Source organism: Mesorhizobium sp. M6A.T.Ce.TU.016.01.1.1, assembly GCF_003997065.1.
In the GTDB taxonomy this organism is placed as follows: domain Bacteria; phylum Pseudomonadota; class Alphaproteobacteria; order Rhizobiales; family Rhizobiaceae; genus Mesorhizobium; species Mesorhizobium mediterraneum.
This window is the reverse complement of the sequence record NZ_RZTJ01000002.1, coordinates 230687-288357: the sequence shown is the minus strand read 5'-3', so window position 1 is coordinate 288357 and position 57671 is coordinate 230687. Positions and strand designations below refer to the sequence as shown.

The following is a 57671-nucleotide window of genomic DNA, read 5'->3' as shown; positions in this document are numbered from 1 at the left end:
CGCCAATACACTGATGATCAGCCGACGATCACGATCGGCCGGGTCGCTACGACGGCGGCAGATAATTCTATTGAGGTGGAACCATGCAAAACAGGCGCAGCGCGCTTATCCGCGTATCGTCAATTCTGGCTGGGTCTCTGTTCGCCATTGCACTGGGTGCCGCCCAGGCTCAGGCCGACCAGATCAAACTCGGTTTCATTGGACCGTTGTCCGGCGGAAACGCCCAGCAGGGCCTTGGCGCCCGCAACGGTTTCCTGCTCGCGATCGAGCAAGCCAATGCCAGCGGCTATCCGCACCAGGTGGAAGGCATCGTCCTCGATGACGCCTCCGATCCGGCCGTCGGCGTCTCGGCGGCCCAAAAGCTGGTCAACGATCCGTCGGTGATTGCCGCGACCGGACATTGGAACAGCTCGGTCGCGCTGGCGACGATCCCGGTCTTCAATCGCGCGCAGATGCCGTTCATCGTCTGGGGCGCGGTCAGCCCGAAGATCACCGAGCAGAATTTCGCGAACGTGACCCGCGTCACGCCAACATTGGTCAACGAAAACAAGCCGTTGGCCGAAGTCATTGCCAAGCAAGGCAAGGTCAAGAAGATCGCCATCATCTCCGATACGACCGACTACGGCGCGGCCAACACCAAGTGGTTCGGCGATTTCTTCAAGGCCGCCGGCGGAGAGATCGTCTCGTCGGACGCAGCCGCGGTCGGCACCACCGATTTCCGCGCCATGTTGACCACGGCGAAGGCGGCGGCGCCTGATGCGGTCTACTTCGGTGGTGTTGTCACCGAAGCAGCGCTTGTGCGCAGCCAGATGGCCGATCTTGGAATGGGCAGTCTGCCCATGTACGGAATTTCGGGCATCTACGATCCGAAGTTCATCGAGATCGCAGCCGCAGCCTCCGAGGGCACCATTGCGGGAACCCCGGCCGTACAGTCGAACCCGAAGCTCGACGAATTCAGCAAGGCCTATGAAACCAAGGGCTACACCGATCCTGCCGGTTCCTACGCCAAGTATGCCTATGAGGCCACGCAGATCCTGCTCGATGTCATCAAGGAAAAGGGCGTCGACGACAAGGAGGCGCTGAGCAAAGCCATTCGTGACATCCATCACGACGGCATTCTGGGAGACGTCTCGTTCGACGCGAACGGACAGACCAACATGGCAATCGACGTCGACATGTTCGTGGTCCGCAGCGGCAAATGGGAGAAGATGTAATCACCTGATCAACGCCGCGCCCACCCTTGGTGGCGCGGCGTTGAAAATCCTTCATCGCCCTAGCTCGCAAAGACTTACCGGAGCGCCCAGACCATGAATGATGAGGCCGGCCTGCGCGCACCTCGAAAGGCTGTCGAGATCAAGGGCGTGTCCAAGGTATTCGGCACCTATCAGGCGTTGAAGCCCGTTTCCTTCGACATCTACGACAACGAGTTCTTTACGCTGCTTGGCCCGAGCGGCTGCGGCAAGACCACCCTGTTGCGCATGATCGCCGGCTTCGAGCAGCCAACGACGGGTCAAATTTTCCTGCACGGCTCGAACATACAGGGACTGCCGCCGCATAAGCGGCGGGTCAACACTGTGTTCCAGAGTTACGCCCTGTTTCCGCACATGAGCGTTGAACAGAACATCGGCTTCGGGCTTGAAAACCTGGGCTGGTCAAAAGACCGCCGTGAAGCGCGCGTCGCCGATATGCTGCGTCTGGTCCATATGGAGGCATTTGCCGGGCGCAAGCCGCAGCAATTGTCGGGCGGCCAGCGCCAGCGCGTCGCGCTCGCCCGCGCATTGGCGCCGGAACCGGAAGTCCTTTTGCTCGACGAACCCCTCTCGGCACTCGACCTGAAGCTACGCCAGGCCATGCGCGACGAGCTGCGCATCCTGCAGCGCAAGACCGGTATCACCTTCGTCTTCGTCACCCATGACCAGGAAGAAGCTCTCGACCTGTCGGATCGCATCTGCGTTCTCGGCGATGGCGAAATCCAACAGCTTGGCACGCCCGCTGCGATCTACGAGGAGCCGTCAAACCGCTTCGTCGCCGACTTCATCGGCGAGACCAATTTCCTCGACGCCGAGGTGATTGCCGTCGACGGCGAGCAGGCGACCGTGACAACGCAGCTCGGCATGACCTTGACGGCTTCTCACAAGAAAGCAGTCGCCGGCCAGAAGGCCTTCATGTCGATACGCCCGGAGAAAATCAGCCTGCCTGCCCAGGACAACCCGATAGCTGTCGATGGCACGATCATGGGCACCAATTATCTCGGCGGCTACACATACTATCTCGTTGAAACGGGCGGCACCAGGCTGCGCATTTCCAAGCGCAACAGTGTCAGCCGCGGCCAGATGTTCGAGATCGGGCAGTCGGTGAAAGTCGGCTTTGCCGCCGAATCCGTGCGGATCCTCGGTGCATGACGCGGCATATCAAGAGCCCGGGCTGGAACGTGCTGGGGCTTTTGCCGACGCATCTGATCATGTTCCTCACATTGATCATACCGGTCGGCATCATCGTTCTCGTCTCGTTCTCTACCCGTGGACCGTATGGTGGTTTCGAATATGTTTTCACCACCGCACCCTACAAGCAGATACTGTTCAATGAAGGCTGGGCGGGCGAGCTCGAATTTAATCCACAATATCTGATCGTCGTTGCGAGAACTCTCCTGCTTTCGGCCGGGACGACGCTGATCTGCTTGGTCCTCAGCTTCCCGGTCGCCCATTTCATCTCGTTGCAAAAGCCGTCGCTCAAGGTCGCTCTGATCTATCTCGTAACCTTGCCGTTCTGGGTCTCGATGATCGTGCGCGTCTACTCCTGGATCATCATTCTCGGCAATGAAGGCGTGATCGAAAAGACGTTGCGCGCGCTCGGGTTGATCGATGATATGGACAGTTTGCTGTTCGGTGACACCGCCATGCTGATCGGCCTCGTTTACAGCTACATCCCGCTGATGATTTTGCCGATTTTCGCCTCCATCGAGAAACTCGACCCGGCGCTTATCGAGGCATCGCACGATCTTTACGGAAGCCGCCTCATCACGCTACACCGTGTCATCCTGCCTCTCTGTCAGCCGGGAATGCTGGCTGGCGCTATTCTGGTCTTCGTTCCGTGCCTCGGCGCAGTGCTGGAGCCGACGCTGCTCGGCGGCGGCAAGTCGATGATGATGGGAAATCTGATCCAACTGCAATTCGGCGCGGCGCGCAATTGGCCGTTGGGCGCTGCCATATCCATCGTTCTGATGACGGCAGTTCTGATATTCCTTGTTGCCAGAGGATTGCGGGCCGTACGGAGGGAAACGACGGAGCTCGCACTATGACAAACGGTTCCGATGTCAGGCGCTACCCCGGTTTCGGGCTCTTCAGCCTGCTTTTCTTCGTCTATCTCTATCTGCCCATATCGGTGGTGGTATTCTACTCGTTCAACGCCAATCGCATCGTTTCCAATTGGGGCGGTTTTTCGCTTCATTGGTATACGGCGGCGCTATCCAACTCAGCGCTGGTTTCCGCTGTGAAGGTGTCACTCATCGTCGCCGTCATCGCTACCACGATCTCGACAATCGTGGCTCTAATGGCCGCATTGGTAATCGTGCGCGGAAGGGACGTTCGTTTCCGCGGCCTTTCCGAGACAGTCGTCAATCTGCCTCTGCTGCTGCCGGAAATTGTCGTTGCCGTTGCCACGCTGATCCTGTTTTCCCAGATCGGCCTCGCGAATGGCATCGTAAAGCTGATCATCGCGCATACGACTTTCTGCATCCCGTTCGCATTCCTGCCCATACGTGCCCGCCTGCAGGGCATGGATGCTGATCTGGAAGAAGCCGCGCGCGATCTTTACGCGTCGGCATGGATCGCTTTCCGACGCGTAACTCTGCCGCTCATTCTACCGGGAGTGCTCAGCGGCGCGATGCTTGCGTTCGTCATCTCGATGGACGATTTCATCACCAGCAATCTCTTGAATTCCGGCGGCGCGACCACTCTGCCCGTTTACGTCTTCTCGCTGATCAAGCAAGGCGTGTCGCCGCAGCTCAACGCAATATCGACATTGATAATGCTGGCCTCTATCGCGCTGGCGACGGTCGCTTTTCTGCTGCAGCGGCAGAGATAGCGAAGCAAGTTTTTACCTAACCACCACATCGGCGAATTCAAATTTATTGCTGGCGCATGTGGGCTATCGTTGCCTTGGAGAACAAGAAATTAAGGGGAACGACATGTTCAAAAATCCGCGCGTCACATCACTCGTCGTCGCCAGCGCGCTAGGACTGGCCTTCAGCGTCTCGGCTCATGCTGAAGGCAAGCTTTCGATCTACGCTTGGGCCGACTCCATCGCTCCGGACGTCGTCGCAAAATTCGAAAAGGAAACGGGTATCGACGTCACCGTCGACGCCTTCTCCTCCAACGAGGACCTGCTGACCAAGCTGCAAGCCGGCTCCTCCGGCTACGACATCGTGACGCCCTCGCAGCATTTTGTGAAGATCATGATAGACAGCGGGCTGCTCGAGGACATCGGAGCCAGCAGCATGTCTGCCTATCAGCAAATCCTGCCGGAATGGCAGAAGCCATGGTGGGATCCGACCGGCAATCATTCGATCCCGCTTGCCTTCGGCAACGCCGGCTACACGGTCAACCGCGACGTCTACAAGGGTCCGGTCGATAGTTGGAAGACCTATTTTGAGCCGCCGGCCGAACTGCAAGGTAAAATCGCCAGCCTTGCGCAGCCAGACGAAGTCGTTTCGGCTGCGCAGAATTATCTCGGCATCAAATACTGCAGCGAAGATCCTCAGGAAATGAAGCGCGTTCTCGATCTCCTACAAGCGCAAAAGCCCTACGTCGCGGCCTACTCCAGCGACAATATCGAGAACCGGATCGGTGGCGGCGAGGTTGGCGCCCACTTCTGGTGGGACGGCAATACCATGCGCGTTCGCCGCAACGACAAGGCCAACGTTGAGTACGCGATGCCTAAGGAAGGCCTGGTCGGCTGGCTGGACTCCTATGTCGTGCCGAAGGGTGCGGCCAATATCGACAATGCCAAGAAGTTCATCGACTTTATGGCTGAGATCGACAACGCGACGGCCGAGTACAACTACTACGGTCATTCCTCCCCGGTGAAGATCGACGAGACGAAAGCGCTCTACTCCAAGGAAAACGCTCCCGAACTTTTCCCAACCGTTCCGGTGAAAATGGGCGAAGCGTGTTCGCCTGCAGCGCAGGAACTTGTCACGAAAGTCTGGACGCAACTCCTCCAGTAAGGTCGGCGGGCCGGTTACCAAGATTTCCGGCCCGTTCCATTTTCTTTGAAGGCGCGGTGAATGTCGGCCGATACTTATGATTATGTCGTGGTTGGCGCAGGTTCGGCAGGCTGCGTCCTCGCCAATCGCCTGAGCGCGAACCCATCCGTGCGGGTCTGCCTCGTCGAGGGCGGCGGAAGCGACAACAGCGTGCGGGTGAGAGTGCCGGCGGGAATCCTCTCGCTCTACGGCAATCCGAATTATGACTATTGCTTTGTCGGCGTGCCTCAGCCGCACCTCGATAACCGCAGGATTCCGGTCAATCGTGGCAAGGCGCTGGGCGGTTCGAGCTCGATCAACTCGATGGTCTATATCAGGGGCGCCGCCCAAGATTATGACGAGTGGTCGCGGCTCGGCTGCACAGGTTGGGCGTATAGCGACGTGCTTCCCGTCTTCAAGAAGCTCGAGCGCAATCTGCTTGGCCAAAACCCCCAGTACCACGGCACAAGCGGAGAGCTGCTGGTCGACAGCCCACGCGATCCGAACGTGCTTTCAAAGATGTTCGTCAAAGCCGGGAACGATTCGGGCCTCCCTGTCAACGACGATTTCAATGCCGAAAGCCAGTTCGGCCTCGGGATATACAATGTCACGCAAGATCGCGGTCAGCGCTTCAGCAGTTTCACCGCTTTCGTGCGCCCGGTGCTCGATCGCAAAAATCTCACCGTTCTGAGCGAATGCGAAGTTATCGACCTCAAAATAACGGAGGCGCGTGCAGCGGGCGTAAGGGTGCGGCACCAGGGCGAGCAGAAGACGCTATCTGCTAACCGCGAGATCGTGCTCTCGGCCGGCGCGATCAGCTCACCGAAGATTTTGCTAGCTTCCGGGATCGGCCCGGCGGCCGAGCTCCGAGAGATCGGCATAGATCCGATCCTTAATCTGGCGGGAGTGGGCAAGAACCTGCAGGACCATGTGGACGGCATGATCACAGTCCGCTCCTCAAGCACCAAGACGCTGGGCCTGTCGCTGCTGAATCTCCCCCGCATGTTAGCAGCGCCTTTTCAGTATTTCGTCGGCCGAAAGGGCATGCTCAGCACGAACTATGTCGAGGCCGGCGGCTTTGCCAAAACGAAGTACGCAGATGGCATTCCCGACATTCAGTTCCACTTTGTGCCCGGCTATCGCAGCCATCGCGGCAGACTGCTGGAGTATGGGCATGGGTACGCAATTCACACCTGCGTCCTTAGGCCCAAAAGCGTTGGCGAACTCAAATTGTCCGGCCATGCATCGAGCCGGGATGTCTTGATCGACCACCGGTTCTTCTCCGACGAGAAGGACGCCAAGGTGCTGGTCGAAGGCATCAAGATTGCGCGTCAGATCTTTGCTGCACCCGAGTTCGACGAGATCAGAGGCAGGGAGATGCTGCCGGGCAAGGATGTGCGTAGCGACGACGAAATCCTGGCCTATCTGCGCGCCGAAGCGCTGACCGTCTATCACCCAGTTGGAACCTGCAAGATGGGGACGGATGCGATGGCTGTCGTCGATCCGGCAACGCTCAAGGTGCGCGGCATCGCAGGCTTGCGGGTCGCGGATGCGTCTGTCATGCCGAAATTGATCGGCGGCAACACCAATGCGCCCAGTATGATGATCGGACAGAGAGCTTCAGACATGATCTTGGGCCAGTAAACGCCGCTTTTGGTCTCAGCGTTAGAAAATACAACGCATCGGACTTGGCGCCTGCCGCGCCGCGCAGGTGCTAGCGTGCGCACAATGTGTGGTCCCATGCTGAACGGCAAAGCTGCCGACAGTAGTTGCGTATCTTGTTCTTGGGGGTGGTAAGAGTCAGAATTAGCGCGTATTAATAAGTTAGGGTTAACAAAGGCTTTCTCGGTGATGCTGTTTCAAATCACCTCTATCGCAGTCGAACTCGCGGTCTCCTACGTCACGATTGCACTCACCTATCTGGCCGCTGTGTACGCGATTTGCTCCCGCTACGGGTGAGCGCGGCCCACCAGACGCGGCAGAGGGTCCCGTTGCAACGCTGCCGGGAATCGTAGCGTCGAGCGGAATCGGCACAAATATCAGCCGGACACTAAAGTGCGTCGCGTTTGAACGGATTCATGCGACGCGCTTTAAGTTCTTGTTTTTATGCATGTCGTTATCGCAAAACCGCTGCGCACTTTTGCGCGACATGCATTAGGCAGCCAGGATTCATGATGCCCAGCGGATCGAAGGCGGCCTTGATCGCCGCAACAGCCTTCCGCTCTTCCGGCGTCAGCCATTCCCAGTAGACCGCACGTCCGCCCGACTCCGACGATCCACCTTTTCAGCGGCGCACTGACCAATAGAGATCAAAGACGATTGGGTCGTTGCGGCAGGGGAGCACCCGTGCAGAGCTTACGCGGCTTGATAGTCCCGCTCATCTGTCTCGCCATTGATCTCGCAGAGCAGTCTTTCGATGTCGGCTTTCGGAAAACTGCGGCGAAACCGGCGGTCGAAGGTCGTGAATATGCCGAAAAAGGAATTGGCGCAGTGCTCCAGCATCGTATCCGCCTCCTGCGCTGAGATGCCGAGCTGGCCTTGCAGAAAGGCGACGAATTTTCGACGTGCGATCGGATTTCGAAGCACGAAGACCGGCTGTGTGTCCCATTCGATGGGCCGATGTTCCGAGACGGAAGAAATGGTTCGCAGAGGCGCCACCAGCCGGATATCCCTCGATGACGAACCGACCTCGATCCCGATCGTATCGCTATCGAGCGTCCAGTCTCCGCGCGCCGGGTCGAAGGCGCAGAGATCCTGCGCTGTCAACTCGATGCTGACCCTGCGGCTTTCGCCGGGGCGCAGCGCAACCTTGCAGAAGCCCTTCAGTTCGCGGATTGGCCGTTTGAGGCGGGGCTTGCCGTAACGGGCGTAGAGCTGGCAGATTTCCTTGCCTTCCACCGCTCCGGTGTTGGTAACGGTAAAGCTCGCGGAAACGCGTTCACCACGCCGGATTTCCGACCGGTCCAGCGAGAGATCGGAGTAGGCGAACTCGGTAAAACTCAATCCGAAGCCGAACGGAAAAAGCGGCTCGATGTCGCGGGCATCGTACCACCGATAGCCGACATGGATGCCTTCGCTGTAAAGGTGGCGCCCATTCTCGCCCGGATAGGTGAGATAGGCCGGCATGTCCTCCATTCGTTTCGGGAAGGTCGTGGTAAGCTTGCCGCACGGGTTAACCCGGCCGAACAGGATATCGGCGAGGCCGCCGCCCATGGCCTGACCGGAAAAGAAGGTTTCGACCACGGCCTGCACCTTGTCGATCCACGGCATGACAACGGCGTCGGGGCTGGCAATGACGACAACCAGATTTGGATTGGCGGCGGCCAGCCGTTCGATCAATTCGTCATGGCCGTGCGCGAGATCAAGCGTGCGGCGGTCGGAGCCCTCGCCGTCATAGCCGCTCTCGACATTGACGAACACGATGACCATGTCGGCCCCGGCGGCGCCCGTCTCGGCTTCAGCAATCAGCGTCTCGCGGTCCTCGGCGATCCCGCTCGTGCCCCGGAAGATTTCGATCTGGATATCGGCGCCGGCGAGTTTGCGGATTTCGTCCAACGGCACGTCCACCGAGGTCGGTGGCGTCGTGGCGCAGCCGGAGCCCTGGATAACGGGGGTGCGGGCTCCCTCACCCACGATCGCAATACGCTTCACCTTCGCTGGCGAGATCGGCAGGAGTGCGCCCTCGTTTTTCAGCAAAACGATGGATTCGGCCGCCATCCGGCGGGCCAGCGAATGATGCTCGGCACGATCGAAAACCCGCCCCCGGGCTTCCCCGCGCTTGGCGCGCCGGATCAGACCGAGCATGCGTGCGCAGGCCTTGTCGAGCACGGCGCAGTCTATCCTGCCCGCCTTGATCGACCCCAGCAGGTCGGCCTTGCGCGTTTCGCTTTCCGGCATATCCAGGTCGTTGCCGGCCGCCAGCGAGGCCGGTCGATCCTTGATGCCGTGCCAGTCGGAGACAACCACGCCGTCATAGCCCCACTCGCCTCGCAACACCTCGTCGAGGAGCCAACGGTTCTCGGCAGCCTGGACACCGTTCAGACGATTGTAAGAACTCATCACGGTCCAGGGATTGCTCCTGGCGATCGCACGCTCGAAGCCGCTCAAATATATCTCCCGCAGCGCGCGCTCCTCGACCACGGAATCCATGGTCGTTCGCTCGACTTCGGAATTGTTGCAGGCGAAATGCTTCAGCGATGCGCCAACGCCGTTCTCCTGCAGCCCGCCGATGACGCCGGCCGCGAAATCCCCCGTAAGGATCGGATCTTCGGAATAATATTCGTAGGAGCGGCCGCCGAGCGGGGTGCGACGGATGTTGATCCCCGGTCCGAGCAGCAGATGAACGCCGGCTTCTTGACATTCGCGGGCGAGAGCCTCGCCCAACCCACGCGCAAGGTCTGTGTCCCACGAACAGGCGATGCTGCATCCGTTTGGAAAGCAGGTCGCGGGTCTGACCTGTCCCCAGGCAATCTGCACGTCATCGGCCTTCTGGTCGACGACGGAGAGAAACGCCGCGAAATCCTGGCCCCCGGCTTCATCCTGATCGATCTGCGGGATGGAGTAACGCACCCCGTAGGTGCCGTCGGTCATGACGATCTGCGGGATGCCCAGACGCTCGATCGCTGCCGTCTTCCACATGCGGTGGCCCGAAACAAGCGACACCTTCTCCGCATCCGTCATCTCTTCGATCAGCGCATCGAACGCGCCATCCATCAGCTTTTCATACGACAACCGAAGTCTCCATGGATGCCTCGGCGGCGTTTGTGCCGCCGGTTGATTGAGCTCTCGTGTCCCTCACAGCCGCCGTTCGGTCGACGCTGAAAAGAAGGAAGCCTTCGCCATGTCGAACCGAAGGCCGACCTCCTTCCGCATCGAGCGGGCGGCATCAACACCGAGCCTGACGCTCATGCGTTTGCCCAGGCAGTCGAACCAGCCGAGGGCATCGGCGCCCAGAAGTTCGGTGAAGGCGAGCTTGGCGGGAATGCTGTCAGGCGAACCCGGCTCGACGACGTCGATGTCCTCGCACCGAATGCCGAGCACCGCCTCGCCCGCGGTTGACGGATCTTCGAAAGGATAGGCGGAGGAACTGATGCTGCGCTGACCGACCAGAAAGCGCGCCGCGCCGTCCAGGCTGCCCTCGAGAAGATTCATAGCAGGCGATCCCACGAAGCCGGCGACGAAGAGGCTTGCCGGCTTCTCGTAGATGGACTGCGGAGGAGCGAACTGCTCGACCCTACCCCTGTGCATCACGGCCACGCGATCGGCCATTGTCATGGCTTCGATCTGGTCGTGCGTCACATAGATCATGGTGGACTTCAGCGTCTCGTGCAGTTGCTTGAGCTCGACGCGCGTCTCGGCGCGCAGCTTGGCGTCGAGGTTCGACAGCGGCTCGTCGAAAAGGCAGATGCTGGACGAGCGCACGAGCGCTCGGCCGATCGCGACCCGCTGGCGCTGACCGCCTGACAACTGGCCCGGCTTGCGGTCGAGCAGCGCCTCGATTTGCAGGAGCTTCGCCACCCAGTCTACCTTTTGCACGATCGTCGGCTTGGGCGTGCCAGCGACTTCCATGCCGAAGGAGAGATTGCGCCGCACGGTCATGGCAGGGAAAAGCGCATAGGATTGAAACACCATCGCCAGTCCCCGCTGGCTTGGCTCCAGGCCGCTGACATCGACTGCGTCGATCACGATCTGGCCGGAGTCGCAATCGTCAAGTCCGGCGATCACGTTGAGCAGGGTCGACTTTCCGCACCCCGAGGGACCTAAAATGACAATGAATTCGCCGGGAGCGATCTCCATGTCGACCGAATCCAGGACGGTCAGACCGGCGAAGGATTTCCTGATTTTCCGGATGGATACACTGGACATGGCTAACCCTTCACAGCACCGGCGGCGATGCCGCGCACGAAATAGCGGCCGGAGAGGAAATAGACGATGAGCGTCGGAATGGCGGTGATGACCGCGGCGGCCATGTTGACATTGGGCGAGGCCGAACCCCGAGCATTGTTGACGATGTTGGTGAGCTGAACCGTCATCGGCAAATTGTCGTTGCCGGCGAAGATCAGCCCGAGCAGATAATCGTTCCATATGCCGGTGAATTGCAGGATCGCCACGACGACCAGGATGTTGGTCGACAGCGGGAGAATGACGGACCGGAACGTCCTGAGAAAACTGGCGCCTTCCATGCGCGCGGCCCGGCTGATCTCCTCCGGCACGCCAACGTAGAAGTTTCGGAACAGCAGCGTCGTATAAGGCAAGCCGTAGACGACATGGACAAGAATGATACCGCTATAGGTGCGGAACAGACTGAGGCTGCTCAGGATCTTCACCGTCGGATAGAGCATCGCCTGATAGGGGATGAATAGGCCGACCATGACGAGAAGCATGATCAGGTTGGCGTGGCGTGACTTCCACTGCGCCAGCGCATAGCCGTTGAGCGCGCCTGCCAGCGTCGAGATCACGACGGCTGGAACGGTGATCTTGATCGAGTTCCACAGGCCTGGGCGCACCCCGCCGCATTCGAGCCCGGTGCAAGCACTTTTCCATGCCGTCAGCCACGCATCGAAAGTCGGCTTGACGGGGAGAGCGAGAAGATTGCCCTGGCGGATTTCCTCCATCGGCTTCAGCGAGTTGCTGATCACCAGCAGCAGCGGCAGGAGAAAGAAGGCGGCCGAAGCGAAGAGAAACGCATAGAGACCGAGACGCGCCGCGCGTGGGCCGAACACGGAGCGTTCGCCAGGAAGGCTTCGCGTCACGTGCGCCTCCTGAACTCACTGTAGAAATAAGGTGCCAACAGCAAGAGCGAGAGGACCAGCATCGCGATCGAGGCGGCGGAAGCCAGGCCGAGATTGACCCGTGCGAAATAATAGTCGACAGCGAACTTCGCCGGCATTTCCGTGGCAATGCCGGGCCCTCCCTTGGTCATGGCGATGACAAGGTCGTAGCCTCGAATAACGTCCGACATCAAAAGCACGACGCAGGAAGCCACGACCGGCCGCATACCGGGAAAAATGACTTGCAGATAGGCACGCCAGAGGGGAATGCCCTCCATGCGGATCGCCTTCCAGAGGTCTTCGTCCACGCCGCGCAAGCCGGCGAGAATGATGACCATGATCAACCCGGCCGAATGCCAGATGCCGGCAATCACCAGCGTGTAGATCGCCCGGTCGGGATCGGTGAGCCAGTCGAAGCTGAAATTCTCCCAACCCATGCCGCGCACAAGCCCCTGCAAGCCGTTCACAGGGTCGAGCACCCAACGCCAGGAAAGACCGGTGACGATCAGCGATACGGCGAGCGGATAGAGGAATATGGTTCGAAACAGCGACTCGGCCCTGATGCGGCGGTCGGCGAAAACGGCAAGCAGCGTGCCGAAGGCGAGCGTGCCAACGATGTAGAGCACGCCGAAAATCACCATGTTCAGGCAAGACACCAGCCAGCGGTGGTTCGTGAAGAGCTTGATATATTGGTCGAAGCCCACGAAATTGTAATTGGGCATCAGCGTCGACCGCGTCAGGGACATGTAGCCGGTCCAGAAGATCGATCCGTAGAAAAACACCGCCACGATGCCGAAGAAGAAGACGACCGTCATGTCCGGCCTGAACGTCTGCCGATGCAACCAGGTTCTCATGAAACCGCTTTCAGGATCATAGGTGCGTCATGCCGAGCGACCCGCGAGTGCAAGGGTTGGCAACCAGCCAGCGATGCCGCCAGCCGGTTGCGTGATTCTTACTCGCTCTGCAGAATGTTGCTAAAGCTCTCGACGGCCGCTTGCGTGGTCATGGACTTGTCGGTCCAAAACTGCCCGGCCAGATCCGTCACCTGGCCGTTAAGGTCGCCTGCGAGCGCATCATAGGCTGCCTGGACCGCGGCGCCCGGCGTGGCAAGCGCCTTGGATCCGATTTGCGCGCAGGTGTCGAGCTTGGACGTATCCACATCCGTCCGCGACGGGACAGAGCCTTTGACCTCGGCGATCGTTTCCTGGACAGCGGGCTCCATGATCGAGTCCGCGAGCAGCGTCTGGCCCTTGATTCGGTCGTCGTCGGTGTTCACCGGGAATGCAAAGACATCGATCAGGATCGCGTATCCTGGCTTTTCAGCCGGCGTCAGGAAGCACCCGAAGTCCTTACCCGCGACCTTGCCGGCAGCGAGGAACTCGCCCCGTGCCCAGTCGCCCATGAACTGGAAACCGGCCTTGTCCGTCACGACGAGGTTCGTCGTGTCGTTCCAGGAGCGGCCGGGGCTCGCCGGATCCGCATAGGTCGATACCTTGCGAAAGATATCGAAAGCCTGGGTCAGGACAGGCGATTTGAGCGCCTCGGGGGATCGCTTGACGATCAATTCATTCCAGTACTCGGGACCGCCGAGAGCGAGAAACACGCTGTAGAGGATGCCGACTTGCTGCCAGGGTTCGCCGCCGGTAGCGATGCCAATGCCGCCCGACGCCTTGATCTTATCGGCGGCCGCGAAAAGCTCGTCGAAGGTCTTCGGTTCGCTGATTTTGAGTTTCTCCAGAACGGGCTTGGAATACCAGACCCAGTTCTGCGCATGCACCCCGACGGGTAAGGCAACAAGGTGGCCGTCGACATTGAGCTTGTCCCACACAATCGGCGCCATCACCTTTTGCCAACCGCCCTTGGCGGCGAGATCGTCGAAATCTCGAAGCTGACCGGAGCTGGCAAGGTCGCGCAGCGCCGAGCTTGGCGTCATCAGGATCGCCGATGGCGGCTGCCCGCCGGCAATCCGGCTGGTTGCCGCCGCAAGCGCCGCGTCGAAATCGGCCGACGGGCTGTCGATCCATTTTCCGCCGCGCTGCTTGAAGCTGTCGGCGATCGTGTTCATCGCCTTGGATTCACTCGAACTCGTCCAGTAGTGCTGCACGTCGACGGTCTGGGCGAGCACGGGACTAGAGGCAGCGAACGCGCCCAGGATGCTCATCGTGGACAATAGGTGGCGAAATTTCATGGCAGTTCCCCTTGGTTGGCATTGATTGCACGGTCTCTGTTCCCGAGACGCTCGGTCCGGCACCGCGCAAGGCGGCGCCCAGGTGTCTATGCAGCCTTGGTGAGCGTCATTCCCATCTCCTTGTTGAGGCTGTCGAGGAATGCGGCCATTTCGGCCTTGGAGATTGTCTCGCCCGCGACCCAGGCGACGGTCTTGTGGATTCCGAGGAAGGAGCCGGCGCAGTATTCGAGCATCTTGTCGGCCTCCTGATCGCTGAGATCGAGCCGCTGCTTGAGGAAGGCACGGAAGCGCTGGCGGGCGAATTCGTGCTCGAAGACCAGGAAGGGCTGGCTTTCGACATTGAGGACGGTGGAGGCGAGTGCCGCGGCTTCGACCTCGACCGTCCGCTCCAGACGGATGTCGCGAGAGGACGCGCCGACCTCGAAGGTCAGGCTGCCGGCATCGAGCAGCCACCGGCGATACTGCGGGTCATAATACCGCAAATCGCGGCTCTCGATCTTGATCTCGACGCGCTTGGTTTCGCCCGGCTCGAGAGAGACTTTCGCGAAGCCCTTGAGTTCGCGGATCGGGCGGATCAGCCGCGGTTGGTGCGGGCGCGCATAAACCTGCGCGATCTCGTTGCCGGCCACACTGCCGGTGTTGGTGATATCGAACGCGAGCGTGATCGAGCTCGACGCATCAATCCGATCGGCATCGACCGACAGGTTGGAATATTCGAAGCTGGTGTAGCTCAGCCCGAAACCGAAAGGAAACAGCGGCGTGAGCTTGCGCTTGTCGTAGAAGCGATAGCCGACGTGGATGCCCTCCGAATAGATGTGGCGGTTGCCCTCGCCGGGATAAGTGAGGTAGCCCGGTATGTCCTCGACCTGGACGGGGAATGTCACGGTCAGCTTGCCGCACGGATTCTGGCTGCCGAACAGAACATCGGCGATCGCGCTGCCAGCACCTTGCCCGCCGAAGAAAGCCGCAAGCACGGCTGCAACATGATCGGCCCAGGGCATGACCACGGCGTCCGGCGTCGCGAGAATGACCACGACTTTACTTTTACGTGCGGATAGTCGCTCGATCAGGGCGTCCTGGCCGTCATGCAGATTGAGATGCTTGCGGTCAGAGCCCTCGCCGTCATAACCGACCTCGGTGTTGGCGAAAAACAGGACAGCGTCGGCGGCGTCGACCGCCGCAAGCGCCACCGCCTCGGAGCTGCCACCGGCCTCGAAATCCGCGACCGTGTGATAGTCGATGTCCACGCCGGGTGCGCGTTTGCGGATTTCCTCCAGCGGGATGTCGACCTCGGTCGGCCTCGTCGTGGCGCAACCAGAACCCTGGATGACCGGTTCCACGGCGGCGGCTCCAAGGACCGTGATCCTTTTGAGCTTCTCGGGGAGCAAGGGAAGGCTGGCGTTCTCGTTTTTCAGGAGCACGATCGACTCGGCCGCCATGCGCCGGGACAAGGCATGATGCTTTTGGAAGTCGGCCTCGGCATTCGGCTTCACACCGTTTCGGGCCAGACGCACAAGCTTCAAGATGCGCAGGCACGAGCGATCAAGCGTCTCCATTGACACCTGGCCGTCTTCGACCGCTGTCAGAAGTTCCTGCTTGCGGGAGCCGCTTTCGGGCATGTCGAGGTCGTTGCCCGCATTCATCGAAGCAGGCCGGTCCTTGATGCCGTGCCAGTCGGACACCACGACGCCATCATATCCCCACTCGTCGCGCAGCACTTCGGTCAGCAGCCAGTGATCTTCGGCGGTTTGAACATCGTTGAGCCGGTTATAGGAGCTCATGACGGTCCAGGGATCGCTCTTGCGGATCGCCCGTTCGAAGCCGGCGAGATAGATCTCGCGCAGGGCACGTTCCTCGACGACCGAGCTCATCGTCGTGCGCTGGACCTCGGAATTGTTGCACGCGAAATGCTTGAGCGAAGCCCCTACCCCGTTGTGCTGAAGGCCGTTGATGACCGCGGCGGCAATATCACCCGTCAGCAGAGGATCCTCCGCGTAATATTCATAGCTTCGCCCTGCCAGCGGCGTACGCCGGATATTGACACCTGGGCCGAGCAATATGTTGACGCCGAACGCCTGGCATTCGGCAGCGAGCGCTTCGCCAAGTTCATATGCGAGATTGAGATCCCACGAACAGGCCAACGACGAACCATTCGGAAAGCATGTTGCTGGACGGGTGGAGCCGAATGCACTGTCGACCCCTGTCGAGAGATCGGTGTTGACGACACTCAGGAATGAGGCGAGCTGGTTGTCTGCGTCATGCGCTCCGTCGATCTGTTCTATCGAATAGCGAACACCGTATGTGCCATCCGTCATCAGCAGTTCGGGAATGTTAAGACGGTAGTTGGCGACCGTCCGCCAGAGGCCGTGGCCGCTGACCATCGCGACCTTTTCCTCGATGCTCATCTGCGCCAGCAGACCAGTCAGCTCCTTGTCGGAAATATTCCAGGTCATCGTCATTCCATATGCTGTTGCGGACGCGCGCCGGTCATCCCTGGTGGTTCGCCTCACCATTGCGGCATCGCCGCTGCGCCAAGAGATGATCTATTGATGACACGAGGCCACGGCTCTCTTCTAGCCGCGAAACTTGCGCTGGAACTACGACAGTTTTTGATGTCTAGTAAGCAGGTTGGCCTGGGAACCATGATGAATATCGCTTATCTCAAAACCGACGGCGAACTGCAAATCCGCGACAGTAGCTTCGAGGATCATGCGCCTGCGGAGGATTTTCACTGCCGTGCCTTCATGCATGGCCGTGCCAATGTGCCCTATCATTGGCATCGTGAAATGGAGATACTTTTCGTGCTGCGAGGCAGCTTCCGCCTAGTCGTCGACGAGCAGGCTTGCGAGATGAAGCAGGATGACGTGATCATCATAAATAGCGACGTCCCGCACAATTCGACTTCGATTTCGCGCGATGCTCTGATCTGCGGCGCGCATCTCGATGTTGGATATTTCGAGCGCATGGGCCTGCCCGGTTTTGCATCCCGGCATTACCTTTGCCGCACCTTCCTCCATAGCCGTCCGTTCATGAATCGGATCGCGCCGATAAAGGCTTTCATGGCCCGGTTGATCCTTGATCAGACGAGTCGCCCCGAGGAGGTCATAGTTCGGCAGACTGTTGCCAATCTTCTTGCCTGTTTCATCTATCGGCAGATCCCGCATCTGAAAGCAGATAGCGATGCAGCGCCCCTGCGGTCCGACAGTCGAGACCGAATCCTGAGGATCATGGGTGCAGTCGAAGGGCAATTAGACAATCAGCGACTGAGTGCGATTGCCGCGGCTGAAGGACTGACGCTGAGCCACCTTTCCCGCCTGTTCAAGCGCCATTTGGGCATAGGCTACCGCGACTATTGCCAAAGCCTGCGCTTGGACACCGCAGCGGACGAACTCCACCGGACAGATCATACCGTTGGTGTGATCATGGAGCGAAACGGTTTCGGCAATCCTGCTGTGTTCTACAATAAGTTCAGGGGCCGTTTCGGGTGCAGCCCCGCGGAGTTTCGACGCGCGCGCCATCTGCCGGGGGTACAAAGCGTACTCACGGAAGAAGATACCGTGGAGGCACAAAGGATTCTCCTCCGCTATGCAGCCGATCTTGGCAAGGCCGCCGAAATTGCGGTTGGCATCAATGTAGCGGGACGCAAACAAATCGCGCTTCGTGCGCCACATAGTGCAAGTTTGGATTGAATTCCCATCTCCGCTTATACGAGTTGTGGCATGAGGTCTGCGCCGGTCGACTGCAGCGCCCATCGTCTGAAACCCGAGCCATGCTAGCGAGCGGAGGCCGTCTAGGCCTGTCACGCAAATCGCGTTTCACACGACCTCTGTCCAACTCTGCTATTCTCGGACATGGCATGGGAGGTGCCAAGTGTAGTCCAGGCGCGATTCTCAAGGCTTAGTCGACTGCCCCGACCAGGACATCGGGGTGTTCAAGTATCGCAACCCAGCGCCCTGTGTCTGTGGACGATTGCCTTTTTAGAAATCTATATCCAGTTTCCGACCAAAGCTTCACATCGTCGTTGAGGTTGTCGAGCACATAGTCGCCTTTGTCGGTCTTGACCGTCAGCACCGCGTGCCCCTCGCCGTCCTTCTTTTTGACGACAGTGATCAGAAGGTTCGAGAGCGATACGCCCGCCAAATTGAGCATCTGGCGCTTAAGCAGGACGTAGTCCTCGCAGTCGCCGACCGCGCTGTCAGGATAGGACCAGAATTCCATCGTTCCGTGAACGGCAAGATCGCTCGCAGGCTTGATCGATCTGTTCACGAGCTTGGTGACGGACGCGAGCTTGTCTTCCATTCCTCTGCTCATAAGGATTGGCGGAGCCTTGCCTGATCGTATTCTGCATTCTGCGGCCTGCCGTCGGCAGAATTCGATATAGCCGACCGGGACGGAGGTCCGCTGCCCGATGGCCATGGCACCATGCACCGCATCGGCCGAAGCTTGCTCGATCGGCGTCGCGGACATCATCAAGCCCATCAGGAGGCCGGCACACAGCCATGCCCGCGGTATCACCAATCCCATTCGCCCCGCCAAAGGTAACGACCCGAAACACTATTTAATATTGCGTTACCATCTTTTCATGAGCACATCAACGCAGCCGACGCGCGGCTTAAAGCCGCGATCGCGAGCCACCAGCGGCCTGACGCTGGGCGCCGCGCGGTCAACGCTGGAGAACTTCCACAGCCACTGGAAGGTCATGACCTTCGCGTGTTGTCGCATGGCCGCATCGGCGAAGTTCGGTCATAGGCGGCCCAAACGCGGACAAGCGACCGAATAAAAATTGTAGCCAAATTTATCGAAGCGACGGAAATCCGGGGAGCCACGAGGCTCTTGCATACATTCGGTTACATTTCGATGGAGCTCGGGCAAACCTCTGCGACAGGCGTAGCGTAAATTCAATCGTGAGCAGGAAGTCTCGTCATGGTGACGAGACAGAAAGCCGACCGCGGTTTCGCAAGCAGGAGTCAATACGGCACCGCGCGCGAGGCGCCGATTGGCAAGTCTGCTCATTCTAAGAAAGGAAAAATACGATGAACAAGCTTGTAACAGTCTTGGCCCTCCTCGCCTTGTCGACAGGGGTCTCTCTCGCTGCCAATCAAAACCCAGACCGCGACCCGACCCGCGGATTCGCTACTGGTGTCGACAACAGCGAAATGACCGTAGATACCAATCATGCGGCTTCCTTGCCTCTGTCTGTGGTAGCCCCGAAAGAAGAACAGCCACAGTCCGGCAAGGCTCTTAAGCGTCGTGCACCATGGGCGGGCCGCTAACATACTGAACTTGTCTCCCGCCATTTTCCGCATGGCGATCCAACAAATGTCCAATCACCCGCCGTACAACGAGGGTGGTTGGACAGGCGGCGCAAGAAAATCGTGCCGCCTTGGATGAATTGAACGTCTCGGACGACAGCATTGAGTGGGTCAGGTCGCGAACGATTAGAGCTCAGGTCCCTCATGAACCTGCCGATCATCCCGGATCACTGCTTCAAGGTCGACTTCGGTGCCATAGGCGCTAGCAATACGAGCGTAGAACGTCGATGCCGGCTCGCGACCTGCTTCCCGGACCTCATAGTATTCCAGCGCACGTTCAACTACCTCGGTGATCGAGCGGTTCTCGCGTCGAGCAAGCCGGCGTGCAAGATCACGCGCTTTGGCGCTGCGTACGGAAAGCTGAGGTTCGGCCACATGGAACTCCTTTGCCGTAAATATTGACCGTCCTCGCCTTGCCAGCAAGATGGCGGGATGATGGCTTGCCATCCGGATTTCACCGTCAACTGATCGTTTGCTGATCTTCTGTGTTTGTGCGACGGCCCTGCCGGAAGCGTGAGCTGGTCGAGGTCATCTTCGGCCCGCATCGCCAAGCGGCCTCGGTTTATCGGAAAGAGCTGACCGAGCAGGATTGCTACAGGAGACGAAGGCTGGCCCCGAAAACCTTTACATCAATCCCGCACCGGCGCTGGTCAGTGATCGGCCGGCAGCGAAGATCGCAAGATGTATAGACAACCGGCCGCAACTGGTGTTCGTTTCCCGCATGCAATTTTCGCGAATGCAGGAACCGTGACGCCATGGACGCCGGCCGCTTGTTCGATCTGACGGGAAAAAAGGCACTGGTGACGGGCGCCAGCCGCGGCATCGGCCAGGCTATTGCGGAGGCGCTCTGTGCGGCTGGTGCCGACGTCGCGGTGACCGCCCGCGACGAAACATCCCTTCGTGAGACGGCGGACCGAATTGGCGCACTCGGGCGTAGGTCGCTTTGCCGGTCTCTCGACGTGCTCGACACAGAACGCATCCGCGTGGTGGTCGACGAGGTCGCGGAAGCCTTTGGCGGGCTCGACATTCTGGTCAACAACGCCGGCTATGAGCAAGTCCAGCCCTCGCTCGACGTAGACGAGGCGGTGTGGGATCGCATCGTATCAACCAACCTGAAGGGCGCCTTCTTCTGCGCGCAGGCTGCGGCGCGACGGATGGCTGCCGACAAGAGCGGCGGCGCGATCATCAATCTTTGCTCGCTGACCTCCTATGTCGGTATTCCGACCGCCGTACCTTACGGCTCATCCAAGTCTGGCCTTCTAGGCATGACGCGCGCCCTCGCCGCGGAATGGGCATCGCTCGGTATTCGCGTCAACGCCATCGCTCCGGGTTATTTCCATACGGCGATGACGGATGTCTTCTATGAGGATCCCGACTGGCAGACGGCGATGCTGGCCAAGATCCCGCAGCGGCGCTTCGGCACGATGCAGGATTTGGCCGGGGCCGTGGTGTTCCTGGCGAGCGGGGCATCGGCCTATATCACCGGGCATTGCATCCCCGTCGACGGAGGCTATCTCGCATCTATCTGAGCGATATAGGTGCGGTGCAAAAAGGATCGTGTAGACCCCTTGTATATGGTTGTATATACTACCTGATACGCTGATCGTTCTTGCATGCGACCGGCGACAAAAAGGGGAACCACAATGCAGGAGGCTTTCCGGGCCATAGCTTCACACGAAGCAGAAGGCGGCAGGGAAATCGCAGTCGCGGTCCGCAACGTCGGGATGGACTTCGATGGGGTTCATGCCGTCAAGAATGCGTCCTTCGATCTGCCGAAGGGCCGGTTTCTCACCATTCTGGGACCTTCAGGGTCCGGCAAGACAACCCTCCTGCGAATGATCGCCGGGTTCCAGACCCCGAGCAGCGGCGAGATCTTCATCAATGGCGAAGCGGTGAGCGCAGTACCACCGCACAAGCGGTCGATCGGCATGGTCTTTCAGAGGCTTGCGTTGTTTCCACATATGACGGCGGCCGAGAATGTCGCCTTCCCGCTGAAGATGCGCCGGCGCGACGCACGCACCATTCCCGAACGCGTCGAGCGATATCTCGCGCTGGTCCGGCTCGGGGGCTATGGCGGTAGGCGCATTCACGAACTTTCCGGCGGGCAGCAGCAGCGCGTCGCGATCGCGCGTGCGCTGGTGTTCGAGCCCGACCTGCTGCTTCTCGACGAGCCGCTGGCTGCGCTCGACCGAAAACTGCGTGAGGAAATGCAACTCGAATTCCGTCGCATCCAGCGCGAACTCGGCGTCACCACGATCAACGTCACCCACGACCAGCGCGAGGCGTTGGTGGTTTCCGACGACATTGTCGTCATGGATCAGGGCGAGATCCAGCAGAAGGCGCAACCGATCCAGACCTACCGCCAGCCCCGCAACGCCTTCGTCGCCAACTTCATCGGCGTCACCAACTTCATTGCCGGTACGGTACGGTCCGTCTCTGAAGCCGGCGACGTCTCCATCCTTCGGGGTGATCTGATGCTTGCCGGCAAGGTCGGCGATCCGGTCAATCCACCTGCGGAGGGTGGCAATGCATCGGGAGCAATCCGCGCCGAACAGATCCGTCTCGCCGGCGATGCTGCTCAGCTGTCGAAGCTCGATTGCGTGCTGGCTGGGACTGTGACCGACACGATCTTCGAAGGCGAGCGCATGGTTTACGAGGTAGCCTGCGCCGCGATTGGCGACGAGATCATTCGCGTTTTCGACCATGATGCCGCCGCGCACACGCAGTTCGACATAGGCGAAAGCGTGTTCCTGGGGTGGAACGCCAGGGATATGCTTGTTTTTCGATAGAACCGGAAACCGGTCAAACCCAGAGGAGAATGCAGATGAAGCGTTTCAAGCCGACATTATCCCATCTTTCCCGCAGAACCTTCCTTCAGGCCACTGCCGCGCTTGGCGGCGCCTCAGCGCTCGGCCTGCGCGGCGCCTATGCGCAGGAACCGGAAAAGCCGGCGGAGATCATCGTGCGCGCCTGGGGCGGCAGCTGGGTGGATAGCCTGAAGGCCGGCGTGTCCGACAGCTTCACCAAAATGACGGGGATTGCCGTCCGTCACGACCTGACCGAAGACAACGAGATCCAGCCCAAGGTCTGGGCCGCCGTTGCGCAGAACCGGGTCCCGCCGATCCACATCAACTGGGACACCACCACCAATGCCACGAAGTCAGCATTGCGCGGCGTGACCGAAGACCTCTCCGACCTGCCGAACCTCGCCAATGTGACGGACCTTGCCAAGCCGGCCGGCCTGGAAGGCTTCCCGATCGTCAATACCTACGGCTATGTCTATGTGCTTGCCTATCGGCCTGCGGCATTCCCGGACGGACCGCCCAAGTCCTGGAAAGATCTGCTCGACCCGATGTTCAAGGGCCGGCTTGCCTTCTACAATGACGGCATCGGCTTCCATTTCCCGGCGCAGGTCGCCGGTGGTGGCAAGCTGGCGGACATCCCCGGCAATATGCAGCCGGCCTGGGATTTCATCACCAAGATGAAGGCGCAGCAACCGCTGCTCGGCGAGGATCCCGACTTCACCACCTGGTTCCAGAACGGTGAGATCGACGCTGCCTGCACCATTTCGACCAACGCCCGGGAGGCCCGCAAGAACGGTGTGAAAATCGAATGGGTCGTGCCGGAAGAGGGTGCGAAGTTCGACACGGACGGTTTGTGGATTCCAAAAGGCCTGCCGGAAAACGAACTCTACTGGGCCAAGCAGTACATCAACCATGCGCTGACCAAGGAAGCGCAGCAGGTCTGGTTGGATGGCCTCGGCTTGCCGGGCGTGGTGCCGGGCCTCACACCACCGAAAGATCTGGTGGGCGATCCGTCCTATCCGACCACCGAAGCGGATTTCAAGCGCCTCATCCGCATCTCGTCGAAGATCCAGGTCGAGAATGAGAGCGAGTGGTTTTCCAAGTTCAAGGCGATCATGCAGGGTTGACGCCAGATTGGCCGGTGCCCTCGTGCGGCACCGGCTCCTTCACGACGTCGGATACGGATTTTTTCATGCGGGCAGCCAGGACAGCCTATCCCCTGAAATGGCGCATCATGGATGCGCTGGAAGGCATTGCCGCCGCCGTCTGGCCGGCGCGGTTCCGGCGCGCTACGCCCTATCTGATGCTGCTTCCGGCGGTGTTGCTCGTCGGACTGCTCGTGCTTGGTCTCATCCAGATCGCAGATGCGAGCCTGCGCACGCTCGACACCACCACCTTCCAGTTCTCGGAGGACTATTCCATCGCCAATTTCCGGCGGGCGCTGACGGAGCCGCTGTTCCTGGTTGTCGCGCAGCGCAGCCTCATCGCCGCCCTGATCGTCACGGCGGTGACGCTCGTCTTCGCCTTTCCCTATGCGTATCTGATGGTGCGCACGCGTTCGCCAGGATTGCGCAAGTTCCTGCTGATTGCATTGTTCCTGCCCTTCTTCATCGGGCAGGTGGTGCGTGCTTATGGCTGGCTGATCATCCTTGGCAACCAGGGCATGGTCAACGAGGCGCTTGGTCTTGTCGGGATCGCGCCGATGCGGCTCATCTACAACTATCCCGCCGTGCTGTTCGGCCTCGTCCAGTACATGCTGCCGTTTGCCGTACTGATGCTCGCGCCAGCACTCACAGCCATTCCCGAAGAGCTGGAGGCGGCCGCCGGGTCGCTCGGCGCAAACTGGGTTCGCACATTCATCCATGTCGTGTTGCCGCTCGCTCGTCCGGGCTTCATCGGCGCCGGTGTGGTGGTGCTGACGCTTTCTCTCACCGATTTTGCAGTCCCCGCGATCCTTGGCGGCGGCTCTCAGGACTTCATCGCCAACGCCATCTACGACCAGTTCTTCCGAACCTCCGACCAGGGCCTCGGCGCGACGCTGGCGCTTATGTTGGTCGCGCTCGGGTCAATCCTTGTCGGCCTCGTGTTCGCGCTGTTCGGAGCGGGAACGCTCGCCATGGGGAGGTCCCGGGCGTGAGCGGCTCGCGCAGCAAATCGATTGTCCTGTGGACCCTGGTGACGATCGCCTTGATCACGCTTTCGGCGCCGACGGTCGTGGTGCTTGGCGCCTCCTTCACCGGCGGCAACATCATCACGTTTCCGCCGGATGGGCTGTCGCTGCGGTGGTACGCGCGTATCTCGCAGGCCTCCGACCTGCGCAACGCTTTCCTGCGCACGCTCCAAGTCGCGACGGTCTGCACGCTCGTTGCCATTCCCGTGGGCACGCTGGCCGGGATCGCGCTGGCGAAATATGCGGTGCGTTTCGAGAAGTCGATCCAGATCTATCTGCTGCTGCCCTTCACCATCCCGCTGATCGGATCGGGCATCGGTCTCATGCTGGTCTTCGGCAACGCCGGCATTCTCGGCCAGCTTTGGCCGGTCGGCATCGCCTGCTGCGTCATCAACCTTCCCTTCATGATCTGGGCGGTCACGGCGAGTGCCACCGGACTTGACCCGGACCTGGAACTGGCCGCTGCCAATTGCGGCGCGCCGCCGCTCCAGGTGTTCTTCTCCGTCACCTTGCCGGCGGTGATGCCGGGGGTGATCACCGGCTCGCTGCTGATGTTCATCCTGGCGCTCAATGAGTTCCTGGTCAGCCTGCTGCTCGTCGATGCGCGTATCGTGACGCTGCCGGTGCTGATCTACAATTCCATCCGCTCGATCATCACGCCGGACCTTGCCGCGATCTCCGTGGTCTTCATCGCCTGCTCGGCTGTCGCCATCTTCCTGCTCGACAGGCTGGTCGGGCTCGACATCTTCCTGAAATCGAAATGAGGAATGCCGGCCCGCCGGGGCCGCAAAGGAAATCCTATGCCAAACGTATCATTCCATGACTTGAGCCAGCTCGACGCCGCTGGTCGTGCGGCATTAATGCGGCGCTCCGAGACCGATCTCTCCAGCTTTATGGAGAAGGCCGCACCGATCATCGAGGCAGTGCGAACAGAAGGCGACGCAGCGCTCGTTCGCTTCGCCCGCGACTTGGACAAGGCAGGTCTCGATGCCGCGCGGCTGAAGGTCAGCCCCGCCGAGTTCGACGCCGCCTTCGACATGGTGGACGAGGACGTGGTCGCCGCCATTCGCTTCGGCATCGACAACATCCGGCATTTCCACGAGGAGCAGAAGCCGGAAGCCATGTGGCTTAAGGAAATGCGGCCCGGCGCCTATGCCGGGGACCGCTTCACGCCGATCCGCTCGGTGGCACTCTATGTCCCGCGCGGCAAGGGGGCGTTCCCTTCGGTCACAATGATGACCGCAGTGCCCGCCGTGGTGGCGGGCGTCCCGGAGCTTGCTATCGTCACGCCGCCAGCGCCCGATGGTTCGGTGGACGCAGCAACACTGGTTGCGGCGCGCCTCGCCGGCGTCGAAACGATCTACAAATGCGGTGGCGCACAGGCGGTCGCCGCGGTTGCCTATGGCACTGAGACGATCAGGCCCGCACTCAAGATCGTCGGTCCAGGCAGCCCCTGGGTCGTTGCGGCCAAGCGGCTGCTTGCAGGGGTCATCGATCCAGGCCTTCCCGCCGGTCCGTCGGAGGCGATCATCCTCGCCGACGACAGCGTGCATGGCGGACTGGCCGCGCTCGACCTCCTCATCGAGGCTGAGCACGGACCGGACTCATCGGCCTATCTGGTGACCCACAGCCGCCGCGTGGCGGAGGAGGCATTGGCCGCGCTGCCCGAGCACTGGGCGCGCATGACCGAGCAGCGGGTGGCGTTCTCCACCGCGGTGCTGACCGGCGCCTGTGGCGGCATCGTGCTGACAGGGTCGATCGAGGAGAGCTACCGCTTCATCAACGACTACGCACCGGAGCATCTGGAGATCCTCTCCACCGACCCCTTCGCGCACCTTGGCCACATCACCGAAGCTGCCGAGATCCTTATGGGGCCGCACACGCCGGTCTCGATCGGCAATTTCGGGCTGGGTCCCAACGCCGTCCTGCCGACCAGCCGCTGGGCGCGTACCTGCGGACCGCTCTCGGTCACGGATTTCGTCAAGCGCTCTTCCATCGGCTACGTGACGGCCGCGGCCTATCCCGAATTCGCACGTCATGCCCGCACACTTGCCCGCTATGAAGGCTTCTCCTCGCATGAGCACGCCGTCTCCGACGTGCGCGACCGGTATCTGGTTCGGTAGCGGACGATGAAGGCGGCCAGACTCTATGCGGCGGGCGATTTGCGGGTTGAGGACGTGCCATCTCCCGGCGAACCAGCGCCTGGCTGGGTGCGGCTCAGGGTGACGGCCGCCGGCATCTGCGGCTCCGATCTCCACAACTTCCGCACCGGTCAGTGGATCAGCCGGGCGCCGAGCGTCGCCGGGCATGAGTTCGCCGGCGAAGTGACAGCCGTGGGCGCCGGCGTGACCCAATTGGCGCGCGGAGACCGGGTCGTCGCCGATTCGCGTTTCTGGTGCGGCGAGTGTCCTGCTTGTCGGGCCGGCCTGCATAATGTCTGTGCCAGACTGGGCTTTGTAGGCGAGGTCTGCGATGGCGGCTTCGCGGAAGAGACGGAGCTGCCGGCGCGGCTGCTCCTGCGCCATGACCCCGCGCTCGATCCCGCAATTGCCGCCATGACGGAGCCGCTGGCGGTCGCCCTGCACGCAGTGCGGCGTCTGTCGGCGCCGGCCGGGGCGCCGGTGCTTATCGCTGGTTGCGGCCCGATCGGCGGGCTGGCGGCGCTGCTCCTGTCGCGGCCCGGCGAGAGACCGGTCCTCGTCGCCGACCGCAATGCGGCGCGTGCGGAACTTGTGGCGGAGGTGAGCGGCGCGACCGTCGTCGACCTGGACGCCCTACCCCACGATCCCAACCTGCGTCATGCCGTCGATGCGACGGGAAGCGTGGCGGTGATGGCGCGGCTGCTCGATCTTTTGGCCGGCGGCGGCACGCTGGCGCTGGTCGGCATTTCGCATGGCCGCCTCGACCTCGATCCCAACCTCCTGGTCGAGCGCGAGATCGCGCTGGTTGGCTGCCACGCCTTCGCCGACGAGCTTGCGCCGGCCGTCGCCATGCTTGGCGAGCTCGCCCCCGCGCTGTCGCGTTTCGTGGCCGAGGAGATCGCGATCGGCGAAATTCCCGCCGCCTACCAGCGCCTGATCGCAGGCGCGAGCGGTGGCCTGAAGACCATCGTCCGAATGGAGAGAGGACGATGATCAAGCTTCCCGAAACCGCCGGGCCGCTCTACGAAAAGGTCAAGGACTACGTGCTCGGCAACATCGGCAGCGGCAAATGGCCGAAGGACCGGAGGCTGCCTTCCGAAAACGAGCTGGTCAGCACACTCGGCGTCTCGCGCATGACCGTGCATCGGGCGCTGAGAGAACTGACCTCGGAAGGCCACCTCCTGCGCATCCAGGGCGTAGGCACCTTCGTGGCGCCGCCGAAACCACAATCCGCGCTCATCGAAATCAGGAACATCGCCGGCGAGATCGCCGCGCGCGGCGCACGCCACAGGGCCGAGGTCGTCGTGCTTGAGAAGATCCGCAACCCGGCGCTGGAGCTCATCGTCGCCTTCGAGTTCATGCGCCGCCGACCGGTTGCCCATTCGATCATCGTGCATTTCGAGGACGATGTGCCCGTCCAACTCGAGGAGCGCTTCGTCAATCCGGCTCTCGCACCGGACTACCACCGGCAAAATTTCGTTGCGACCACCACCTACGATTATCTGCAGCGGGCGACGCCGCTGACGGAGGTGGAGCACGTGATCTCGGCGATCGCCGCCGACGAGGTGGCCGCCGGCCGTTTGATGATCCGGCCCGGCGACCCCTGCCTGCTCCTGCATCGGCGGACATGGTCGGGCGCGGCGGTCGCCACCGTCAACAAGCTCACTTATGTCGGCAGCCGCTATTCGCTGGGCAGCCGCTACGCGCCCTCGCCCGCTGCATGAGCAGGAACACGCAGCGAAGCAGGGCGGGCGACGCCTCGTATCAAATATGCTCGATCCAATGGCGACGTTCTGATGCGTCGTTATTGAATTTTCGCGTCGCGGGTCACCTTGACGTCGTTCACCCCCTTTAGGGGCATTGCGATTTCCTGTCCCTGCAGCGGCGCGGAAGACCTGTTCCGCATGGCCGAAACGCCGCAATTTCAGATACGCATAGGCGCGCAACACCATCAGGCCGGTGCGCTCAGGCGCAATGCGCGACCGTTCATCCAATGCCATCAGCGTCTCGACATATCGCCCCTGATCGAAAGCGCTTGTTGCCTGGCTTCCAGCAGCACAGTTCGTACTTCGACACTGCGATCTCATGATCCAAAGGTGCCTGCGAGGACACCGCGCCGCTGGTCGCGGCCGCTTTTTCATGGTGTTGCTGCGCACGATTGTAGCAGCCACCTGCTACCAACAACACGAACTTTGGCGCTATCTAATATGAATGGCGGATCTGACTGAGGCGGTGTAGGCTTTGCCTAACAAGAAGAAGAATGAGCCGTATCAACGGCAACGCTGAGCGAATCTGGGAGGATTCATGGTCGAAATCATCTCCAAGCGGGATGGCCCGCGGCGCGAGGACCTACAAGTCAAAAGACTGATCGAGCAGAACCGTTCGACTATCGTTCGCCTTGCCGACCAGATCAGCGGCGGCGGCTATTCGGCTTCCAGGAAGCCACGCCAGCAACCGAAGACGAAAGGCCTGATCATCCATGTTGGCGGCAGCACGGCACCCGTGGCCGAAGCCAGGCCATCCATCCAGGTTACCATGAACGGCCGGGTGATCTCAAAGGACCAGAACACAGGCCGCCAGCTTCACCATATCGGCGACATCCGCAATCGGGGTGACGACCAGATCTTCGTCCTGGCGACGAAGCAAAATGGCTTCTTCTCGCCGGTCGACGAAACCGTAGCGGAGGCCCTTGCCGACCTGGATGGCTCCCGCCTCGCCGCCGCCTATACCGAAGAACAGCTTGCCTTCGACATCGGCGCGAAACTCGGCATCAACTGACGGGCAGACGCTTGGACGTGTGCACGTCCAATGCATGACAGCATACAGCAATGGCATGCCTCAAAGGTTCTTGTGATGACGGAATGAAACGCGAGATAGGCCCCAATCACATGAAGATCAATGCTCTTCCGGCGCGTACGTCGCTGGCCACTGGGCAAATGGTTCTGGGCAACATCGACTATGACGAGCGCGCCACCATGCGCGCCTGGGAAAGTTTTCTGGCTGACGAACCCAAATGTGCCCGCGATCCGGTCCACCCAAGCCACGTCCGCTCCCTCATTCACGATTCCTGGTATCGCAGCGCCACCGGCGGCATCAACGCTCAAGGCATTGAAGCGCCACTGAGCAGTGATCGCGACGAGATCGAATATCTGACCCGAGCCAATGCAGAACTGCTTTCGGCGGCGCGGCGGTCGTTCGCCTCGCTTGGCCAGTTGCTGGACGGGACCGGCGCGATGCTGGTTCTGGCTGACAGCGACGGCGTGCTGATCGACGCTATCGGCGACAAGAAGACGCTGCATGACGGCATGGATATCCACCTCGCCATCGGCGGCAAATGGAACGAGGATGCCGTCGGGACGAACGGCATTGGTACGGCGTTGTGGACGGGTGAGCCGACTTTCGTGCATGCGGCCGAGCATTTCTGCGCCGGCATCAAATCCTGGACCTGCGCCGGCGCGCCGATTCGCGACCCGCTGGACGGCAAGATCATCGGTGTGGTCGACCTGTCAGGCTATTCGCCGATCTTCAGGCCACACAACACCGCGCTCGTCGCCGCCACAGCCCGGCAGATCGAAAAGGCATTGGCCGAACAGCAGCAGGAACAGCGCACGCGCCTGCTCGAAGCTTTCATTTCATCGGCTCCCAGCTACCGCCGAAAGGACGGGCTGGTAATCGTCGACCATCGCGGCCGTGCCATCTTCTGCAACAATGTGCCTGACGGCGAGACCACCGAGATGATGGACGGCCCGATGGAGCCAGGTCGTGGCCGCTGGCTGATGAACCTTCCGTCCTCCGGCTCCGAGGCCGACCTTGCCAGGGCGCTGCCGGCCCACCTGCGATCCTGCCACATCACGCCGCTCAAGCTCGATGGCGACCTCCGCGGCGCGGCGCTTGTGTTCCCCTCCGTGCCGTCCGTCTCCAGCACCGCGGTGGTCCACCAGGAAGTGAACAAGCATCTTCAGGATGCTGTCGCCATGATCGTCGGCGAAAGCGAAGCGCTGCAGGCCGCCATCGACGTCGCCTGCCGCGTCGCCCGGTCGGGCAGCGTGACATCGCTGTTGGTCGAAGGCGAAACAGGCGTCGGGAAAGAGCTGTTTGCGCGACTTGTCCATGCCGGCAGCCGGCGCGCGGCAAACGATCCGTTCATTGCGATGAATTGCGGAGCGATCACCAGGGACCTGTTCGGCAGCGAATTGTTCGGCCATGTCGCCGGCGCCTTTACCGGCGCCTCGCGCGAAGGCAAACCGGGCGTTTTCGAGCTCGCCAATGGCGGCGTCCTCAGTCTCGACGAGATCGGCGAATTGCCACTCGAGATCCAGCCGTTTCTGCTGCGTGTCCTGGAAGAGCGCGTGGTCCACCGTATTGGCGACAGCCGGGGTCGCCCGGTTGATGTGCGCCTGGTCGCCTCAACCAATCGCGATCTCAAGCAGGAAATTGCCGCAGGCCGCTTCCGCCGCGATCTCTACTATCGAATTGGCGCGGTCTCGATCATCGTTCCACCGCTGCGCGAGCGCGGCGAAGATGTGCTGCTACTGATCGAACATTTCAACCGGCAGATCGCCACCGCAGCGGGTGAAGACCCGCTGGAATTCTCGCGCGAAGCACTCGATGCCCTGCTCGCCTATGGTTGGCCGGGTAATGTACGCGAACTGAAAAACCTCGTCGGGCGGCTGCATGTCTTGACGCGCGGCCGCGACGTCGGGCTTCACAACCTTCCCGAGGAGATCACCGCGTCCGGCTCTGGATCGGAAGCCGGGTCGGACAGCCGTGTACCCGCGCATGAATCGGGAGGCACGCTCGTCGAGGCCGAACGCCAGGCAATGAAGAACGCCTTGGCGGCGGAAGGCGGCAACCTCAGCCGGGTCGCGAAGCGGCTCGGCATCTCCCGGCCAACGCTCTACCGCAAGCTCGACCAATACGGCATCCGGCGCGGTTTCATCTAGGATCAGAGCCTGTCACCGGCACGAAAGAAGCCCGCGGCATTCGCGCCACGGGATTGGGAAAAGTTAATCACTGAAGCGGTAGCGGGGGTTAGATCAGCTTTTCACGACAGCAGCTGTCAGTTTCTCGGAAACGTAGCCGAGACTGTTGCCAATGATCAGCGAAATCACCACAGCCGCCGCGACCTTGCTGATGCCGCTTGGACCCTCGCCATAGGCGCCAGCGCCAAGCAGAAAAAGTGCCGCGGTCGTTGCGTAGCCCATAGACCGCTGATGGAATGGCACTCAGCAATGGCAGCTTGGCAGCGAGAATCAGGATTACGATTGAGACGCCGACGCAAATGCCGGCCGTGAGAGCCGTAACACCTATCGACGTCAGTGCTATCAACGCGCCTGCGGCGCAGATCGCTCCCCAAAGGTTTGCAAGCGCCGAATTCTTGAACCCGGCTTCCTTGCCGCCACAGTGATAGAAACTTCCCCAGCCCACAAATACCGCCCAGATCAGCAGATAGGGGTTGCCTATCGTGATCGCTGCCCACGTTGCAATGCCGCCCATAATGCCGATGACGACGGCCAATCCTGTAATAATCCATATTGTCCTCCCATTTTTTCAAACCGCGAAGAAAGAACTCGTTTCAGGACCACGCTTCGCTTACGTCCCGATACGGAAAAGCCAGGGCATCAGCCGCGGCGCTCAGGAAAAACGGCTTGCCGACGCTGGCAAGCAGCCAGACCGGCCTCTTCGGCGACACCGACTCGGAAACGGCGATGTCGGCACGCGGACCAAAACGCCGGGCCTGCTCCGTGCAGGCCCGACCCAGACGCTTCACGGCACGATGACGCCGCGGCCGGTGAACCGGCGGTTCTTGAAATCGTCGAGCGCGGTGTTAATGCTTGCGAGGTTGTATTCAGTGTAATGCATCTTCACCTTGCCATCGGCGTTCAACTCCATCAGTTCGACAAGCTCGGTGAAGTTGCCGACGAGGCTGCCGCCGATGTTGATCTCCTCGATGACCAGATGCGCGGTCGGCACGTTGACCGTGCCGCCATAGCCGACGACGAACAATTGGCCGCCCTTGCGCACCATCTTCCAGCAGATGTTCTCGACACCGAGTTCGCCGACGAAGTCGATGACCACATGGGCGCCGCCGCCGGTGATCTGGCTGACCTCCTCGACGACATTCGGCCCGCCATCGAGGACAAAGTCGGCGCCGAGGTCCTTGGCCAGCACCTGGGCCGCCGGCTCGCGATCGACTGCGATGATGCGGCAACCCGAAATCGCGTGCAGCGATTGCAGCGCGATATGGCCAAGCCCGCCTATGCCGAGCAGGACGCAGTAACTCCCTGGCCTGAGCAACTTCGCGGCGCGTTTGGCGGCGCGGTAGGCAGTGATGCCGGCATCGGCCAGCGGCGCCACCTCGATCGGCGTGACGTTGGCGTTCAGCTTGATCAGCGAACGCTCGCTGGTGATGAAATATTCGGCGAAGCCGCCATTCATGCCAAGGCCGGGAAACTGGCCATTGTCGCAGTACATGTCCTCGCCATGGCGGCAATTGAGGCAGATGCCGCACGAGCGAAACGGGTGACAGATCACCGCGTCGCCGCGCTTGACCGATCTGACGCCGCTGCCGACCTCCTCGACCCAGCCGGCATTCTCGTGGCCCATGATGTAGGGCAACAGCGTGCCTTCGGGGTCCATGGTCGGCTTCCACACACCTTCGATGATGTGAAGGTCGGTGCGGCACAGGCCGGCGGCACCCACCCGCACGATCACCTCGTCGGGAGCAGTGATGGTCGGTGCCTTGACCTCCTCGATCTTGAGCTGGACGTTCATCTGCGGATCGTATTCGTACAGTCTGGCGGCTTTCATGCCTGTGTCCTTTCAACGTCGAGATTGTTCGGATTGCTTCAGGCGCGGCCGAGCTTCTCAGAGCCGCCGCCGCGCGCCGGTCCGGCCGTCGGGTCCTCGTCCTCGGCGAGATGACCAATCAGCGTTTCGGTGGTCAGGATCAGCGTCGCCACCGAAGCTGCGTTGGCGAGTGCTGTGTAGGTGACGCGGACCGGATCGATGATCCCTGCCTCGAACATGTTCTGGTAGCTGCCGACAGAAGCGTTGTAGCCGTAGCCGCCGTTGATGCGCGTGACTTCCGCCACGACTGCCTCGGGATCGGCGCCGGCATTGGCGGCGATACGCCACAGCGGCCGCGACAGCACCGACCGCACTAGTCGCACGCCTTCGGCGACATCGCCGTCGACGCCGGCCGCCACCTTGTCGAGCAGCGGTGCGATCTGGGCAAGCGCCGAGCCGCCACCGGCAACCACGCCCTCTTCGCATGCGGCGCGCACCGCATTCAGCGAATCCTCGATAAGCTGTATGGTTCGCTTCTGCTCGACCGGCGTTACACCGCCGGCATAAAGGATCGCGGTGCCACCAGAGAGCTTGGCCAGGCGTTCGCGCAACTTGTCCTGGTCGATGTTCGGCGGCGAGGCTTCATACTGCCGCTGCACCTGGGCGCGGCGCGATGCGACTGCCGCATGGTCGCCGCCCCCGCGGATGATCGAGGTATAGGATGAACTGGTCTTCACCCGGTCAGCCGTTCCAAGATCGTCGGCGGTGATGTCCTCCAGCCGGCCGCCGAGGTCGCGCGCGATCACCTTGCCGCCGGTGATGATCGCCAGATCCTCCATCATCGCCTTGCGCCAATGGCCATATTCCGGCGGATGGACCACGAGGTATTTTCCCGGTCCGTGCTTGCCGAGCAGAGTTACCACAACTTCCGGCGACATTTCCTCGGACACGATCAGCAGCGGCCGACCGGCCTCGTCGGCAATGCGACGAGCCGCATCCAGCGCCTCAGGCTCCTTGATCTTGAGATCGGTCATCAGGATGTAGGGTCGTTCGAGAACAGCCTCCATCTTCTCTTGATCGGTGACCATGTGGTGCGAAAGATAGCCGCGTTCGAAGGACATGCCCTCGACCACATCCAGCGTGGTCTCGGTCGTCACGCTGAAGTCAGTGGTGATGACGCCTTCGGCCCCTACCCGCTGATGGGCTTCCGCCACCAGCGCGCCAAGCTTGGTATCGGTCGCCGCAATGTTGGCGACCGAAGCGAGAATGCCGTTGCCCTTGGCGGGCTTGGCCGAAGCCTTGAGCGCCGCCACCACCGCTGCCACGGCAAGATCGATACCCTTGCAGAGATCGACGGGTTTCGCACCTCGTTCATTCGCCTCCACACCGCCCTGGATGAGCGCATTGGCGAGCACGATGGCAGTCGTGGTGCCGTCGCCGGCGACCTCATTGGTCTGCATCGACACTTCGCGCACGACCTGCGCGCCCATGTTTTCGAAACGGTCGTGCAATTCGATCTCGGAGGCAATGCTGACGCCGTCACGGGTCACCATCGGCGTGCCGATCGGCCGGTCGATCATGGCGTTCATGCCTTTGGGGCCGAGTGTCGGCTCGACGGCAGCGGCCAGCCGAAAGACACCACGGGCAAGTGCACGGCGCGCTTCGGAATTGTGAAGCATTATTTTGGGCATGGTTTCTCCTTCCGCCTTACGGGCGGGTTGTTGGTTAGGGGCCTCGTGCGAGGGAGGCCGTTGTTTCAGCTCTGCTTCAGGCGGTCGGCGCGGTTCGTGCCGGCACGCGATCCATGATGAAATCGACCAGCGTCGGTTCGCCGTCGACCACATCCAGTTCCTTGTATCTGGTCTGCTTGAGCCCACGGCACAGCGCGCCGTTGAACTCCATGTTGATGCGTACGCCGCGCAGTTCGGCGAGATGGGCACCGAGCGCCGCAGGTGGTATTTTCTGGCCTTCCCAAGTCACGAAGACAGGATCATCCGCCTGGCGGTCGGGAAAACGCTCAAGCAGAGCCGCCCTGTATCTCGGCTTCTGTTTGGCCGCCTCGCCCGGTTCGAACCGTGCGACGTCATATGCCGGCAGGTCCATGCCGAGGATCTCTCGATCGGTCAGGCCGTGCTGCCGCAGGCCGCGCAGGACCGCCTCCTGGCGCCGCTTGAACGCCTTCATCCTGAAGGTCTCACGCAAGCCGCCAAGATCCTGATCCTCGGCAAGTACGGCGAAGACATCGCCGAATGTCTTGCCGGCTTCCATGCCGCGATTGACCTCTTCCGCGAACATGTGATCGTGCAGCTTGACGCGATAGGCCGGCGCCCAGGAGAGCTGGTCGAGCGCCTTGCGGACGCCGTCCAGCATGAGGAACGCGAAGTTGGGCGAGCACCAGTAGGTCGGCAGGCGGAGGTCGATCTCCACACTGCCATCGCTCGTCATTTCGGCCCGCTCGACGAAGCCCATCTCGGTAATCGGTTCGTCGAGCTCCGGGTCGTTGACCTCACCAAGGCGCCGCCAGAGTTCCTTCTCGCGGTTGCCGGAAACGCTGGCAGTTGCCATGGCCCCTACTCCGCCGCGATGCTGAAGGGCGAACTGGCGAGCGCCGTCTTCTTGGCTTCGATGTCGATGTTGTAGAGACGCGCCGCATTGAGGCCCAGGATCTTCTCCTTGATCTCGTCGGTCAGTTGCACACCGCGTTCGGCGGCGATGTCCTCTGGGATCTGATAGGCCCAGAACTTCTCGACCAGCCAGCGCGGCGTCCAGATCGCGTAGTCGGAACCGAAAAGGATTTTTTCCGGGCCGATCCAGAAAAGCAGTTCGGCGATGACCTCGCCGAAATAGCGCGGGCGCGAATGGATGAAGGGCAGCGCTACCGCGAGCCCACCATAGACGTTGGTTTCTTGCGTTGCGATCCAGCAGAAATCGTCGAGGCGCGGCAGGCCGCAATGCTCGATGATCCAGTTGAGGCCCTGGAAGTCAGTCGCCGCATGGTCGACGTCATGCACGTCGAACGCATCCTTGCTGAGCGGCAGGATTGTCGGCCCTTTGTGGACATGGATATTCCTGATGCCGAGTTTGTCGCAGAGTTCGAAGCATTTGTAGGCATCGGGATCCGTGAGCTTCCAGCCCTTGGAAGCCCCGTTCCATTCGGCCGTGTACATCTTCACGCCCTTGACGTCGTAGGTCTCCTTGAGGAAGTGGATGTACTCAAGCGCCTTCTCACCATCGCGCGGATCGAAGGCGCCGTTGACGATGAACCGTTCGGGATAGAGCTTGGCCACCTCGGCGTTGCGCTCGATCGTGTTGAAGCCGTTCTTGTAGAAGTCCTTGAGATAGGTCGACTGGACGATCGCCACATCATCGGGGCCGTCGATGAACAGGTCGCGATAGAGATCGTCGGCGCTGTACTTCTCGAACTTGCTCTTCTCCCACAGCTGGTCCTTGGGGCTCAGCCCGGTGTGATAGGCATAGAAGCACTCGATGAACTGCTTGCCGTGGATATTTTTCTGGTTCTCCGGGCTGCCGTCCCAGAAATGGGTATGGCCATCGACAATGAAAATATCCTTGCCTTCTGGTGTTCTAAACATTTCTACCTCCACAAGATGTGCGATTGATCGGTTCGGCGCCGCAGCCAGGCGGCGCGCCTGATTTTCTGGAGCGTCTATTCGATGTATTCGAACATCTCATCCATGTTGCCGAACAGGATCACGGTGTTGTCGTCGATGCGCACCATCCGTCCGTAGTGGGTCGAGCTGTTGACCTCGAAGGTTTCCGCCGTCATCTCGCGGCCGAGATATTCGCTGATCTCGTCCATCTTGAAGATCAGCTTGCCGGTGCCATCGATGCGGATCATCGCCGGTTGGTAGGTGACCGTTACGTTCGGCTTCAGGCCCATGAATTCAGCGATGGCCCTGGCTTCCACCGAGTCGTTCATGGTGACGCCGCACTGGTGCGAAATCGTCTGTTCGAAGGTGATGTCCTTCATCGACCTGAAAATGTTGGATTGCGATGCGTCGCGTGCTGCAGTTGACATGACAGTTTCTCCCTGTGTCAGCGCTTGAGGCCAAGTTCGCCGAGTATCTGATCAATCCGTTCCTCGGACTTGGCACGGACATCCGAGAAAGCGACCGGCTTTGAATGCGGCATCGACCAGATCGGCTGCAGGCCGATGGCTGCCTTGTCGGCGAGCGCGCCGTGCTTCTTGACCCAGCCCTGGAAGAGCTTCTTGTTCGCCGCGCCATGCTTCTCGTCGTTGGCGAGCATGTGCATGAGGTCGATCGTGTTGGCGAGATTGCGCTCGTAGTCGGCCTCGGCTGCCGAGATCACCGCAGGCGTGATGAAGTCGTGGTTTGCGGCGGCGATCTGCATCAGGAAGCCTGAGCGGAATGCTTCCCCGACCAGCGGTTCGAAGACGATGTTGATGGCGAAGTACTGTTCGAGATAGTCGGTCGCGCCCATGATGGTCTCGACCGCTTCGCGGGTGCCTTGCCAGTTGTTGTCCTCGAGCCAGGCCGTCTTGCCGAGTTCGTCGTCCCAGCCGGGAAGGTCCATGCCGATCTCGGCAAGGTAGAGCGTGATGTCCTGGGCAAGCCGCAGCTTGTAAGACGAGTTGGTCAGCGTGGCGTTGTTGATCATCTGGGTGTAGCCGTAGCGCTGCGCCTGCATCAACGAGGTGCCGAGCCCGAATTCGGCGTGCTTCCAGGCGCCGAGCTGCGTCTGCAGAATCTTGATCCAGGCCTTGTCGAATGTCTTAGGCGCCCCCGACTTGCGGGCGTTGTTGATGACGCTCTGTACCATCGTCTCGATTTTCGACTGGCGTTGGTAGTGCGTGCGTTCCCACTCCTGATCGGGGGCGCGGAAGGCATGCCAGTTGGAGCTCTGAGCGGCGGTGTTCTGCTTGACATAAGCGCCCTTGCCGTCGGCAAAAGAGATGATCCAGTCCTGGATCAGGTAACGCTCCGGGTCAGGCTGCACGTCGACTGTCATGTCCTCATAGTGGGTGGCGCGCTGGCCCTTCGGGTCGAAATACCGGTACTTCCGGCTGTCGGAGTCGGCAAAGATCGCCGCGCCGGCGGCTCCGGACCCGACTGAACTCGAGGTAGCTGGCATAGTCTTCACTCCCTTGTTGCAGTTGTGGTTGCAGTTGCGTTGCCGCCCCTCAGTGGGCCGGTGTTGCACCTGCCGATGTGGTGAACTTGTCGAAGAAGATCCGCTCCGTCTCGAACCCGTTCATGAACAGAACCGGCTGAAGCGCATCGATCATCGGTGGCGGGCCACAGGCATGGACATCGCCCTGTCCGTCGACCGCCAATTGCTTGAGCTTGGCGTCGACACTCTGGTGCACGAAACCGCGTTCGCCTTCCCATTCGGCGTCGTCAGTCGCGTGCGACAGCACGGGAATGAAAGTGACATCCGAATGCTGACCGATCAGCTCGGCGATCCTGTCGAGATAGAACAGGTCGTTGCGCGTCCTGGCACCGTAGAAGAAATAGACAGGGCGTTTCTCGCCGCTCTTCAGATGGTCGTTGAGGATCGACCAGATCGGCGACATGCCCGATCCGGCGCCGACCAGGATCAGGGGTCCTTGCCGTTCGTCGCGTCGGAAACAGGTTCCGTAGGGTCCGACGACGGTGACTTCGGCTCCGAGCTTGATTCCTCCGGAATCGAGTTCTCCGGAGAACTTTCCCTCGGGGTATTTTTTGATGATGAAGCAGAGTTTTTGGGTTTGGTCCGGCGTATTTGCCATGGAGAACGAGCGCGTAATCGTCTCCCCCTTTTCCGTGGTAACCGTGATGTCGACATATTGCCCCGCCCAGAACTTTATCGGCGAGCCGAGTTCGATCTCGATGCCGCGAATGTCGTGGGTCAGGTGCTCGATCAGAGCAATCCGGCCCTTGAACGTCTTCACGGCGATCGCTTTCGCCAAAATCTCCTCGTCGTAGTTGAGAAGCTCGACTTCCAGATCGGAGTAGGCGATGCAGCGGCACAAAAGGACGTGGCCGCTCTCCTTCTCCATGTCGTTCAGTGCGAAGGTCGAGTATTTGAGCATGTCGACTTCGCCATCGAGCAACACGCTCTTGCAGGCCGAGCATTGCCCTTCCTTGCAGCCGTGCGGCAGGGCGATGCCCTGGCGGAAAGCGGCGTTGAGCACCGTCTCGCCATGCTCGACGTCGAATTCGACGCCGACTGGGCTGAGCCTGACCGTGTGGGTTTCCGACATACGGACCTCCAATGAAAGAGAGGGCGGGACGAACCCGCCCCCTTGGCCTGATCAGTTGCAGGGATTGATGGTGAAGCCCTTGGCGTAGTCTGCCAGGTGCTGCGCGCGTCCTTCCGGCGTCATGCCGCGGAGCGCGTTCAACGGCGATCCCAGCGTGTTGCCGCGCACGTCGTCCAACGTCCACATCTCCTTGTCGTCGAAGCGCATATGCGGCTGCGGTACGAGCGTCTTGCCATCGGAGCGGACGAAGTTCAGGTCCTTGATGGCATCGGCCAAATCCCAGCCGTCATAGAGCGTCTCCCATTCGCGCTTGCCGCTGAAGCGGCCCATCGCGGGTGTCGGACGGCCCTCATACTCGTCGGCGAAGGCCACGGTCGCGGTCCACTTGTCGAGCTCGTGGGCGAAGGTGTGCAACTGGCCGTCGATCTCGCCGACCACCATGTCTTCGCGGATCAGGCAGGGAACAAGGCAGGACCAGCAGCGGTGTGGATAGACGTAGCCCACGTCGCTGTTGAAGAGCAGCACCTTCTCGCCCTTGTGGCTAAGCTTGGCGTACCATTTCCAGAAATCGCCGAACTCGGCATACCAGCCCGGATACTTATGCTCGAACCACTCGAAGTCCTTGTCGGTCTGGGCTTCGATACGCCAGAAATTGACCGGCCAGCCGACCGCGAAGAACTGTCCGACCTTGTGGACGTAGTTCTTCTTGGTGATGCGTTCCCAGGCCGCCTGGACGTCGTCGTGATGGACCTTGATGCCGTATTTCTCGAGCGGCAGCATGTAGGTGCGGTAGTAGTCCTCATAGATCCAGCGGTGCCACATTTCCGCGTAGGACTCCTTGTTCTTGTCGCGGTTGGTGGTGCCGTATTCGATGAAGGTGCCGATGGCTGCATCGACGATCGCGTGGTTTTGCCAGAAGGCGTAGCGCAGGTCGCGCTCGAGCAGCAGGTGGTTTTCCGGCTCCTTGAGCGCCGCCATCAGCAGCGAATGGCCATTGCCGATATGCCGGCTCTCATCGGACTGGACCGACAAAAAAACGGTCGGCAGCGCATAGTCGCCGTTACGGGCGGCTTCCGAAGGCATGGCGACAAACAGCGTGTTGGTGAAGGCGGTCTCGGCGACCACGGTCAGGTACATGCAGGCGGCGGTCATGGTGTCGCCGGTGATGAAGCCTTCCGCGAACTGCCGGCCGATGGTCGTGGCGTAGCATTTTCCGAAGGCTTCCTCGGTGATGTCGAAGCCGGCCGGATCGATGTAGTTTTCCATGTACCATTTCTTCAGGTTCATCTGGATCGTCGAGTGGCGGAACTCGTCGATCATCTGCATGGTGAAGCCGGTTCTGAGCTCCTCGCCCGGCGCGATACGGGCGACCATCGCCATCGAGCGGGCAGCAGAAATTTCCGGGAACGGAATGATCGCAAGGAAGAGTTTCATCCACTCGACCCAGCGCGGTTCCACATTGCGGAACATGTCGCCGCGCAACGCGGCGTCGAGCGCACCGTAGACACGATTGTCCTTCTCTTCCTGCATCGGGAAGTAGGATCGCAGAACCTGTTTCATCGGGTCGCGCGGCGTCTTGTTGATCTTGTAGTCCGTCGGAAACGTCATCGCTTCCTGGACGTAGGAAGGGTTCCAGCCGAGATCGGCAATCTTCTTGGTTGCCTCGCCCACGGAGATTCCGCGTTGCGAGGTAATCTTGTTGAGCGTCAGAGACGTCATGGTCATAAGCCTCCACCAGGTTTGAGCCGCAGGTCCCTTGACCCCGGCATGAAGCGGCGGCACAGCACCGCCAGTGAGAATGCGAGCGGCACGACAAAGGGTTGCGCATCAGGCGCGACTCATGGTCCGGCCGTTCAAGTGGATCGCGGCAAAGGTGTTAGGCGGCTGGCAGGGCCCGCGGCGCCAACCGCATGTGCGATGGCGTATCGAAGCGGACGTGACTTGTCCCTGCTTCCTCCGTTCCTTCGTTCTTTTGGCACCGCGTCAAAGCGCGATGGGCTTCTTGTGGAAATGTACAAAGCAAGCGCCGTGCCAATTTGAAAATAGCACCCATGGCAAGGGCTCAAAACAAAATCGCTGCTCTTTCGGCATACGGGCAGATAGCCAAATGTAACGTTCTTTTACATTTGTAACGTACGCCTGTAATATATAATATCTATTCGCAATTGCAATACGTCTAGTTCGCAGATGCAGCAAGTTCGAAAACAAATATCATCTATTCAATTCTTCGTCTTTCTCTACTATTTGAAGGCGACGGCCCATGGACGGGCCTCGCGCTGGAGAGAGACCGTGCCGAACGATAAAGACAGCCGAAGACCGCCCGAGCCAATGTCCAGCCAAGCCGATGGCGTCACCGGCGAACTTGTCAGGCTGATGCCCCGCGATCTGGTCTTTGTGATGCGCTTCATGGGCGAGAGCCAACATCGCCTCCAGAGCCACTTCCAGGACTTCATCCGGGCCGAGCTTGCCGCCGGCGGCGTCACCACGGAAACGCATCCGATGATCCATCTGTTCATCGAGAACCACGCGATTCTGTTGCGGGAATTCGTGTTTTCCGGCGTTTCGCTGTCACGCCAGTTCCGCGTCGACGAGATCGAGCGCCTCACCGGCGATACGACTTCGATGATCCGGGTCGACATCTGGGATCAGCTCAAGAGCCACATCGAAACGGCTGAAAGACAGTTCCATTCGCAGGCCGGAACATTGCCCAAATTGCTGTCGGCTTTCGAAAAGCCAGCCTGACCGATGGCTGGGCGAAAAATGACAGGAGGACCCGATGGGCCAAACTACCAGGCGTGACGCGTTGCTCGCCCGCCGGCTCGATCTCGTCGCCAACGTCTCCGCGCTCACTGCCGAGGCGCTGCGGCTCAATCAGAAACGCGCCGGTATCGAGATGGAAGTGCTGCGCCTGGAACTCGAAATCGGCAGGAACGGCGTCAGCGCGCAACTGGTGCGGGACTTGCATGAAGCGCAGGAGAGAGCCGCGGCAGTCATGCACGAATGCGCGGCATGTGAGGACAGCATCGTCGCCGCGGAAGGTGACGTCGAGGACGTCGATCGCAGCCTCGCGGCGACGGATGGAAACTGACGAAGGGAATCGCCATGAACCAGCACGCGATACAGAACCTGACCTTGTTCGACCTGCTGGCGAGAAGCTGGCGTCGTCCGTCGGCGATCGCCGATCTGCGCTTTAGCGCCGATGACTCGACTGTCGCCTTCGCCTGCGTCGATGGAACGGTCGCCATAGCCGCGGTCGCCGACCAGGAACCGCCGCAGTCGCGGATCAGGGTGAGCGGCGATCTCGGCCAGACGACGATCCGCCCAAGGGAAAAATTTCCGTTGCCATTGATAGCCACTGCTGTGTTGGGAGATGGCGACGTTCCGCTCGCCAACTACCTTTCCTCCGGCTTCCTCGTTGGAACGGCGGCTGGCGAAGCGGTGCATCTGGCCGCGGACGGCAATGTGATGGAGACGCTGGTCAAGATCGACGGGCCGGTCGTCGCCGTCGACCACAGCCCCCGCACAGCCATCACAGCCGTCAGCAACGGGCAGGATGTCTTCCTGGCACGAGGCCAAGGCGATGCGGTGCGACTGCGACACGGTACGACACCGTCCACGGATGCGCTTGCCTTTTCGCCAGGCGGAAGGCGCCTCGCCCATAGCCTGGACGACGGATTGTCGATCTGGATGGTCGATGGCGACACCACCCTGATACGCGATATCGCCTTTTCAGCGCGTCCGATATCGATCCGCTGGAGTGGCGACGGCACCTGGCTGGCCTGTGGGCTCGAAGCCGGAGGCTTTGCCCTGGTGTGCATAGCCGATGGCCGCACTGGCATTATCGCGGGATTTCCATCCCCGGTCCGGACGGTGTGCTGGAGCCTGCCGGAGAATGCGCTGTTTGCATCGGGCGCCTTCCGGATCGCCGGCTGGTCGATGACCGCGCCGCCACTTGACGGCGAAATCTCCGGCGCGCTGGAGACTGGTCGCGCCGGGCTGGTTCCGGTCGAGACAGTGGCTGCGCACCCGGAGAAAAAACTGATTGCGGCCGGCTATGCCAACGGTCGGATCACCATCGCCCAGATCGGCGCGCGGGACGAACTCCTCGTCAGACCCCTGGGCAGCGCGGTGACCGCGCTTGCCTGGTCCAGTGACGGACAGCACCTGGCGGTGGGCACCGTCGACGGCACCGCCGCGATCGTCACCTTTCCCGCGTCGATGTTCAAATAGCAAAGGCAGGCCGCATGCAACAGGAGCACCAAATGCAAACCGAACCCACCCCCGAGGTCGAGAGCAAGGACGAATTTTTCGACCGGCTCGCCAAACTGTCGGAAGAAATGGTGGCCAAGCATGGCAAGGATTTCAGTATGGGAGCATTGGTGCTTGCCGCCCGCTGGATTGCCGAAAACCGTGTCGGCCAGTTGAAGACCAACTAGGCTCCTGACCAACCAGTTTCGCTCGTAAGCCATAGCTTCGAAGGAGCTTCAGGCGAGGCCATGGCTTGCGGGCGTCTTGATTGCGAGACACTCGCTGACTCCCAACACGCCATGCCCGCGCGCTACATTCCATATCAATGGAATTTATATCTTAGTTACGGATCACGTAGCGCACTTGGATTTGATAACGTCGAGCCCTTTCCTGCGGCCAATGTCGCACGATCGGTAATGGGCTTGATGCTGATAGGCGCGTGACCGCAGCCGTGCTGTCCAAGGCCCACATCGCACGATCGCCAGCGACTGAGCTGGATTTGCTACGTTTTCGACATTGATGCTGCGGCGGTGCAGGCGAACGATCCGAACCAGAAGGCTCTCAATGGCATCATTGGACTTAACCCCGCACTAGCGCGTCGCGGATGAGATCGGGATATCGAGGTTGACTGCGGTCAATTTGCCTCCCGATCGGATGTGATACCAACCGCTCGCCAGCTTCTCCAGGCAATCCTGTGCCAAGGACAGTGACTGAGCGTTTCACGAAGTTCGAGCCTTCTGAAAAATTGCAGCCTTGACGCGATGTGCATTAGGTCGTTTGTTGCGGGTGGGAGTGCCACGGGAGGAAACCATGGAAGTCACCCTAGGGGCGGACAGCCTCGCAGCGCGGTTCCACGTTTCACGCCGATGACCGGCGAAGGCTCCCGCGCATGAATTCCGGAGCGATCCTCGAAGCAGTGGGATTGACTAAGGAATTTAAGGGTTTCGTCGCTGTCAATAATGTCGACCTGATGGTCGAGCGAGGATCGATCCACGCGCTGATCGGCCCCAACGGCGCAGGCAAGACGACCCTCTTCAACTTGCTGACCAAATTCCTCCAGCCGACGCGCGGCGCAATCCGCTACCGGGGTCGGGACATCACCAGGATGCAGCCAGCCGACATCGCGCGGCTGGGCCTTGTGCGCTCCTTCCAGATATCGGCGGTGTTTCCGCACATGACGGCACTGGAGAATGTCCGCATCGCGCTGCAGCGCCGGCGCGGCGACAGTTTCGATTTCTGGCGCTCCGAGAAACTGCTGTCCACATTCAATAGCGAGGCCGCGGCTCTTCTCGCCGATGTCGGCCTGACCGAGTTTTCGGATATCCGCGCTAGCGATCTGTCCTACGGCCGCAAGCGCGCGCTTGAGATCGCGACGACGCTGGCGCTGAACCCTGAAATGCTGCTGCTCGATGAGCCTATGGCCGGCATGGCGCAAGAAGACATCGAGCGGATCTCGGCGCTGATCCGGCGCATCTCCAAGAACCGCACTATTTTAATGGTTGAGCACAATCTGTCGGTCGTAGCCTCACTGTCGAACCGCATCACCGTGCTCGCGCGCGGCAAAGTCCTCGCCGAAGGCGACTATGCCGCGGTTTCCAAAGATCCGCGTGTTATCGAAGCCTATATCGGGGCCGGACATGTCTGAAGTTGGACTTACGAGCAGGCCGGCTGCTGCCCCCTCGGCGCGACCCCTCCTGCGTGTCGATGGCCTGCAGGGCTGGTACGGCGAGAGCCATGTGCTTCACGGCCTGAGTTTCGAGGTTGGCGAAGGCGAAGTGGTGACGCTGCTCGGCCGCAACGGCGCCGGCAAGACGACGACGCTGAAGGCGGTCATGGGCATCCTGTCCAGGCGCTCGGGATCGGTCACCTACGACGGCCGGGAGACGATCAAGCTGCCGTCGCGGTTGATCGCACGGATGGGCATCGCCTACTGCCCGGAGGAGCGCGCAATCTTCTCAAGCCTCTCGGTCGAGGAGAATTTAATGCTGCCGCCGCAGGTGCGCCCCGGCGGGCTCACCGTCGAGCAGATTTTCGAGCTCTTCCCGCACCTGAAGGAGCGGCTTTCGAGCCAAGGCACCAAGCTTTCGGGCGGCGAACAACAGATGCTCGCCATTGGCCGGATCTTGCGGACGGGCGCGAAGCTGTTGCTGCTCGACGAGCCGACCGAGGGGCTTGCGCCCGTCATCGTGCAGCAGATCGGCCGCACCATTGCCCGGCTCAAGGACGAGGGATTCACGATCGTGCTCGTCGAACAGAATTTTCATTTCGCCGCATTGGTCGCGGACCGTCATTACGTGGTGGAGCAGGGGCGCGTGATCGACATGATTCCCAACCGCGAACTCGACGCCAACATTGACAAGCTGCACGCCTATCTCGGTGTCTGAGACAGCCATCAACGGGCGCGTCGCGCCGCAATCGGAGGAGAGTAGTGATGAAAGCAACAGGGTTCATTCTGGCTTCACTGGCGAGCCTTTTGTCGGCCGGCGCAGCCTACGCCACGGATGTCAAGATCGGCGTTCTGAATGACCGTTCCGGCATCTATGCAGACATCGCCGGCGAAGGCTCGGTCATCGCGGCCCAGATGGCGGCGGAAGACTTCAAGGCGACCGACAAGGGCATCAACGTATCGATCGTCTCCGCGGACCACCAGAACAAGCCGGACGTCGGCTCGAACATCGCCCGCCAGTGGTACGACACCGAAAATGTCGACGTGATCGCCGACGTGCCAACCTCGTCGGTGGCGCTCGCCGTCAACGAGATCACCAAGGAGAAGAACAAGATCTTCCTCGCCTCGGGTCCGGCCTCGTCCGACCTCACCGGCAAGGCCTGTTCGCCCAACACCGTCCACTGGACCTACGACACCTGGGCGCTTGCCAACGGCACGGGTTCGGCGATGGTCGCGCAGGGTGGCGATACATGGTTCTTCGTCACAGCCGACTATGCCTTCGGCCATGCGCTCGAGCGCGATACGTCGGCGGTCGTGGAAGCATCGGGCGGCAAGGTTCTCGGCGCCGTGCGTCATCCTTTCCCCGGCCAGGATTTCTCGTCCTTCCTGCTGCAGGCGCAAGGGTCGGGTGCCAAGGTCGTCGGCCTCGCCAATGCCGGCGGCGACACCATCAACGCGGTCAAGCAGGCGTCGGAATTCGGCATCACGCAGGGCGGCCAATCGCTCGCCGCCCTTTTGATGTTTATCAATGACGTGCATGCGCTGAGCCTCGAAGTGGCGCAAGGCCTCGTGCTCACCGGCGCATTCTACTGGGACAAGAACGATCAGACGCGTGAATTCTCTGCCCGCTTCCAGGAGCGGAACAGCGGACAGAAGCCTTCGATGATCGAGGCCGGAGTCTACGCTTCGGTGCTGCATTACCTTAAGGCCGTCGAGGCCGTTGGCGACAAGGATGCGGCCAAGGTGATGGCCAAGATGAAGGAAATGCCGACGGACGATCCGCTGTTTGGCAAGGGTACGATCCGCGCGGACGGGCGCAAGCTGCACGAGATGTACCTATTCCGAGTCAAGAAGCCGGACCAATCGAAGGGGGCATGGGATTATTTCGAGACCGTGGCCACCATTCCGGCCGACAAGGCGTTCCGCCCGCTCGCCGACGGCGGCTGTCCGCTCGTCAAATAAGCGGGCCTCGCCAACGACGCGCCGAACCGCTCGGCGCGTCCTCTCGTCGACAAGTCAACTGGAGCGACCATGTTCGAACTCCTTGGAATTCCGCCACAGGTCCTGTTCGGCCAATTGCTGCTCGGGCTGATCAATGGGTCCTTCTATGCGGTTTTGAGCCTCGGGCTGGCGGTCATCTTCGGTCTCTTGAACATCATCAATTTCACGCATGGTGCTCAGTACATGCTGGGCGCCTTCGGCGCCTGGATGCTGCTCAACTATCTCGGCGTCAGTTACTGGTGGGCTGTGTTCATCGTTCCGCCGATCGTCGGCCTCACCGGCATCGTGCTCGAGCGCGTGTTGATCCGACGGCTCTATCACCTCGACCATCTCTACGGGCTGCTGCTCACTTTCGGCTTGGCGCTGATCATCGTCGGCTTCTTCCGCCAGTTTTTCGGCGTATCTGGCCTGCCCTACCCGCCGCCGCCGCTTCTAACGGGGGGGCACAATCTCGGCTTCATGTACCTGCCCAATTCGCGCGCCTGGGTGATTGTGGCTTCACTCATCGTGTGCCTCGCGACCTGGTTCATCATCGAAAAGACCCGGCTTGGCGCCTATCTCAGGGCAGCGACCGAGAACCCGACCATGGTCGGTGCGTTCGGCATCAACGTGCCGCTGCTGGTCACGCTCACATATGGTTTCGGTGTCGCACTGGCGGGTTTTGCCGGCGTGCTCGCCGCGCCGATATACGCAGTCAATCCGAACATGGGCGCAGACCTGATCATTGTCGTCTTCGCCGTCGTCGTCATCGGCGGCATGGGCTCGATCCTGGGCTCGATCCTCACCGGCTTCGGGCTTGGGCTGATCGAAGGTCTGACCCGCGTGTTCTACCCGGAAGGCTCGGCCGTGGTGATCTTTGTCATCATGGCGCTGGTGCTGCTCGTCAAGCCCGCCGGCCTGTTTGGGCGGAGCGCGTGATGGTAACCGACACCAACCCGATTGCCATGACGGCCGTCACGTCCGTTGGCGCCGCCGGCATGCCACGCCATCACCTTGCGATCTTCGCCGCGCTTTTCGTCTTCCTCATCGCCGCGCCTTTTCTGTTCTATCCGATCTTTGTCATGAAGGTGCTGTGCTTCGCGCTGTTTGCCTGCGCCTTCAACCTGTTGCTCGGCTATGGCGGGCTCCTATCCTTTGGCCACGCTGCCTATTTCGGCATGGCGAGCTACGTCTCGGCCCATGCGGCAAAGGTGTGGGGTTTGACTCCCGAACTTGCCATTATCGCGGGCACGTTGGTGGCAGCTGTGCTCGGTCTCGCCATCGGCTCCCTCGCCATTCGCCGCCACGGCATCTATTTCGCCATGGTGACGCTGGCTTTTGCGCAGATGGTCTATTTCTTCTCGCTGCAGGCGGCGTTTACCGGCGGCGAGGACGGCATCCAGGCCGTCCCGCGCGGCCATCTGTTCGGGCTGATCGACCTGCGCTCGAGCGAAGTCCTCTATTTCTTCGTGCTCGCCATCTTTTTCGCCGGCATATTGCTGATCTACCGGATCATCCATTCGCCGTTTGGGCAGGTGTTGAAGGCGATCCGCGAGAACGAGCCCCGCGCGATATCGCTGGGCTATCGGGTCAACCGCTACAAGCTCACCGTATTCGTGCTGTCAGCCACGCTCGCCGGCGTTGCCGGCGCAACCAAGGCGATCGTATTCCAGTTGGCGTCACTTACCGACGTCTACTGGACCATGTCCGGCGAGGTCGTGCTGATGACGCTCTTGGGTGGCATGGGCACGGTTTTCGGACCTATCGTCGGCGCGGCAGTTATCGTCACGATGCAGAATTACCTCGCGACGTTTGGCGACTGGGTCACGATCGTCCAGGGCATCATCTTCGTTGTCGCAGTGCTGTTGTTCCGGGAGGGCGTCGTTGGCATCCTGGCAAAATGGATCGGGAAACCGCTCTGAACAGGTCATGAAACCTAAATTTCGATTGATCGACGGTCGAGATTGAGAAGTCGACCTACGAAGGATGTTTGAGCGTCAGGTTCGGCCAAGTTGGCCGCGGTGGATACGTGCACACAGCGTCCTCAACTGTGCCGATTCCTGATCGGATGTGACAACCAGCAATTCGGGCTGTTACGAAAATTCAACTCTGGGTCTTCCCAGGCACGCCTGTTGACGTCGTAATCCGCGGGCAAGCACCCTATCTACGCCGCATGAACGACACCATGACCAGACGCGCGCTTCTGCTCGTCAATTCAAAGGCGCGACGCGGGCAGGAATCTATCGCACCGGTCGTCGAGCGGCTGCAGGCCGGTGGGCTTCGCGTCACCGTCGAGACGTTTGAGGCGCTGCCCGAGATAGCACGCGACATCGTGCGCCTTCGCCATAGGGCCGACCTTGTGATCGTGTGCGGCGGCGATGGCTCGGTGTCCTCGGCGGCAGTCGCGGCCATGGAAAGCGGGCTGCCGATGGGCATCATCCCGATGGGGACGGCGAACGATCTGGCGCGCACCCTCGAAATACCGTTGGATCTGCTGAAGGCCGCTGACGTGATCGTACAGGGCGGAAGGCGTCTGATCGATGTCGGGACCGTCAATGGTCACGCTTTCTTCAACGTTGCGAGCATCGGCATCAGCACCGACCTTGCCCAGGGTCTCGACCCGGCGCTGAAGAAGCGTTTCGGCAGGTTTGGCTATGCCTTGGCTGCTATGAAAGTGTTGACCAAGGCTGGCCACTTCGAAGCAAGGATTACCGAAAAGGGCGTAACGACCGAAGTCGAGACCTACCAGATAGCGGTCGGCAACGGCCGGCACTATGGCGGCGGCAACGTCGTTGAGGAGACGGCGGAGATCGATGACGGCCATCTCGATCTGTACAGCCTGGAAATGACGAATCTCTGGAAAATGGCGCTTATGCTGCGCTCGTTCCGCTCAGGCACACACGGCGCCTGGAGCGAGGTTCGCACGGCCAGATGCGTCGAGTTCGACATCGAGACGAAAAGGCCGATGCCGGTGAACACTGACGGTGAGATCGTCACCTCGACCCCGGCGCATTTCAAGGTCCACCCGAAAGCGATTTCGGTCTTCGCGCCTGCCGCCGCGCGCGTGCAACCCCGCACCAAAATGCTTCGTGATGCGGTCAGCGCAAATAGCGGGTGATCAGTCTTCCGCTTCGGCGATTCGACTTCAGCCCTAAAGTTTGATGGCTAAGCTGCTATCGACGCAGCCGCTGCCGTTTCATCCGCAACGCCATCCACCATGACATGACCGATGCCCCGCGAGCATCGCTCGACCCGCGCCTCGACGCGATAAACGTCACGAAGGAGCGCCGGCGTAACGACCTCTTCCGGCGTACCGCAGGCGAACATCCGGCCGTCGGCGATGACGATGCATTTGTCGGCGAAGCGCAGGGCCTGATTGAGGTCGTGAATTGCGATCAGCACTGCAATCCCGTGCTTGCGTGCAAGCCCGCGCATGAAGCTCAGCACCTCGACCTGCCGGTGCAAGTCAAGCGCGGACGTCGGCTCGTCCATCAGCAGGATTTCAGGTTCGCGGGCGAGGGTCTGTGCGATGCTTACCACCTGCCTTTGCCCGCCGCTCAGTTCTCCGACATTGCGAAAGGCAATTTCCGAGATGCTGAGCGCGGCCAGGATACCGTCTATGAGCGCGAGGTCGCCGTCACCGACCGACCAGGCCGAGCCCTGCTTGCGGGCGAGCAGGATCGATTCATAGACGGTCAGCACCGCGTTGGCTGCCGTATCCTGAGGCATGTAGCAGATGCCGTCCGGTCCCTTGGCCGCTCCATCGAGGCAGACGCGGCCCGGGCCCTTCAAAAGTCCTGCGATGCGCTTGAAAAGCGTCGACTTGCCCGCTGCGTTGGGCCCGATGACGGCAACCACCTCGCCACCCCGAAAAGTGGGAGTTGAAACGTCCGAAAGGACGAGCCGCGCGCCGTGAAACGCTCCGAGACCATCGAGCCTGATCGTTACCATGAGCGCCTCACATTCGAGAGGATCAGCGAGATGAAGAAGGGAATGCCGACAAGCGAGGTGACGATGCCGATCGGAAAGATCGTGCCTGGGATGAGCGACTTGCTGGCAACCGAGCTCGCCGAAAGGATGAGGGCGCCAGCAAGCGCGGAAGCGGGCAGGAAGAAGCGCTGATCTTCTCCAATCAGCATGCGGGCGATGTGCGGGCCGACCAACCCGATGAAGCCGATCGTGCCGACAAAGGCGACGGGAATGGCGGCGAGCAGGCTCACCATCATCATGGTTTCGAGCCTCAGGCGCGCGACCTTGATCCCGAAACTCGCGGCCTTGTCTTCGCCTAGCCGCAGCGCCGTCAGCGCCCAGGCGCGGCGCGCGAATATCGGAAGCGTTGCGAGAAGGATGAGGCTGGTGATGATGAGCTTGGGCCAGGTGGCCTTGGTGAGACTTCCCATCGTCCAGAACACGACCGCGGCGAGCGCCTGCTCTGAGGAAAGATACTGGACGAGCGACAGCAGCGCATTGAAGGTGAAGACGAGCGCGATGCCGAGAAGCACGATGGTTTCAACCGTCACGCCGCGCTTGAGACTCAGCAGGTGGATGACGAGCGCGGTCAGCATCGCAACCACGAAGGCGTTGAGCGGCACGACATATTCGATCGCGGCGGGGATGAGCGCGACGCCGAAGGCAAGCGCAAGCGCGGCGCCGAAGCTGGCCGCCGCCGAAATGCCGAGCGTGAACGGACTGGCGAGCGGATTGTTCAGGATGGTCTGCATCTGCGCCCCGGCGACCGACAGTGATGCGCCCACGACCACCGCCATCAGCGCGATGGGAAGCCGGATTTCCCACAGCACCACGCGCACGTGAAGCGGCACGCTGCCCGGAGAAACGAGGGCGAGCACCACCTGGTCGAGGCTGTAGCTGGCAGGGCCGAGGGCGAGGTCGATGCAAAGGCTCATGAGCAGCGCCAGGACGAGGCCTGCGAGGATAAGCTGCTTGCGCAGGACGAGGGCGCGGTAGAGGCCGCGCCCTTCCTTGGCCGATAATGCCGCTGGCTCACTGCTCATTGGAGAGCGAGACCCAATGGCCGGGCCTGTACTCGACCGGCAGGAACTTCTCGTGCAACTCCTTGAAGGTGGCCTCGGCGTCCAGATCGTCGAACAGGTCGGGGTGCAGCCACTTGGCCATCTGCTGGATGGCGACGAACTGATAGGGGCTGTTGTAGAACTGGTGCCAGATGGCGTGGACCTGCCCGTTTTCCACCGCCTTGACGCCGGTTAGCGCGGGCCGTTCCGTCAGACCCTTGAGCTTCTTCAGTGCTTCCGCCTCGTCCGCGCCGGGACCGACGCCGACCCATTTGCCGCCCGGCACATACGCTTCCCAGCTACCGCCCGTCACAATCACCTGGTCGGGATCGCTTGCGATGATCTGTTCGGGGTTGAGCGCGCCAAACGTGCCCGGGATCAGGTCCGCCGCGATGTTCTGGCCGCCGGCCATCTCCACGAACTTGCCGAAATTGTCGTTGCCGAAGCTCATGCAGCAATCGTCGGAATAGCCTCCGGCGCGCTCGATGAACACGGTCGGGCGCTTGGGAACATTCTTTGCGATAACATCGGTGACCCGCGCGATCTGGGCCGCGCGGTAGGCGATGAACGCTTCCGCCCGCTCCTCCTGGCCAAAGAGCTTGCCGATGAGGCGCATGCTCGGCTCGGTGTTGGTGAAGGGATGCTCGCGGAAATCGACATAGACCACCGGGATGCCGACGGCGGCGAGCTTTTCGATGTATTGCGCGTCCTCGGTTGCCTGCTTGGACTCGATATTCATGATCATCACGTCCGGCTGAAGCGCGATGGCCTGCTCGATGTCGAAGGTGCCGTCCTTGAAACCGCCGAAGGTCGGGATCGTGGCCATCGAGGGGAATTTTTCCAGATAGACGGCGTAATTGTCGGGATCGGCCTGCGAGAAATCCTCGCGCCAGCCGACGATCCGCTTGAAGGGATTGTCGGTATCGAGCGCGGCAATCAGGTAGATCTGCCGGCCTTCGCCGAGGATGACCTTCTCGACCGGCGTCTTCACCTCGACCTTGCGGCCGCTAATGTCGGTGACGGTTTCGGCGCGCGCGCCGAGGGTAAGCGGCATGAACGCCGCGAGGGCGACCGCGGCCGCAAATATCGACTTCAAAATCATTGTGCTCTCGTGATTTAGTTTGCCGCCACGGCTTAGAAAACATGAGTTGTGTAATCAAGAATTATCTTTTAGAGCAATTCCAATGTAGGGCTTTGGGGACGCGTTTCGGGCGATGACGGTTCACGCAAACTATTCGCTGCGCGACGAAATTCGGGACTATTGGTCCGACCGAGCCGAGACGTTCGACCTGCAGGTCGGTCACGAGATTTTTTCCGAGCGCGAGCGCGCTGCCTGGCATGCGCTCATAAGCAGGCACCTTGGGCAAGGCGCCGGGCGGGCGTCTCTGGATCTCGCCTGTGGGACAGGCGTTATCTCGCATCTGATGCACGATCTCGGCTTTGTGGTGACAGGCCTCGACTGGTCGGAAGCCATGCTCGCCAAGGCGCGCGCCAAGGCACAGAACCGCGGCGCCGATATCCGCTTCATCGTGAGGGATGCCGAACGGACGCTCGAGGACAAGGCGAGCTACGATGTCATCGTCACCCGTCACCTCGTCTGGACGCTGGTGGATCCGAAGGCGGCCTTTGCCGAATGGTTCTCGCTGCTGAAGCCCGGCGGCAAGCTGCTGGTCATCGACGGGGATTTTGTCAGCCGCAACTGGGCGACGAGATTGCGGGAGGTTTGGGAGAAGCTGACGGCAGGCAAGTCGCGGGTCGCAGACAATGAATGCACCGCCATGGCCGGACGCCACAAACGCATTCTTGCCCGCGTCCATTTCTCAGGCGGCGCACGGGCGGGAGAGATAAGGCGCTTGCTGGCCGAAGCCGGGTTCGATCAGCCCGTCGTCGACTGGAAACTGGGCGCGATCCATCGCGCTCAGGCTCGACAGATGAGTTGGCCTAAGGCGATCGAGCGAGCCATCCAACACCGCTTCGCGATCTGCGCGACGAAGCCGAAGTAAACTCCTCGGCGCTGCCAGCGTCGGTCGTTTCATGCCTGCTTCGTTTGAAGCCGTTCGTCGCCTCAAAGGAGCGGGGCGGCGACACGCCAACGAATAGCTGCCAGTCTGCTTTAGCTTACCTTCGCGGCAGCGCAGATCAGCGACGACATCGGCCGGGTTTGCGCGGGTACTAAGCGCATATTGGACGATGCACTGCTGACCGTAGTCAGTGTCGATCACCAGGGTCATAGCCCCTTTTCGGGTATCCGAAATACGCGAGAATTCCAGTTTAAGTGCCGGGCCATCATCTTCCCAGGGGACATGTTTCATCGAATTCGGGGCGCTTGTCCCAGATCAGAGAGCCCCAGCCAAGGATTGCTATCCGCGGGCGTTGCCCCAACTCAGACATGAGAAGCCTCCAGAGAATTTGCGACGAGCTGGCTGCGGTGCTTGATGGCCGCCACTGTCGAGGTCACAAGCTGATCGGGGAAGCTACCGGGCAGCGACCCGACAACAGCTTGTACTTGCCGATCGGCATTGGCTTCAATGTCTTCAAAAATCGCCCGCATCGCCGGAGTGCCGACACCAGCGACATCGGCCGTCTGCATGAAATGTCGTGGCACGATGTCACTGATGGCATAGTGGCGATTTGTTCCGACGGACATCGCAAGTTTGAATTTCTTGCGTTGAATTTGGCCCTGGTCGAGGCTCGGCTGCGCTGTCAGCACATCGTACAGCGGCGTCATGCGATAGCGCCCGCCGGGACCGAGGAAAATGCTGAAATTTTTTGCATGCCCATCGGTTGCGCCGAGCAACCAGAATATGATGCTCGCACGCATGAAAGTCGTGATGTCGGCATCAGGCGTGTCGCTGCCTTTGAGCAGATTGATGATCTCGCGCATACCGGGACCACCATCAGACTGGTACTTTCTTGTCGGCGGGATCGATAGCGCCTGGCAGATGTCTTCCTGCGGCAGTCGCAGCAGTCGCCCATCTCTTGCCCAAAGACGATCGAAGCGTTCGACGATCAGTGTGCGGCGTTCCCCGAAAACGGCGATTTCAACGGGGGGTGTTGGGATACCAAACGAATGCAGCAGTCTGAGGCATAGATATTCGTTCTCGACGCTGTTGGAGAGGTCGATGCCATTGGGAAGCTGCCCGATCTGCGGTTTGAGGATGTGGGTGGTTGCCGTCGTTCCTGTCGGCTTGAACCATTGGCCGTCCTTACGCAGCAGCGCGGTTTTTTCCTGAGCGCCGGCGATCGAGATTCGGAAATCTTCGTCTTCGCCCATGCCGAGGGGTGCTGCCGCGAGATTCTTGATAATGTCGGTGATCTCGTCGTCAGTGATCAGTTTGCCGTCGGTGTCGCCGGCGGTCCCGGGCTCGACGCCATCAGGCAGAAACTGGAGTGCGCCGACGCAATCATGACCGAGGGCCGTCAGCAGGCTGAAGGCGTCTGTGCCGTCTGCGCCAACGCGTTCGGCGACGCGCTTTCGGATGAGGTCGCTGTCAGGCAGCAGGTTGTCGAACACATTGATGACGGGGGTGCCAATATACCGATCCTCGCGCAAGGGCAGCGACAGTGACACTGGGAACGTGCCGCGCCAGTTCAGCCAGTCGCGTCCGTACTGGAAGTCGATAGCACCTGTCGCCTCACGGCGCAGGACGCCGACATGGCGGCTGTTCAGAAAGACATTGAGAGGAGCGTGAGCGCGTTTCCGTGCCATCAGAACAGGTCCTCGATATCGGCGGCACTGCCTTGGGTGCGTGGCCGGACGACCAGTTCAAGGTTCAGAGCCGAAAGCGCTTCCATTAAAGTGCGCAGCTGGACAGCGGGCTCTCCGGCTTCCAGACGTGAGACAGTGCCCTGGCGCAGATGGATTTGTTCGCCTAGAGCCCCCTGGCTCAGCCGTGCCTGTTTTCGAGCGCGGCGCAGGATGGCGCCAAGCTGTTTTTCTGTGCGGGCGATCTGATCGGTCATAGCAATCCTCCACGCATCAATATACGCGAGGGCGTATAAACTGTCAATATACGCGTTCGCGTTTAAAATCTGGATATACGCGAAGGCGTATAAAAGGTGAAAATACGCGTTTGCGTATGGCGCTTCCAAAGCCGCCAGGTCTGAATTGGCGTGGCAGGCGAGCGGTTCAATAACTAGATAACGAAAACGCCTTTCACTCTGACGTGGCATTCTCATGAAAAAAATCGGGTTTCTGTCGTTCGGACACTGGGCGCCCTCGCCGCAATCGCAGACGCAATCAGCCTCCGACGCTCTGCTGCAATCCATCGAGCTTGCCGTTGCTGCCGAGGCGCTGGGCGCCGACGGGGCATATTTCCGTGTGCATCATTTCGCACGGCAACTCGGCTCGCCATTCCCGCTGTTGGCGGCAGTCGGCGCCAAGACCAGCCGCATCGAGATCGGCACAGCGGTGATCGACATGCGCTACGAGAACCCGCTCTATATGGCCGAGGACGCCGGTGCCGCCGACCTGATCGCCGGCGGGCGTCTGCAGCTGGGCATCAGCCGCGGCTCGCCCGAGCAGGTGATCGACGGCTGGCGCTACTTCGGCTACGCCCCGCAGGAGGGTGAGAGCGACGCCGACATGGCCCGGCGGCACACGGGAGTGCTGCTCGAAGTCTTGCGCGGCAAAGGCTTTGCCCAGCCGAACCCGCGGCCGATGTTTCCAAACCCGCCCGGCCTGCTTCGCGTCGAACCACACTCGGAGGGTTTGCGCGACAGGATCTGGTGGGGCGCCGCGACCAATGCCACCGCGGAATGGGCGGCGAAACTGGGAATGAACCTGCAGAGTTCCACGCTCAAATTCGACGAGGGCGGAAAGCCTTTTCACATTCAGCAGGCCGAACAGATCCGGGCCTTTCGTGCGGCCTGGAAAGCGGCCGGTCACGAACGCGAGCCGCGGGTGTCGGTGAGCCGTAGCATCTTCGCGCTGGTGGACGATCGCGACCGCGCCTATTTCGGCAGCAATGAGAGCGAGGATCATTTCGGCTACATCGAAGCGGACAGGCGCGCCGTGTTCGGCCGCACCTATGCCGCCGAGCCGGACGGCCTCATCGAGGAACTGAAGAAGGACGAGGCCGTTGCGGAGGCCGACACGCTGCTGC

At 60.9% G+C, this 57671-nt stretch carries 53 protein-coding genes (1 of these 53 cut by a window edge); 31 read left to right on the top strand and 22 right to left on the bottom strand.

The window, feature by feature from the left end; translation table 11 throughout:
- Window positions 1-83 precede the first annotated feature (83 nt).
- The 6 genes from EOC94_RS04680 to EOC94_RS04655 all read left to right on the top strand — a co-directional run bounded on the left by EOC94_RS04680 (window position 84) and on the right by EOC94_RS04655 (window position 6886).
- Window positions 84-1214, top strand: coding sequence for a branched-chain amino acid ABC transporter substrate-binding protein (locus EOC94_RS04680; RefSeq protein ID WP_127288851.1), 1131 nt, complete (start codon window positions 84-86; stop codon window positions 1212-1214).
- A gap of 93 nt (window positions 1215-1307) precedes the next feature.
- Complete coding sequence (locus tag EOC94_RS04675) at window positions 1308-2402, top strand: ABC transporter ATP-binding protein (RefSeq protein ID WP_127288849.1); 1095 nt, start codon at window positions 1308-1310, stop codon at window positions 2400-2402.
- Window positions 2399-3298, top strand: a complete 900-nt coding sequence (locus EOC94_RS04670) for an ABC transporter permease (protein ID WP_095486320.1) — start codon at window positions 2399-2401, stop codon at window positions 3296-3298. Before EOC94_RS04675 ends, EOC94_RS04670 begins: the two co-directional genes overlap by 4 nt.
- Window positions 3295-4083: an ABC transporter permease gene (locus EOC94_RS04665; RefSeq protein WP_095486319.1), complete on the top strand. Its 789-nt coding sequence runs from the start codon at window positions 3295-3297 to the stop codon at window positions 4081-4083. The genes EOC94_RS04670 and EOC94_RS04665 overlap by 4 nt, the downstream gene beginning before the upstream one ends.
- A gap of 103 nt (window positions 4084-4186) precedes the next feature.
- Window positions 4187-5224, top strand: coding sequence for an extracellular solute-binding protein (locus EOC94_RS04660; RefSeq protein ID WP_127288847.1), 1038 nt, complete (start codon window positions 4187-4189; stop codon window positions 5222-5224).
- A 60-nt stretch (window positions 5225-5284) separates the two neighbouring features.
- Window positions 5285-6886, top strand: coding sequence for a GMC family oxidoreductase N-terminal domain-containing protein (locus EOC94_RS04655; RefSeq protein ID WP_127288845.1), 1602 nt, complete (start codon window positions 5285-5287; stop codon window positions 6884-6886).
- A gap of 711 nt (window positions 6887-7597) precedes the next feature.
- Here the strand turns inward: EOC94_RS04655 and EOC94_RS04645 are convergent.
- The 6 genes from EOC94_RS04645 to EOC94_RS04620 form a co-directional block, all read right to left on the bottom strand.
- Window positions 7598-9973, bottom strand: a complete 2376-nt coding sequence (locus EOC94_RS04645; RefSeq protein ID WP_245465493.1) for a glycoside hydrolase family 3 C-terminal domain-containing protein — start codon at window positions 9971-9973, stop codon at window positions 7598-7600.
- A 63-nt stretch (window positions 9974-10036) separates the two neighbouring features.
- Window positions 10037-11107, bottom strand: coding sequence for an ABC transporter ATP-binding protein (locus EOC94_RS04640; protein ID WP_127288843.1), 1071 nt, complete (start codon window positions 11105-11107; stop codon window positions 10037-10039).
- A 2-nt stretch (window positions 11108-11109) separates the two neighbouring features.
- Complete coding sequence (locus tag EOC94_RS04635) at window positions 11110-11994, bottom strand: carbohydrate ABC transporter permease (protein WP_095486314.1); 885 nt, start codon at window positions 11992-11994, stop codon at window positions 11110-11112.
- A complete protein-coding gene (locus tag EOC94_RS04630) occupies window positions 11991-12866 on the bottom strand; it encodes a sugar ABC transporter permease (protein WP_245465492.1) in 876 nt (291 codons plus the stop codon). Before EOC94_RS04630 ends, EOC94_RS04635 begins: the two co-directional genes overlap by 4 nt.
- A gap of 98 nt (window positions 12867-12964) precedes the next feature.
- Window positions 12965-14200: an ABC transporter substrate-binding protein gene (locus EOC94_RS04625; RefSeq protein ID WP_126103100.1), complete on the bottom strand. Its 1236-nt coding sequence runs from the start codon at window positions 14198-14200 to the stop codon at window positions 12965-12967.
- A gap of 86 nt (window positions 14201-14286) precedes the next feature.
- A complete protein-coding gene (locus EOC94_RS04620; RefSeq protein ID WP_127288841.1) occupies window positions 14287-16653 on the bottom strand; it encodes a glycoside hydrolase family 3 C-terminal domain-containing protein in 2367 nt (788 codons plus the stop codon).
- A gap of 159 nt (window positions 16654-16812) precedes the next feature.
- On the opposite strand from EOC94_RS04620, the gene EOC94_RS04615 reads away from it, so the two are divergent.
- Window positions 16813-17889, top strand: coding sequence for a helix-turn-helix domain-containing protein (locus tag EOC94_RS04615; protein WP_210212059.1), 1077 nt, complete (start codon window positions 16813-16815; stop codon window positions 17887-17889).
- A gap of 208 nt (window positions 17890-18097) precedes the next feature.
- Here EOC94_RS04615 and EOC94_RS04610 read toward each other — a convergent pair whose 3' ends face one another.
- Window positions 18098-18616, bottom strand: coding sequence for a transglutaminase-like cysteine peptidase (locus EOC94_RS04610; RefSeq protein WP_245465506.1), 519 nt, complete (start codon window positions 18614-18616; stop codon window positions 18098-18100).
- Here EOC94_RS04610 and EOC94_RS34000 point away from each other — a divergent pair.
- Both EOC94_RS34000 and EOC94_RS04605 read left to right on the top strand, forming a co-directional pair.
- Window positions 18609-18980: a hypothetical protein gene (locus EOC94_RS34000; RefSeq protein WP_164897491.1), complete on the top strand. Its 372-nt coding sequence runs from the start codon at window positions 18609-18611 to the stop codon at window positions 18978-18980. The two genes, EOC94_RS04610 and EOC94_RS34000, sit on opposite strands and share 8 nt — an antisense overlap.
- Window positions 18981-19233: 253 nt before the next feature.
- Window positions 19234-19473 (top strand): hypothetical protein, encoded by a 240-nt coding sequence (locus tag EOC94_RS04605; RefSeq protein WP_127288835.1) that lies wholly within the window; start codon window positions 19234-19236, stop codon window positions 19471-19473.
- 165 nt (window positions 19474-19638) lie between these two features.
- Here EOC94_RS04605 and EOC94_RS04600 read toward each other — a convergent pair whose 3' ends face one another.
- Window positions 19639-19887: a type II toxin-antitoxin system VapB family antitoxin gene (locus tag EOC94_RS04600; RefSeq protein ID WP_127288833.1), complete on the bottom strand. Its 249-nt coding sequence runs from the start codon at window positions 19885-19887 to the stop codon at window positions 19639-19641.
- Between the two features lie 380 nt (window positions 19888-20267).
- Here EOC94_RS04600 and EOC94_RS04595 point away from each other — a divergent pair, with 380 nt between their 5' ends.
- The 10 genes from EOC94_RS04595 (at window position 20268) to EOC94_RS04550 (ending at window position 31570) form a co-directional block, all read left to right on the top strand.
- On the top strand, window positions 20268-21041 hold the full coding sequence (locus EOC94_RS04595; protein ID WP_127288831.1) for a glucose 1-dehydrogenase: 774 nt from the start codon (window positions 20268-20270) through the stop codon (window positions 21039-21041).
- 114 nt (window positions 21042-21155) lie between these two features.
- A complete protein-coding gene (locus EOC94_RS04590; protein WP_245465491.1) occupies window positions 21156-22301 on the top strand; it encodes an ABC transporter ATP-binding protein in 1146 nt (381 codons plus the stop codon).
- Window positions 22302-22336: 35 nt separating this feature from the next.
- Window positions 22337-23443, top strand: a complete 1107-nt coding sequence (locus tag EOC94_RS04585) for a PotD/PotF family extracellular solute-binding protein (RefSeq protein WP_127288829.1) — start codon at window positions 22337-22339, stop codon at window positions 23441-23443.
- Between the two features lie 65 nt (window positions 23444-23508).
- A complete protein-coding gene (locus EOC94_RS04580; protein ID WP_127288827.1) occupies window positions 23509-24453 on the top strand; it encodes an ABC transporter permease in 945 nt (314 codons plus the stop codon).
- Entirely contained in the window at window positions 24450-25250 is an 801-nt protein-coding gene (locus EOC94_RS04575; RefSeq protein ID WP_127288825.1) for an ABC transporter permease, read from the top strand. Before EOC94_RS04580 ends, EOC94_RS04575 begins: the two co-directional genes overlap by 4 nt.
- Window positions 25251-25286: 36 nt before the next feature.
- Window positions 25287-26609 (top strand): histidinol dehydrogenase, encoded by a 1323-nt coding sequence (gene hisD, locus EOC94_RS04570; RefSeq protein ID WP_127288823.1) that lies wholly within the window; start codon window positions 25287-25289, stop codon window positions 26607-26609.
- A 6-nt stretch (window positions 26610-26615) separates the two neighbouring features.
- The gene (locus EOC94_RS04565; RefSeq protein ID WP_127288821.1) at window positions 26616-27620 is read left to right on the top strand and encodes an alcohol dehydrogenase catalytic domain-containing protein; all 1005 of its coding nucleotides are present in this window, start codon (window positions 26616-26618) and stop codon (window positions 27618-27620) included.
- Entirely contained in the window at window positions 27617-28351 is a 735-nt protein-coding gene (gene hutC, locus EOC94_RS04560) for a histidine utilization repressor (protein WP_127288819.1), read from the top strand. Before EOC94_RS04565 ends, hutC begins: the two co-directional genes overlap by 4 nt.
- 580 nt (window positions 28352-28931) lie before the next feature.
- On the top strand, window positions 28932-29405 hold the full coding sequence (locus tag EOC94_RS04555) for a hypothetical protein (RefSeq protein WP_095486300.1): 474 nt from the start codon (window positions 28932-28934) through the stop codon (window positions 29403-29405).
- A gap of 83 nt (window positions 29406-29488) precedes the next feature.
- On the top strand, window positions 29489-31570 hold the full coding sequence (locus EOC94_RS04550; RefSeq protein ID WP_127288817.1) for a sigma-54-dependent Fis family transcriptional regulator: 2082 nt from the start codon (window positions 29489-29491) through the stop codon (window positions 31568-31570).
- An 88-nt stretch (window positions 31571-31658) separates the two neighbouring features.
- On the opposite strand, the gene EOC94_RS04545 is transcribed toward EOC94_RS04550, so the two are convergent.
- The 9 genes from EOC94_RS04545 to EOC94_RS04505 all read right to left on the bottom strand — a co-directional run bounded on the left by EOC94_RS04545 (window position 31659) and on the right by EOC94_RS04505 (window position 41361).
- A complete protein-coding gene (locus EOC94_RS04545) occupies window positions 31659-32144 on the bottom strand; it encodes a DUF1097 domain-containing protein (RefSeq protein ID WP_127288815.1) in 486 nt (161 codons plus the stop codon).
- Window positions 32145-32393: 249 nt separating this feature from the next.
- Window positions 32394-33437 (bottom strand): NAD(P)-dependent alcohol dehydrogenase, encoded by a 1044-nt coding sequence (locus EOC94_RS04540; RefSeq protein WP_095486297.1) that lies wholly within the window; start codon window positions 33435-33437, stop codon window positions 32394-32396.
- Between the two features lie 38 nt (window positions 33438-33475).
- On the bottom strand, window positions 33476-35107 hold the full coding sequence (locus EOC94_RS04535) for a molecular chaperone GroEL (protein WP_095486296.1): 1632 nt from the start codon (window positions 35105-35107) through the stop codon (window positions 33476-33478).
- 76 nt (window positions 35108-35183) lie between these two features.
- Window positions 35184-35981 (bottom strand): iron-sulfur cluster assembly protein, encoded by a 798-nt coding sequence (locus tag EOC94_RS04530; RefSeq protein ID WP_095486295.1) that lies wholly within the window; start codon window positions 35979-35981, stop codon window positions 35184-35186.
- Between the two features lie 5 nt (window positions 35982-35986).
- Entirely contained in the window at window positions 35987-37009 is a 1023-nt protein-coding gene (locus EOC94_RS04525) for an amidohydrolase family protein (protein WP_095486294.1), read from the bottom strand.
- Window positions 37010-37083: 74 nt separating this feature from the next.
- Window positions 37084-37455, bottom strand: a complete 372-nt coding sequence (locus EOC94_RS04520; protein WP_095486293.1) for an MmoB/DmpM family protein — start codon at window positions 37453-37455, stop codon at window positions 37084-37086.
- A gap of 17 nt (window positions 37456-37472) precedes the next feature.
- The gene (locus tag EOC94_RS04515) at window positions 37473-38531 is read right to left on the bottom strand and encodes an aromatic/alkene monooxygenase hydroxylase subunit beta (RefSeq protein ID WP_095486292.1); all 1059 of its coding nucleotides are present in this window, start codon (window positions 38529-38531) and stop codon (window positions 37473-37475) included.
- Window positions 38532-38580: 49 nt separating this feature from the next.
- Window positions 38581-39642 carry a 2Fe-2S iron-sulfur cluster binding domain-containing protein gene (locus EOC94_RS04510; RefSeq protein WP_095486291.1) on the bottom strand — a complete coding sequence of 354 codons (1062 nt, stop codon included), beginning with the start codon at window positions 39640-39642 and terminating at the stop codon, window positions 38581-38583.
- A gap of 51 nt (window positions 39643-39693) precedes the next feature.
- Window positions 39694-41361 (bottom strand): aromatic/alkene/methane monooxygenase hydroxylase/oxygenase subunit alpha, encoded by a 1668-nt coding sequence (locus EOC94_RS04505; RefSeq protein ID WP_095486586.1) that lies wholly within the window; start codon window positions 41359-41361, stop codon window positions 39694-39696.
- A 570-nt stretch (window positions 41362-41931) separates the two neighbouring features.
- Between EOC94_RS04505 and EOC94_RS04500 the strand changes: the two genes are divergently transcribed.
- The 10 genes from EOC94_RS04500 to EOC94_RS04460 all read left to right on the top strand — a co-directional run bounded on the left by EOC94_RS04500 (window position 41932) and on the right by EOC94_RS04460 (window position 50654).
- Window positions 41932-42384, top strand: a complete 453-nt coding sequence (locus EOC94_RS04500; protein WP_126103116.1) for a hypothetical protein — start codon at window positions 41932-41934, stop codon at window positions 42382-42384.
- A 34-nt stretch (window positions 42385-42418) separates the two neighbouring features.
- Entirely contained in the window at window positions 42419-42730 is a 312-nt protein-coding gene (locus EOC94_RS04495) for a hypothetical protein (protein ID WP_127204199.1), read from the top strand.
- A 14-nt stretch (window positions 42731-42744) separates the two neighbouring features.
- A complete protein-coding gene (locus EOC94_RS04490; RefSeq protein ID WP_095486289.1) occupies window positions 42745-43872 on the top strand; it encodes a WD40 repeat domain-containing protein in 1128 nt (375 codons plus the stop codon).
- 32 nt (window positions 43873-43904) lie between these two features.
- Window positions 43905-44078, top strand: coding sequence for a hypothetical protein (locus EOC94_RS33995; RefSeq protein WP_185928160.1), 174 nt, complete (start codon window positions 43905-43907; stop codon window positions 44076-44078).
- Window positions 44079-44779: 701 nt separating this feature from the next.
- On the top strand, window positions 44780-45535 hold the full coding sequence (locus EOC94_RS04485) for an ABC transporter ATP-binding protein (protein WP_127288813.1): 756 nt from the start codon (window positions 44780-44782) through the stop codon (window positions 45533-45535).
- Window positions 45528-46274, top strand: a complete 747-nt coding sequence (locus EOC94_RS04480; protein WP_127288811.1) for an ABC transporter ATP-binding protein — start codon at window positions 45528-45530, stop codon at window positions 46272-46274. Before EOC94_RS04485 ends, EOC94_RS04480 begins: the two co-directional genes overlap by 8 nt.
- Before the next feature lie 47 nt (window positions 46275-46321).
- The gene (locus tag EOC94_RS04475) at window positions 46322-47518 is read left to right on the top strand and encodes an ABC transporter substrate-binding protein (protein ID WP_095486285.1); all 1197 of its coding nucleotides are present in this window, start codon (window positions 46322-46324) and stop codon (window positions 47516-47518) included.
- 69 nt (window positions 47519-47587) lie between these two features.
- Window positions 47588-48475 carry a branched-chain amino acid ABC transporter permease gene (locus tag EOC94_RS04470; RefSeq protein ID WP_095486284.1) on the top strand — a complete coding sequence of 296 codons (888 nt, stop codon included), beginning with the start codon at window positions 47588-47590 and terminating at the stop codon, window positions 48473-48475.
- A gap of 59 nt (window positions 48476-48534) precedes the next feature.
- Window positions 48535-49458 (top strand): branched-chain amino acid ABC transporter permease, encoded by a 924-nt coding sequence (locus EOC94_RS04465; RefSeq protein WP_245465505.1) that lies wholly within the window; start codon window positions 48535-48537, stop codon window positions 49456-49458.
- A 263-nt stretch (window positions 49459-49721) separates the two neighbouring features.
- Window positions 49722-50654 (top strand): lipid kinase, encoded by a 933-nt coding sequence (locus EOC94_RS04460; RefSeq protein ID WP_245465490.1) that lies wholly within the window; start codon window positions 49722-49724, stop codon window positions 50652-50654.
- A 47-nt stretch (window positions 50655-50701) separates the two neighbouring features.
- On the opposite strand, the gene EOC94_RS04455 is transcribed toward EOC94_RS04460, so the two are convergent.
- The 3 genes from EOC94_RS04455 to EOC94_RS04445 are packed head-to-tail and all read right to left on the bottom strand — an operon-like array spanning window position 50702 to window position 53620.
- Window positions 50702-51487 carry an ABC transporter ATP-binding protein gene (locus EOC94_RS04455; protein ID WP_127288805.1) on the bottom strand — a complete coding sequence of 262 codons (786 nt, stop codon included), beginning with the start codon at window positions 51485-51487 and terminating at the stop codon, window positions 50702-50704.
- Window positions 51481-52548: an iron ABC transporter permease gene (locus EOC94_RS04450; RefSeq protein ID WP_127288803.1), complete on the bottom strand. Its 1068-nt coding sequence runs from the start codon at window positions 52546-52548 to the stop codon at window positions 51481-51483. Before EOC94_RS04450 ends, EOC94_RS04455 begins: the two co-directional genes overlap by 7 nt.
- Window positions 52538-53620 carry an ABC transporter substrate-binding protein gene (locus EOC94_RS04445; protein WP_245465504.1) on the bottom strand — a complete coding sequence of 361 codons (1083 nt, stop codon included), beginning with the start codon at window positions 53618-53620 and terminating at the stop codon, window positions 52538-52540. Before EOC94_RS04445 ends, EOC94_RS04450 begins: the two co-directional genes overlap by 11 nt.
- Before the next feature lie 160 nt (window positions 53621-53780).
- Between EOC94_RS04445 and EOC94_RS04440 the strand changes: the two genes are divergently transcribed.
- Entirely contained in the window at window positions 53781-54569 is a 789-nt protein-coding gene (locus tag EOC94_RS04440) for a class I SAM-dependent methyltransferase (RefSeq protein WP_127288799.1), read from the top strand.
- 380 nt (window positions 54570-54949) lie between these two features.
- On the opposite strand, the gene EOC94_RS04435 is transcribed toward EOC94_RS04440, so the two are convergent.
- Both EOC94_RS04435 and EOC94_RS04430 read right to left on the bottom strand, forming a co-directional pair.
- A complete protein-coding gene (locus tag EOC94_RS04435; RefSeq protein ID WP_127288797.1) occupies window positions 54950-56275 on the bottom strand; it encodes a type II toxin-antitoxin system HipA family toxin in 1326 nt (441 codons plus the stop codon).
- A complete protein-coding gene (locus tag EOC94_RS04430; protein ID WP_095486276.1) occupies window positions 56275-56529 on the bottom strand; it encodes a helix-turn-helix domain-containing protein in 255 nt (84 codons plus the stop codon). Before EOC94_RS04430 ends, EOC94_RS04435 begins: the two co-directional genes overlap by 1 nt.
- A 214-nt stretch (window positions 56530-56743) precedes the next feature.
- Between EOC94_RS04430 and EOC94_RS04425 the strand changes: the two genes are divergently transcribed.
- Window positions 56744-57671: the 5' portion of an LLM class flavin-dependent oxidoreductase gene (locus EOC94_RS04425; RefSeq protein ID WP_127288795.1), read on the top strand. Its footprint extends 92 nt past the window's final position; the window shows 928 of its 1020 coding nt (coding positions 1-928); the start codon lies at window positions 56744-56746; its stop codon lies beyond the right edge, outside the window.

Coding starts and splice junctions, on each gene's coding strand:
- EOC94_RS04555 (WP_095486300.1), top strand. CDS start 28,932: ATGGTCGAAATCATCTCCAAGCGGGATGGCCCGCGGCGCGAGGACCTA.
- EOC94_RS04490 (WP_095486289.1), top strand. CDS start 42,745: ATGAACCAGCACGCGATACAGAACCTGACCTTGTTCGACCTGCTGGCG.
- EOC94_RS34000 (WP_164897491.1), top strand. CDS start 18,609: ATGGCCATGGCACCATGCACCGCATCGGCCGAAGCTTGCTCGATCGGC.
- hutC (WP_127288819.1), top strand. CDS start 27,617: ATGATCAAGCTTCCCGAAACCGCCGGGCCGCTCTACGAAAAGGTCAAG.
- EOC94_RS33995 (WP_185928160.1), top strand. CDS start 43,905: ATGCAAACCGAACCCACCCCCGAGGTCGAGAGCAAGGACGAATTTTTC.
- EOC94_RS04565 (WP_127288821.1), top strand. CDS start 26,616: ATGAAGGCGGCCAGACTCTATGCGGCGGGCGATTTGCGGGTTGAGGAC.
- EOC94_RS04585 (WP_127288829.1), top strand. CDS start 22,337: ATGAAGCGTTTCAAGCCGACATTATCCCATCTTTCCCGCAGAACCTTC.
- EOC94_RS04510 (WP_095486291.1), bottom strand. CDS start 39,642: ATGTCGGAAACCCACACGGTCAGGCTCAGCCCAGTCGGCGTCGAATTC.
- EOC94_RS04540 (WP_095486297.1), bottom strand. CDS start 33,437: ATGAAAGCCGCCAGACTGTACGAATACGATCCGCAGATGAACGTCCAG.
- hisD (WP_127288823.1), top strand. CDS start 25,287: ATGCCAAACGTATCATTCCATGACTTGAGCCAGCTCGACGCCGCTGGT.
- EOC94_RS04675 (WP_127288849.1), top strand. CDS start 1,308: ATGAATGATGAGGCCGGCCTGCGCGCACCTCGAAAGGCTGTCGAGATC.
- EOC94_RS04660 (WP_127288847.1), top strand. CDS start 4,187: ATGTTCAAAAATCCGCGCGTCACATCACTCGTCGTCGCCAGCGCGCTA.
- EOC94_RS04670 (WP_095486320.1), top strand. CDS start 2,399: ATGACGCGGCATATCAAGAGCCCGGGCTGGAACGTGCTGGGGCTTTTG.
- EOC94_RS04475 (WP_095486285.1), top strand. CDS start 46,322: ATGAAAGCAACAGGGTTCATTCTGGCTTCACTGGCGAGCCTTTTGTCG.
- EOC94_RS04460 (WP_245465490.1), top strand. CDS start 49,722: ATGACCAGACGCGCGCTTCTGCTCGTCAATTCAAAGGCGCGACGCGGG.
- EOC94_RS04430 (WP_095486276.1), bottom strand. CDS start 56,529: ATGACCGATCAGATCGCCCGCACAGAAAAACAGCTTGGCGCCATCCTG.
- EOC94_RS04580 (WP_127288827.1), top strand. CDS start 23,509: ATGCGGGCAGCCAGGACAGCCTATCCCCTGAAATGGCGCATCATGGAT.
- EOC94_RS04505 (WP_095486586.1), bottom strand. CDS start 41,361: ATGACGTCTCTGACGCTCAACAAGATTACCTCGCAACGCGGAATCTCC.
- EOC94_RS04450 (WP_127288803.1), bottom strand. CDS start 52,548: ATGAGCAGTGAGCCAGCGGCATTATCGGCCAAGGAAGGGCGCGGCCTC.
- EOC94_RS04605 (WP_127288835.1), top strand. CDS start 19,234: ATGAACAAGCTTGTAACAGTCTTGGCCCTCCTCGCCTTGTCGACAGGG.
- EOC94_RS04485 (WP_127288813.1), top strand. CDS start 44,780: ATGAATTCCGGAGCGATCCTCGAAGCAGTGGGATTGACTAAGGAATTT.
- EOC94_RS04620 (WP_127288841.1), bottom strand. CDS start 16,653: ATGACCTGGAATATTTCCGACAAGGAGCTGACTGGTCTGCTGGCGCAG.
- EOC94_RS04680 (WP_127288851.1), top strand. CDS start 84: ATGCAAAACAGGCGCAGCGCGCTTATCCGCGTATCGTCAATTCTGGCT.
- EOC94_RS04435 (WP_127288797.1), bottom strand. CDS start 56,275: ATGGCACGGAAACGCGCTCACGCTCCTCTCAATGTCTTTCTGAACAGC.
- EOC94_RS04445 (WP_245465504.1), bottom strand. CDS start 53,620: ATGCCGCTTACCCTCGGCGCGCGCGCCGAAACCGTCACCGACATTAGC.
- EOC94_RS04480 (WP_127288811.1), top strand. CDS start 45,528: ATGTCTGAAGTTGGACTTACGAGCAGGCCGGCTGCTGCCCCCTCGGCG.
- EOC94_RS04610 (WP_245465506.1), bottom strand. CDS start 18,616: ATGGCCATCGGGCAGCGGACCTCCGTCCCGGTCGGCTATATCGAATTC.
- EOC94_RS04665 (WP_095486319.1), top strand. CDS start 3,295: ATGACAAACGGTTCCGATGTCAGGCGCTACCCCGGTTTCGGGCTCTTC.
- EOC94_RS04535 (WP_095486296.1), bottom strand. CDS start 35,107: ATGCCCAAAATAATGCTTCACAATTCCGAAGCGCGCCGTGCACTTGCC.
- EOC94_RS04465 (WP_245465505.1), top strand. CDS start 48,535: ATGCCACGCCATCACCTTGCGATCTTCGCCGCGCTTTTCGTCTTCCTC.
- EOC94_RS04640 (WP_127288843.1), bottom strand. CDS start 11,107: ATGTCCAGTGTATCCATCCGGAAAATCAGGAAATCCTTCGCCGGTCTG.
- EOC94_RS04440 (WP_127288799.1), top strand. CDS start 53,781: ATGACGGTTCACGCAAACTATTCGCTGCGCGACGAAATTCGGGACTAT.
- EOC94_RS04590 (WP_245465491.1), top strand. CDS start 21,156: ATGCAGGAGGCTTTCCGGGCCATAGCTTCACACGAAGCAGAAGGCGGC.
- EOC94_RS04625 (WP_126103100.1), bottom strand. CDS start 14,200: ATGAAATTTCGCCACCTATTGTCCACGATGAGCATCCTGGGCGCGTTC.
- EOC94_RS04470 (WP_095486284.1), top strand. CDS start 47,588: ATGTTCGAACTCCTTGGAATTCCGCCACAGGTCCTGTTCGGCCAATTG.
- EOC94_RS04550 (WP_127288817.1), top strand. CDS start 29,489: ATGAAACGCGAGATAGGCCCCAATCACATGAAGATCAATGCTCTTCCG.
- EOC94_RS04455 (WP_127288805.1), bottom strand. CDS start 51,487: ATGGTAACGATCAGGCTCGATGGTCTCGGAGCGTTTCACGGCGCGCGG.
- EOC94_RS04515 (WP_095486292.1), bottom strand. CDS start 38,531: ATGCCAGCTACCTCGAGTTCAGTCGGGTCCGGAGCCGCCGGCGCGGCG.
- EOC94_RS04525 (WP_095486294.1), bottom strand. CDS start 37,009: ATGTTTAGAACACCAGAAGGCAAGGATATTTTCATTGTCGATGGCCAT.
- EOC94_RS04495 (WP_127204199.1), top strand. CDS start 42,419: ATGGGCCAAACTACCAGGCGTGACGCGTTGCTCGCCCGCCGGCTCGAT.
- EOC94_RS04655 (WP_127288845.1), top strand. CDS start 5,285: ATGTCGGCCGATACTTATGATTATGTCGTGGTTGGCGCAGGTTCGGCA.
- EOC94_RS04630 (WP_245465492.1), bottom strand. CDS start 12,866: ATGAGAACCTGGTTGCATCGGCAGACGTTCAGGCCGGACATGACGGTC.
- EOC94_RS04615 (WP_210212059.1), top strand. CDS start 16,813: ATGTCTAGTAAGCAGGTTGGCCTGGGAACCATGATGAATATCGCTTAT.
- EOC94_RS04530 (WP_095486295.1), bottom strand. CDS start 35,981: ATGGCAACTGCCAGCGTTTCCGGCAACCGCGAGAAGGAACTCTGGCGG.
- EOC94_RS04595 (WP_127288831.1), top strand. CDS start 20,268: ATGGACGCCGGCCGCTTGTTCGATCTGACGGGAAAAAAGGCACTGGTG.
- EOC94_RS04520 (WP_095486293.1), bottom strand. CDS start 37,455: ATGTCAACTGCAGCACGCGACGCATCGCAATCCAACATTTTCAGGTCG.